Genomic DNA, 57,671 nt, shown 5'->3' with positions numbered 1-57,671 from the left:
TCGATTGTCATGTCTGTTATTTCTATTTTTCTTCCCATACTAGCAGCAATTATAGCCATATTTATCATTTTTACAATTTTTAGATTATATAAAAAGTTTAAAAGGAGTAGGCAATAATTATGATATAAATATTATATTTTTGAAATTCTAAACCTTTATCTTAATTATGAATATAAAAATTACCTTTTGTCTAGTTTTTTGTTTTCCTTATTTAATATTTTCCCAAACCAATGCTGTTACAGAATATGGCGACCAAGTAGTATTATATGACGATGGTACCTGGCAACAAGTGGGTGAGCAAGTTGAAGAGAAAGTAGAAATTCCTGTAAATGCTACAATTTTCGAAAAAGATGAAGATTCCGATTTCCTAATTAAAAGTTCAACATTTAACGTAGGGATTTGGTTAAATACAAAAGATTGGAAATTTAAGAAGGCTTCAAGTAACGAAGATGCCGAATTTGAATTGGAACTTAAAAAAGAGGATTTATATGGTTCTGTAATAACTGAAAAAGTTGAAATCCCTTTGGTAACACTAAGAGATATTGCATTATCAAATGCACGAGAAGTAGCCCCAGATACTAAATTAAATAATCAAGAATACCGTACAGTTAATGGCTTAAAAGTTTTAATGTTAGAAATGAGCGGCACAATGTCTGGAATTAAATTTGGATATAAAGGGTATTATTATTCAAACGAAAATGGTACTGTTCAAATCATACTTTATACATCAGTAAATTTAATGAAAAGCTATGATAACCATATTGAAAAATTGTTAAATGGGTTTGTTCAGTTAAATTAAAAACAGCTATTTAAAGCATATGAAAATAATTTCAATGATTCCCGCGCGTTATGCTGCATCTCGTTTTCCTGCAAAACTTATGCAAGATTTGGGTGGTAAAACAGTTATTTTAAGAACATATGAGGCCACGGTGGCAACCAAGTTATTTGATGATGTTTTCGTAGTTACCGACAGTGAAAGTATTTATAATGAAATTGTTAATAATGGCGGAAATGCAATAATGAGCAAAAAAGAACACAACAGCGGTAGCGATAGAATTGCCGAAGCTGTTGAGGATATGGATATTGACATTGTTATTAATGTTCAAGGCGATGAACCTTTTACAGATGCTGAATCCTTAAAGAAACTCATAGAAGTATTTAAAAATGATTCTGATAAATCGATCGATTTAGCATCTTTAATGGTTCATATTACAGATGAAGATGAAATAAAAAACCCAAATACTGTCAAAGTAATTTTAGATAATCAGAATTTTGCACTCTACTTTTCTCGAAGTCCAATCCCTTATTTAAGAGATAAAAGTGTTGCTGTAAAATACTATAAACACAAAGGGGTTTATGCCTTTAGGAAGCAAGCCATTTTAGATTTCCATCGTTTGCCTATGCTTACTTTAGAAGCTGCTGAAAAGCTAGAACAATTAAGGTATTTAGAATATGGTAAACGTATAAAAATGGTTGAAACTGATGTGCAAGGTGTTGAAATTGACACACCCGAAGATTTAGAGCGCGCTAAGAAATTATGGAAATAAATTACAAAAACATAAAGGTAATTGGTTTTGATGCTGATGATACACTATGGGTTAATGAAACCTACTTTAGAGATGCGGAATTAGCATTTGCAAAATTACTATCTAAATACGAAACTGCTAATAAGATTGACCAAGAGCTTTTTAGAATGGAAATGGATAACTTAGAGCTCTACGGTTATGGCATTAAAGCATTTACCTTATCAATGGTAGAATCTGCTTTAGAACTGTCAAATTATAATATTTCAACAAAAACTATAGAATCTATATTAAACATAGGTAAAGACATGTTGAATAAACCTGTTGAATTGCTTGATGGTGTTGAAGAAGTATTAAAAACACTCTCAAAAAAATACCGATTAATACTGGCTACTAAAGGCGATTTACTAGATCAAGAACGAAAATTAGAAAAATCTGGACTGACAGACTATTTTCATCATATTGAGGTGTTAAGTGATAAGAAAGAAGCCAATTATTCAAAATTATTAAATCATCTAGATATCAACCCTTCTGAATTTTTAATGATAGGCAACTCACTAAAATCTGATGTTTTGCCTTTAGTCAACATCAAAGCAAATGCCATACATGTTCCATTTCATACCACTTGGGCGCACGAACAAGTAAGTGAAGAAGAAACAAATGGTAAAATGTATAAAACGATTACATCGTTAAAAGAAGTTTTAAACTTGGTAAAATAAAGTGAAAGAAATTAATATAAATTCATGGAATAGAAAACAGCATTATGAGCATTTTATGGCTTTAGAAGACCCGTCGTTTGCTGTGACCATTCCTTTTGATGTTACCAAGGCTTATACTTTTGCAAAAGCCAATAATATTAGTTTTTTTGCTAAGTATTTACACGATTGTATGAAGGCTATTAACAGTGTTGAAAATTTAAGATTTCGAATTGAAAATGATGGCATAGTTGAATACGATGTCATTCATGCATCATCAACTATAATGAGAAGTGACAATACCTTTGGGTTTTCGTTTATACATTTTGATGAGGATTTAAGCACCTTTATTCAAAATATAAATAATGAAAAAGAAAGAATTCAGAATTCTAAAGATTTATACCCTCCTTTAAACGGATTAGATTGTATACATTGTTCTGCAATGCCATGGCTTAATTTTTCTAGCCAAAAGGAGCCAAAGTCGGGGAGTGTGGATTCGGTGCCAAAATTTGCTTTTTCAAAAGCAGTGAAATCAAATAATAGTTTACAAATGAATGTGGCCATTCAGGTAAATCACGCATTAGTAGACGGTTATCATATAAGTTTGTTCTCGGAAAAATTCCAAGAATTTTTAAACGCATAAAATTTTATTTAAACTATTTTTACATTTTGTAAAAGAAAACATATTAAATGAGTTATAAGAACTTTCCAATGGTGCCAAGAGTCATTTTTGGCAGAGGTAGTTTCAATCAAATTAATGAAGTTTTAGCCCCAAAGCGCTTAAGCATCAATGCTCCATTTATTTATTTTATTGATGATGTGTTTAAAAATAATACATGGCTATTATCTAGAATTTCATTGTCTTATGAGGATAGAATTGTTTTTGTTTCAGCAAAAGAAGAGCCTAAAACTTCACAAGTGGATCAACTTGTTGAAAATATCATCTTAGAATCTAAAGCATTGCCTTCTGGTATTATTGGTATTGGTGGGGGTACTTTGCTAGATTTAGCTAAGGCAGTTTCTATTATGTTAACCAATGAAGGTGAAGCCAAAGATTATCAAGGATGGGATTTAGTAAAAAACCCAGCCATTTATCATGTAGGTATTCCAACAATCTCCGGTACTGGTGCCGAAGTTTCTAGAACCACGGTACTTACTGGACCCGAAAAAAAATTAGGTATTAATTCTGATTTTACGCCATTTGATCAAGTGATATTAGATTCTGAACTCACTAAGGATGTACCACAAAATCAATGGTTTTATACGGGTATGGACTGTTATATCCACTGTATTGAGTCACTAACAGGAACTTATTTAAATACCTTTAGCGAAACCTATGGTACTATGGCATTAGATTTATGCAAAGAAATTTTCATGGAGGATAATCTATCTGATGAAGAGATGCAAGAAAAACTAATGATGGCCTCGTGGCACGGAGGTATGAGTATAGCCTATTCGCAGGTGGGAATTGCGCATGCTATGAGTTACGGTTTATCTTATCTATTAGGAACCAAACACGGAATTGGCAACTGTATTGTTTTCGATCATTTAGAAGATTATTATCCAGAAGGCGTGAAGCTTTTTAAGAAAATGAAAGCAAAACACAAAATAGAATTGCCACAAGGCATTTGTGCAGATTTGAGTGATAAAGATTTCGATACTATGATAAATGTAGCTTTTAGCCTTGAACCACTTTGGGAAAATGCTCTAGGGAAATCATGGAAAAAAACAATTACTAGAGCCAAATTAAAAGCTTTATACCAAAAAATGTAATATGAAAAGGCTAGCCAAATTTATTTATTTTAAAATTATTGGTTGGCGTATTATTGGTAATACTAATTTTTCAAAAGACACTATAAAAAAAGCGGTAATAATTGCTGCTCCTCATACCAGTTGGCACGATTTCTATATTGGCATATTGTTACGCGCAGTTGTTGGTGTTAAAACAAACTTTATCGGAAAGAAAGAATTATTTGTTTTTCCGTTAGGGTGGTTTTTTAGAAAATTAGGCGGCGCTCCAATCAATAGACAATCTAATGAAAACAAGGTTGATGCTATTGCCAAATTATTTGATCAGCACGACGAGTTTCGAATGACTTTAGCCCCGGAAGGGACCAGAAAAAAAGTAACTTCATGGAGAACGGGTTTCTATTTTATTGCAAAACAAGCCAATGTGCCGATTATTATGTTTACGCTTGACTTTGAGAACAAACAAAATAAAGTATCAGAACCTTTTTATCCTACAGATGATATGGAAGCCGATTTTGAGTACATGTATGATTTTTATAAAGGCGTGAAAGGTAAAGTTGCGGCATATTCATAAATAGGTTCCAGATTTTGGCATAAAAATTGTATTTCTTAAAATACAAGCGCATGAAACATAAAGTAAACAATTATTTGTTCCTAAAAAGAAACATGAGCTTACAAATAATAAAAAGCTACTCCGATTATTGAAGTAGCTTTTTTTATAGTTTACATCCTATTAATCATTATTTAATTTCCTTTAAAGCATTATCAATTAAAGTTCTTAAATGCTGTTTATGTGCTCTAGAAGAAATATTTCCGGAAGGTACAGCCATTGTCCTAACGGCTTTTAAATTATAAAGCGCCATAGATTTTGCATTGTTCGTGTATCGACTACTTTGTTTTCCAGTAATCATATCAATAAGCATATTAGTATATTCTAACTGCAAATTTTGTCTAAAGGAGTTTACAGAACTGTAAATATCTGCTTTAAAAATAGCATGATTCAAATCGGTCATGAAAGTAGATAAACTATACGTATTTCCGTATAACTCTGAATCTGTAATACGCTGTAAGGTATTATAATGCAAAATGTGGTTTAAAACATTCTTTTGATAGATAAGTACTTGAGCATGAATTTTAGGGTCTTCAGTACCCGAAAAGAAATTAAAACCACGACGCTGCATTGCTAAATAATTATATAAATCATTTGGCGCATCGAAAGCATTTGGTGCAAACACATACCTTTTTAGTGCATTCATTGCACGTTTTTGGTCTTCGTAACTTACAGGAGTATACGGTTGTTTTCCGCCTTCTTGACCTGCCACAGCTCTGTTTACATAAACACCACCTATATATCTAGAAATGATATTGGCAGCCGATGCTTGTTGTCCGCTTAAAACATAATACGCTCTTCTTAATTCTTGATACGTGTCATCATTCTTAATAAACTTATCTTTAACGGAATTTATTAAATTGTTGGATAATTCTATCCTATCTATTGAATATTGAATGGCATCGTTTGATTGATCACCTGTCATAACTCTAGGGTCAATTGCTTTTCCAGGAGAGCGCATATCATCAGCATCATTACCAAAAATAAGTTCTGGTTTTGTGGATTGATTTAATAAATCATAACGTTCTTTACCTGTTTTGAAAGGTGTATATCCAAATTGGATCGCCCAAATATCGTATGGACCAACGGTTATATCATCATATTGGCCTTGTTTGCTTCTGTCTTTGGTGATATTTAAAGTGGCATAATCCATAACCGATGCCGTTAAACATTTACCTTTAATAAATTCTGGGTTTGCTAATTCTTCTGGAGAAAATAATTGACTTGCTTTCATGTTATGATTTAAACCAAGGGTATGTCCAACTTCATGCATAATCAATGCGGTCATGGATTCCTTTTTTATGCGCTCCATCTCTAAATCTGATGCTCCTGAAACACTCGCTACGGCATGTGCAAACATAATATCTTGATGCATTGTTTTCCCGAACGTGCACGTTTCATGTGAATTTAGATTTGTATCGTTCTCATCAAATGGTGCTTCTAAAGTCGCTAAAGAATATAATTTATCATAAAACACACGATTGGTAAAATGTGCATATTCAAGCATGATATCGGAACCTAAAATTTGTCCTGTTTTAGGATTGACTAACCTTGGGCCATAACCTCCAAATGGTGGAGTGGGTGAAGAGGTCCATCGTAAAACATTATAGCGAATATCACCAGCATCCCAATTGGCATCATCGGGTTGTATTTTAACCTGCATGGCATTTTTAAATCCAGCTTGCTCAAAAGCGACATTCCATTGTAAAACAGCTTCTTTTATAGTTTCTCTCCATTCCAATGGCGTAGAATTTTCAATCCACCACGTTATGGGTTCTACGGGTTCTGAAATAGCTTCGTTAGGATTTTTCTTTTCCAAATGCCATCTATTAACTAAATCTCTGTATGGTGCCGAAGAAGTAGACGTTTGATCATTAACTTCTGTAATAAAAAATCCAACACGTGGGTCGTCTAACCTAATTTCATAATTATTTTCTGGAATTTTAATTAAACTGTGAAACACTTTTATACTGACATTTCTTCCATCTGATACGGCATTAGAACCAATATTTAAAACCGATGGCGAAGAATACACATATTCAACTTGAATATTTGTGTTTTCAGGGTAGTTATTAATCGATCTGATTTTGCTTTTCGTTTTATCTAAACTACCCAGTTTAAATGCTGTTGGTGAACTTCCAGGTTGACGCACAGGTTTTATTTGATTGAATGTTTCTTTAAGAAACAAATCGTTCGCTTTTATGAGATATAACCCTTCTTTATCGTCATGCAATTCAATTTTTAAACTCATTAAAACACCATTACTAATGTTAGCGTCTTTAGATCTTGCAAGCGGATTATCAGGGTCGAAATAAAACGAAGTATTTTGAATTATAAAATCTATTTTATCAAAAAACTTTTCAATTTTAAACACTTTTGAACCTTGATAAGAGCCCCTATTGATTCGGCCAGCATCCAATACACCATCGGCTATTTGAGCAAAATGAATATATTCTTGATTGAGTTGATCTTCTTTAATTACCATTTGCATAACACCTGTTAGTGTGTCTTGATAAATAGTAAAAAGACCATCTATTTTTTTGCTTGATTTGGTTAAGCTTGCAATGGTTTTTTTAGGAGCTTTTTTTACTTGTGCAACTACTTCTGATTTTTTCTTTCTCTTTCCTTTTTTAGTGTTTTGAGCTTCAAAATTTTGAGGAATTAAGATAAGAAACAAAACAATAAAGGCGCAGGAGCGCCTGAATACATTTTTTGATACAATCATTTTCAATACAATTATTTTAGGATAAAAATCCCAGTTTTTAAATTAGTCGGTTAAATGTAGAAATAAAAAGAAGGATAAGTGTCTAAATAAAAGTTAAAATATGTTGTGGTCGGTTTAATTTTTTATCTTTAACGAATATGATAAAAGACACAAAAATTGCGGTTTTAATTGATGGTGATAACATTCCATCGAAGTATATTTCTGAAATGATGGAGGAGATTACCAAGTATGGTACGCCAACCATAAAGCGTATTTATGGCGATTGGACCAAGCCACACTTATCTAAATGGAAAAATATACTACTTGAAAACGCAATAACACCAATACAACAATACGGTTATACTACTGGTAAAAATGCTACAGATTCGGCAATGATAATTGACGCTATGGATATTTTATATTCTGAAAAAGTGAATAGTTTCTGTTTGGTTTCTTCTGATAGTGATTTTACAAAATTAGCAACCCGATTACGCGAAGCAGCTATGGTTGTTTATGGCATGGGTGAGAAGAAAACTCCAAATCCGTTTATTGTGGCTTGCGATAAGTTTATTTATTTGGAAATTCTGGCGAACGATGATGATGAAAATACCAAAGACGAACAAGGCAAGAAAACGAAGAAAACCAATTTATACAACATAACACCAAAAGTGATTAAACTACTTAAAAACTCGGTTGCTGATGCTGCCGATGAAGATGGTTGGGCATTTCTGGGTGATGTAGGATCATTAATTATTAAGAAACAACCTAATTTTGATTCAAGAAACTTCGGATTTCAAAAATTAACACCACTTTTTAAATCGTTACCACAGTTTGAAATGGAGCAACGCGACCAAACTAACGGACGTTTTAAGTTAATTTACGTAAAAAACAAAGAGTAATTTGTGAATTTTCCAAGTCGTTTGAACCCGCGCAAGGGATTGAAGCGGCAGCTTTTGGCGAGGCGTGCATCGAGCCAAAACTATGAGCGAAAAAGCCCGACCTTTTTGGGTTGCGCCCTAAATTAAATTTCACCTAATATTTTTGACATGACCCAACTGGTATGCAATGCCGTTTGACCTGTGGAAGGATGTGGGATTTGATTTTGGAAATAATTGCGCATATTTTGAACGTGATATTGTTGAATATGCTTTGGGTTTTCAATAAAAAGTACTTCGTTGTTAGTGTCGCTTTTTAGGATGATGGGGTTGTCGTGAAAAACCGAAAATTGGATGCTGCCTTTGTTTCCATATATGATGGTTTCGTCTTTATGACCGTGGCAGCCAAAATTCCAGGTTCCATTGCCAGTAATTCCATTTTGATGCAACCAAGAAGCGGTTACGGCATCGTGTGCTGTATAAAGACCTTGTTGATTTAAACTGAAGCCTGTAGCATGTGATATATCGCCTAAAAAGAAGGTGAACAAATCTAAGCCGTGACTTGCTAGATCGTCAAAATATCCTGCAGGTGCAATGTTGGCATCGGTTCGCCAGTTATGGCTTTTAGAAATATCTAAATCGCTAGCTGGTTTGTTTAAATGTGTACTTATGTGTCTTATATCGCCAATATAGCCTTGTTCTAGCCATTCTTTTACTTTTTGAAAACGAGGCAGTGAGCGTCTGTAATATGCCACAAATAAAGGGATGTTTTTGGCTTTAAAGGCATTTACAATATCTAAACTCTCTGAATAACTTGGTGAAAGTGGTTTTTCTATACAACAGGGTTTTCCGGCTTGGGCTACTTTTAATGCGTAATATTTATGCGTATCTGGAGGTGTTGCAATATAAACGGCATCTACATTTGCATCGTTTATTAAATCGTCTGCACAGGTATATGTGGTTTGAATATTATGGCGTTTCGCATAATCTTTTAGTTTATCTACATCGCGACGCATAACAGCAACAACATTAAAACCGTCTGTTAGTTGATATGCTGGTCCGCTTTTTATCTCGGTAACACTGCCACAACCAATAAAACCCCAATTCATTATTCTCAATGTTTCTTTAAACGAAAAAAGAGAACCAAAGGCTCTCTTTTAATATGTTATACTCTTTTTAATCTTCAGTTTCTTCCATGGTGTGATATACGTTTTGTACATCATCATCATCTTCTAATTTTTCTAGAAGCTTCTCAACATCAGCAGCTTGTTCTGGCGTTAGATTTTTTGTAACCTGCGGAATACGCTCGAATCCTGATGATAAAATTTCAATCTCGCGACGTTCTAATTCTGCTTGAATGGCTCCAAAACTTTCAAAAGGAGCGTAGATTAGAATACCGTCATCATCAACAAAAACTTCTTCTGCACCAAAATCAATAAATTCTAATTCTAATTCTTCTGGGTCTAAACCTTCGCCATTTATTCTGAAATTACAGGTATGATCGAACATAAATACCACAGAGCCCGAAGTGCCTAAACTACCATCGCATTTATTAAAATAACTGCGTACATTCGCTACTGTTCTGGTATTATTATCGGTTGCTGTTTCTACTAAAATGGCAATTCCGTGAGGTGCATAGCCTTCAAAAATAACTTCTTTATAATCGCCTTGGTTTTTATCGCTAGCTCTTTTTATGGCTCTCTCAACGTTGTCTTTGGGCATGTTTACAGACTTGGCATTTTGTATTACGGCTCTAAGGCGCGCATTACTGTCTGGGTCTGGACCACCTTCTTTTACTGCCATTACAATATCTTTACCAATACGTGTAAAGGCTTTACTCATGGCAGACCAACGTTTCATTTTTCTTGCTTTTCTAAACTCAAAAGCTCTTCCCATAATTGAATAGTTATTTTTTATTTCCGCGAAAACGGAACATTTTAGTTAACATTTTCTATTGCTAGCAAATTTATAAAATTCTGTCAATCTGAATACCTCTTGTTTACTTAATTTAACAAGAATTATTCCTCATCTGGTTCTACAATAAATTCAATAGCTTCGGCCAATTTAAAGTCTTTGTTTGTAACACCTCCGTCATCATGTGTGGATAATGAAATAGAAAGTACATTGTACACATTACTCCAATTTGGATGGTGATTTAAAGCTTCGCACTCAAAAGCAATTCTGCTCATGGCACTAAAACAATCTTTAAAATTTTCGAATTCAAATTCGGCATGAATGGCATTGTCGTAGTATTCCCAATCTGGGAAACGAAGCAGTTTCGCTTCAATTTCTTGTTCTGTTAATTTACCCATGATTATTTTTTTATGAAATTAAGGATTTAAAGGCTTAATGTCAACTATATTTTTAACTCTGTTAATATATCCTGACTTAGTAATTGAAGGTGTTTAGGAAGTTTATTAAATTTTGAAAGTACAGCCAAATAACGATCGTCGTTTGTTGTATAAACACGTTTATAGATTGGCTGGTTTTTTAATTCTAGAGTGGATATTATTTCTTTTATAAAATCATCATGATGCACCAAATCGTCGCTTCCAAGATGAAAAATACCGTATTTGTTTCGGTTGATAATGTAATGAATTTGTTGGGTAACTTTAGAATCGGTGGTAACATTCATTATTAAATTTGGAAACACTTCAATGGGTTCTTTATCATTAATAAACTGAATTAATTCTTGAACTCGAGGCGATTGTGCTCCAAACACCATTGGTAATCTTAAAACAGCTACTTGCTGCTTAGGTAAGCGCAACAGCATGTTTTCAATTTTTATCTTAAAATGTCCGTAAACACTATTACTATAGGTTTTATCTTGCTCGTAACTAGGGTATTTTATATAACCATCAAAAACATTGGCCGATGATATAAAAAGGATCTTAATTTTTTTTGCAAAAACGTATTCTGTTAAATGTTGATGTGCTAATACTTGTTTTGAAAAATCACCGCGCAAAGCAGAAATGATGATGGTTGGTTTTACAATATCTAGAATTTCAAAAATATCATCTTCTTCAATGTTGTACTGAAAAAAGTGATTGTTTTTTTCAAACGATTTATTAGAAACCATATAGGTTCCGTATGTTTTAAAGTAGGGGCAAAGTTCTTTATAAATAGCGTTTCCTAAGAAACCACTTGCGCCTAAAATTAAAATTCTATGTTTGCCTTCCATTTTTCTCATAGTTCACACTTCTTAAAAAGGATCATATTAAAAAATTGAAAGTTTCGTTTGTGTTGTGAATTCCTCCAAGGCCAACATCCCTAATTTCGAATTTCCTTTGGCGTTCAATCCAGGCGACCAGCAGGTAATTACAAATTGATCAGGTAAAAGTGCCACAATACCACCACCAACACCAGATTTACCGGGTAATCCCACTTCAAAGGCAAACTCACCAGCTTCATCATAAAAACCGCAAGTAAGCATAATGGCGTTAATTCGTTTTGCTTGCGATTTTCTTAAATGCACTTTATTTAAAATACATTTGCCTTGATTCGATAAAAAGAAAAAAGTTTTGGTTAATTGACTACAGGTCATTTCGATGGCACATTGATGGAAATAGAAATCTAAAACCTCTTCAACAGGATTCTGTAAATTTTTAAATGATTTTAAAAGATATGCAGCTGCATAATTTTTAAACCCTGTTGCTTTTTCGGAGTTGGCAACATCTAAATTATATTGGATACTTTCATCGCCTGCAAGATCCCTTATATAAGATAGAAAATCTTCTTTTGGGTTCTTTAAATTAGAAATTAATATATCTGAAATAACAATTGCACCCGAATTGATTAGTGGGTTTCTAGGAATGCCATTCTCTAATTCTAATTGCGATAAATGGTTGAAAGGATCGCCACTAGGCTCAACATCTACACGTTTCCAAATGTCTTCACCAATTAACGCCATAGCTTTAGACAAAGCCAATACTTTAGAAATACTTTGTATGGAAAATAGTTTATTATCATCGCCAACACCAAATTCTTCACCTTGAGCAGTTCTTAAGTGAATGCCGAAATTATTGATATCTACTTCTGCCAATTCAGGAATGTATGTCGCTACTGTACCTTTATTTTTAGCCGCAATTCCTTTGTTATATATAGCATTTAAAATAGCTTGAAAGTCTAACATATTAACCTTTGTAAAACGGTAATTTTACGACTGTTGCTGGTATCGCATTTTTACGAATTTGAATATTTATTTTACTGTTAACATCTGCGAAAACAGGTGGCACGTAGCCTAAGCCAATACCTTTACCAAGCGACGGACTCATAGTTCCTGAAGTCACCACACCAATTTTATTGCCATTTCCATCTACAATATCATATCCGTGGCGTGGAATCCCTCTTTCGTCCAACTCAAAAGCAATGAGTTTACGTTCTGGTCCGCGTTCTTTTTCAGCTTTTAAAGCTTCAGAATTTGTAAAGTCTTTGGTGAATTTTGTTATCCATCCTAAGCCAGCTTCAATAGGCGAGGTGGTGTCATCAATATCATTTCCGTATAGGCAATAACCCATTTCTAAACGCAAAGTATCACGTGCAGCAAGACCAATGGGTTTAATCCCGTAATCTGCACCAGCTTCTAAAACCTTATCCCAAATTTGTTTTACCTCCGTGTTTTTACAATATATTTCAAAGCCGCCACTGCCAGTGTAACCTGTTGCCGAAATAATAACATGCTCTATACCTGCAAAATCACCAACCACAAAATTGTAGAATTTTATAGCCGATAAATCTTCGCTGGTTAAACTTTGCATCGCTTCAATCGCTTTTGGTCCTTGAATAGCCAATAATGAGTAGTCTTCACTTAAATCGCGCATTGTGGCGCCAACATCATTTTTTGATTGAATCCAATTCCAATCTTTTTCAATATTAATCGCATTTACAACCAATAAATAGGTGTCTTCTTTGACACGATATACAATTAAATCGTCTACAATACCACCGTCATCATTAGGCAAGCAACTGTATTGTGCTTTACCTATTATGAGTTTAGAAGCATCGTTACTTGTCACTTTTTGTATAAGTTCTAATGCATGTTCACCTTCAATTAAAAACTCACCCATATGTGAAACATCAAACACGCCAACTGCGTTTCGTACGGTTTCATGTTCAACATTTACTCCCTCGTATTGTACAGGCATATTATACCCAGCAAAAGGGACCATTTTTGCACCTAAAGCGCTATGAGTTTCTGATAAGGCTGTGTTTTTCATTTAGAAATCTTTAATTAAAATATAACGATTATTAAGCTAATAATTAAGATGGAATAGGTAATCATCAATGATTTTCGAATATTGAAATAACCGGAAATACTATCTATAATATCAGCTAAAAATTTCAATATTCCAACTAATATGTCTTCCATAATAACGAAAACAAATGTATAGAAAATTAGTATTAACTTTTAGTTAAAGATTTTAAGATATGAAAAAATGTGAATCTTGAGAAATATGAAAGTATAGCTTAATACAAATTTTAAGTTTTGTTACTAAACTTAAATTTTAACTAACTTTTTCACAAAAGCATTATAATTATCTGAATTTGAAATAAAATAGACGCCACTTTTTAAATCTGAAACATCTATGGTTTTTTGAGATAAATTATAATTTATTACACGCACCGTTACGCCATGTATATTCTTTATAAACAGTTTTCCGTTTGGTAATAAATTATTCAGCTTAATTTGCCCATTAGAAGGGTTAGGAAATAGGTCAAAACCATTGAATTTATTATGCTTATTAATTGATAAGGTAGCGCACATCGATTCACTATTAGAAAGATCTAAAGCCGTACTACTACTCACATCATTTCTATATAAAACCATTTTATCCATAAAAAAGAAGCTAGATCTTGCATCAACAATAACAGAATAGAGGCCGGCTGTATTAAAAGTGGCCCATATAAATCGAAAAGAATTTCCATCATTTGTATTAGTAACAAAACCCCAACGCTGATCTACAGGTAGGTTTACAGGGTGTCTATTCATAAATGCCTTAAAAAAACCTCCAACGCTAGATCCTACAGGACAGTCTCTATTCGGGTTACTATTACAATCAGGTCTTGGCTCTAACGCTTCGGTAGAAGTAAAACTACTTTGTTTTGTAGCATAAAAATCATCCGCAACAATACGTAACCAAGCATCGTTATGCTCGCCTCCAGAGGTGCCAGTACCAATGCGACCTCGCCAAACTAACCTGTATGTGCCAGGATTATTAATTTTTATATTATAAGTTATGGGAGCACCTGTTAATGCGTTAAATGACTCTGCACCATCCCAATAGATATAATTAATGGTTGCCCCTGGTAAATTAGGATCAGCTTCACTGCCTGTTTGCCAATTAGTGCCAGCGGGTAAATTACCAGATTCCATTTCGATAGTTACGTATCCATTTTGTTCTTCAAAAGGGAGCGTTCCATCGCATTCTGCTGTTTGAGCAAATAATGGAAATGAAAACATTGAAATTACAATTAGGTAAATTGTTGAGAAGGCCGTTTTTTTCATCGCTAAGATTTTTTCTGAGTGCAATTTCATAAAAGTAATAATGAAAACCATCATGAGGTGTCCTGTATAAAGTTACCCTAAATAGAATTGGAGTAAAAAGCATTTAAAGTTATGCTAATCAGAGATTGATGAAAAGCTTCTGTTTTTATAATAAAGTCAAATAGAATGCTTACTAAACTTTAGTAACGAATACACCGACACCAAAGTCCAAACAGCTTCCAAGATAATAAATGGCCAATAATTGATAAGAACAGATGCTAAACAAGCCATAGCGGCACCTATAATATTAAGCAGTATAAAAAGTAAACTATTTGGGGATATCTTCCCCAAAACGCTCAATGCGTAAGCCAATAATATTTGAGAAACACCTAAAAACCCAATCCAATCTGCTACACTCATAATACATATTTAGTTTAAATTGGATGCCTAATGACTTCAGATAAACAATTTTATTTTAAAAGAAAATCCTTCAGTTCGTTATATGTCGATATTACAACTGCTTCTTTTTCTTTACCCATAACCGATTGTATTTGTTCAGGTAACGGTTGTTTTTCTTTAATTACATCTTCAACAACATCTAAAAACTTAGTTGGATGCGCCGTTTCTAAAAACACACAATGCGCGTTTGGATGGTTATTCAAATAAGATTTACATCCCAAATAACCAACAGCCCCATGTGGGTCTGCAACGTAGTTATACTTGTTATAAATTTCTAACATAGCTTCTTTAGTTTCATCGTCAGAAAAACTGTAAGAAGACAGATTGCTTTTTAAGTCTGCAAATTGATTCTTATAAATTTCTTGAATACGAATAAAATTACTTGGCGCACCAACATCCATAGCGTTCGAAATGGTTTGAACCGAAGGTTTTGGTTCGTAAAGCTTTGAAATTAAATACCTTGTCACAACATTATTAGCGTTGTTTGAAGCCACAAAATGTTTAACTGGTAAACCCAATTGTTGTGCCATCATACCAGCGCAAATATTTCCAAAATTTCCACTCGGAACAGAGAACACAATGTCTTTATACTTATTATGTAATTGCTTATAAGCAAACATAAAATAAAATAACTGTGGCAACCACCGCGCTACATTGATTGAGTTGGCAGAGGTTAATTGCATTTTGCTTGTTAAACTTTCATCTAAAAAAGCGGTTTTTACCATGGCTTGACAATCGTCAAACGTACCATTAACTTCTAATGCTTTAATATTCTGACCTAAAGTTGTAAGTTGCATTTCTTGAATATCGCTCACTTTCCCGCTAGGGTAAAGTATAACCACATTAACGCCTTTTACGCCTAAAAAACCATTCGCCACGGCACCGCCAGTATCGCCAGAAGTAGCTACTAACACAGTGACTTCATTCGTATTATTTTGATTGAAATACCCTAAGCAACGTGCCATAAAACGAGCTCCTACATCTTTAAATGCCATGGTAGGACCGTGAAATAATTCCAAGGTAGAAATATTTTCATTTAAGTTAACAACAGGAAAATCAAAAGAAAGTGTTTCTTCAACAATTGTTTTTAAAATTGCTTCAGGGATTTCAGGAGACACAAATTGTTTTATGGCTTCAAAAGCGATTTCAGAATAAGTCAGATTATCAAAATTATCCCAAAAAGATTGAGGTAAAGGTGTGATACTTTCTGGAAAATACAAACCTTTATCAGGCGCTAAACCTTTAACCACTGCATTTTCGAATGTTGTATTTGGAGCTTTATGATTGAGTGAATAGTAATTCATTATTTATTCAATTATTTTAACACCTTCAGTGTTTATTTTAGTCACATGTATTTCAAAATCGATTCCTGTTTTTGAATATACATCTTGTATGGCTTGTTTTATTTTATTGGCTGTTTCTGAACCTTTACATAACGTAAAAATTGAAGGTCCTGATCCTGAAATACCAACACCTAATGCATTGGCTTTTAAAGCCGCTTGTTTCACTTCATTAAAATAAGGAATCAATTGACTTCTGTAAGGTTCAACAATCACATCATTTAAGGAATTTCCAATTAACTCGTAATCATTTGTATGTAAAGCGTGTACCAAACTTCCTAAATTAGCCCATTGTGTAATGGCATCACTTAAAGGCACTTCTTTTGGTAGTAAAGCCCGAGACTCTGAAGTCTTAATTTCTATTTGAGGATGAACAATAGTAGCGTACAAATCATTAGGCGTTGGTATTTCTAATATCTTCAATGGCGATAAACTTTTCACCAACGTAAATCCGCCAAAAAGTGCAGGAGCGAGGTTATCGGCATGTTCGCATTTACTGGCTAAAGCTTCACCTTCTATGGCAAAGGCAGTAAGCTCTGTTTTGTTAAATGGTTTTCCTAATAATTCATTCATTCCAAAAACACTTCCAACTGCACTTGCTGCACTACTACCAATGCCACTTCCTGGTTTTATGTTTTTATAGATTTCAATTTCAAAACCAAAATCGACATCTATAGCCTCATACATTGCCAATGCCGAAACACCGGCAACATTTAATTCTGCTTCGTAAGGCAAATCGAATCCTTCTATATTGGCAATATGAATGCCTTTTTTAGCAGTTTTTCTAATTACCATGTCATCTCCAACGCTATCCAAACAAAACCCTAACACATCGAACCCACAGGCGACATTCGCAACGGTTGCTGGAGAAAATATTTTTATTTCGTTCATCTTTTTTTTAATAGTTCTTGACTGCGCTCGAACGGACAAAAATCATTATTAGTTTTCAGTGTCTGTAAACTACCACTGTTCAAATTAATCGTTTCCTAGTCTAATAATATCAGCAAATAGACCAGAAGCAGTCACATCTGCACCAGCCCCTGCACCTTTAATTATCATAGGTTGTTGAGGATAACGCTCGGTATAAAACATAACGATATTGTCGCTTCCCTCTAAATTATAAAACGGATGTCCTTCGGGTATTTCTTGCAACCCTACACTGGCTTTTCCATTTTCAAATTTAGCAACATATTTTAATTGACAGATGTTCGCTTTCGCGGAAGCGTATAAACTTTGATAATGTGCTTCGTCTGCAATTAACGTTTGATAGAAATCATCAACCGAATCACTTTTTAAACCAGCTTCTGAAAGAAACGATGTATTATCTATATCTTCTAAATTCAATGCTATACCACTTTCTCTGGCCAGAATTAAAATTTTGCGCGCTACATCAACACCGCTTAAATCTATTCTTGGGTCTGGCTCAGTATAACCCTCAGCACCAGCTTGTTTTACAACATCATAGAACTTGGTTTTATCATTGAAATTATTAAAAACAAAATTTAAACTCCCAGATAAAACTGCTTGAATGGAGTTTACCTTATCGCCGGAAGCAATTAAATTTCCTAAAGTATCAATTATTGGTAATCCCGCACCAACGTTAGTTTCAAACAAGAAAGGCGCGTTGTACTTCAATGATAATCGTTTTAAGTCTTTATAGTTATTGTAATCACTAGAACAAGCTATTTTATTACACGCTACAATGGCAATACTTTGTCTTAAATACTGTGCATATAAATCGGCAACATCTTTATTTGCAGTAACATCAACAAAAATGCTGTTGCGTAAATTGAGTGCTTTTGTTTTTTCAAAGAAACCTTGTAAGCTTGCTTTTTCTCCAGATGCCAATTGTTCTTTCCAGTTATTTAAACCGATACCGTCTTCATCAAAAATCATGTGCCTAGAATTTGATAATCCAACAACACGTAATTTAATTTTAAGATTGTCCTTTAAGTATTTCTTTTGTTGTTTTATTTGTTCAACTAAGCGTTCGCCAACATTTCCAACACCTGTAATAAAAACATTTATTTGTTTAGTTTTTGTCTCAAAAAACTGCTCGTGAAGCGTGTTTAATGCTTTTTTAACATCCTTTTCATCAATAACGGCAGTAATATTCTTTTCTGAAGCACCCTGCGCAATGGCTCTTATATTGATGTTATTTTTACCTAAACTACTAAACATTTTACCACTAATACCTTGGTGGTTCTTCATATTATCTCCTACTAAGGCAATAATTGACAATCCTGTTTCAATAATGATAGGCTCAATTTTACCTAAAGCAATTTCATTTTCAAAAACGACATCAATTGCCGCTTTTGCATTTTCTGCTTCTTTATCTTCAATTCCCAGACAAATAGAATGTTCAGACGAGGCTTGCGTAATCATAATCACATTAATTTTCTCTTGTGATAACGTTTCAAACAAGCGTTTTGAAAATCCTGGAATCCCAACCATTCCACTACCTTCTAATGTCAATAATGCAATATTTCCGATGTTACTAATCCCTCTTACTGGAGAAGTCGATTTAATTTCTTCATTAGAAATTACGGTTCCAAAAGCATCAGGTTCTAAGGTGTTTTTAATGTGAATTGGAATATCTAAACTCAAAACAGGTTGCACCGTAGGTGGATATAAAACTTTCGCACCAAAATGCGATAATTCCATTGCCTCCTGATACGAGATTCTTTCAATAGGGTAGGCCTGTTTTACCAATTTAGGATTCGTGGTATACATACCACTAACGTCGGTCCATATCTCTAAGGTCTCAACATGTAAGGCTGCGGCAACAATAGCAGCTGTAAAATCTGAACCACCACGACCAAGCGTTGTAATTTCACCAATTCTAGATTTAGAAATAAATCCAGGAAGTATGGTTATTTTTTGTTTAGCCGATTTAAAATAATCGCGAATATTTTGATTCGTAATACTATAATCCACTTCAGCTTTCGTGAAATTTGAATTTGTAACAATAAGCTCCTGCGAATTTTTAACATCTGCGGAAAGCCCTCTGTTTTTCATTGTTTCAGCAATAATAAACGACGATAGCAATTCACCAAAACTCACTAATTTATCGGATGTTTTTGGCGATAATTCATTGATTAGAAAAATGCCATCTAATAAACTTCTTAGAGCGTTTAATTTATCTTCTACAAAGCTTAAAATGTCATCACTTTTGTTTGGATTTAATTCCTTAACGATTTCAAAATGACGTGTTTTTATGGTATTGAAGGTTTCTATAAATGCTTCCTCCTTATTTTGCGCTTGCTTTCCAGCTAAAAGTAATTTGTCTGTAATGCCACCAACAGCCGAAACCACACAAACCAAAGTATCCGTTTTGCTGTGGTTAACTAAAATATTGATGACGTTATTTATATTTTGTGAAGAACCCACTGAAGTTCCTCCGAATTTTAAAACCTTCATGTTTTAATGTCTTGATAATTAAAAATAATGCTTGAAATGTTGTAATTTTTTGAAATTACAAAATGAGTCTGCGGAATATATATAACTAGCAACCCCAAAGGGTTGTAATATTTGTAGTTGTACCAAAAGCACTCGTTGTTCCTTTTGCGAAAAAAGAAACTAAAGTAATCGTATTTTGGCTGAAATGATTCATTATTGTTATATAATACCCTTCAAAAGTATTACATTTAACCTAATAAAAAAACTAAAATATTTTTTTTACAATATTCTTATCTTCAATCGGTATTCGTTTAAAAAAAACGACTAATTGTGATAAGAAATGAAAAAATGATAATTACCTATACATGAAGCTATTTTCTAAAGAACAAATTTACGAAGGCGATAAGCTAACTGCAGAAAGACAAAACATTACCTCTACCGACTTAATGGAGCGTGCGGGTACTCAAATTTTTAATTGGATGCATATGCGCATGCAAGGCGCTCAAGTGCCTATTCATGTGTTTTGTGGTATCGGAAATAATGGGGGAGATGGTCTAGTTTTATCGAGGCATTTGATAACTCATGGCTATAATGTAAACACCTATATTATTAATTGTAGCGACAAACGATCGAAAGATTTTTTAATTAATTACGACCGCATAAAGAATGTGACTAAAAAGTGGCCGGTGCTGTTAAATTGTGCTCAAGATTTTCCCGAGATTGCTCCGGAAGACATCATTGTTGATGCCGTTTTTGGCATAGGATTAAATAGACCAATTGATCTATGGGTCAAACAACTTTTTATACATTTTAGAAAAAGTAAAGCTTTTACTCTAGCTATAGATATTCCGTCAGGGTTATATCCAGACCAACCAGTTAAAGATGAAGATGCCGTAGTTTGGGCTGGATTTACTTTAAGTTTTGCTTCCCCAAAATTGGTGTTCTTTTTACCCGAAACCGCAAAATTTACGGTACAATGGGAAGTTTTAGATATTGGATTAGATCCTGAATTTTTATACACCACTGAAACTCATGTTGAATTGATTGGTAAAAATGAAGTGCTACCCAATTACGTGCCTCGAGAAAAATATTCGCATAAAGGACAATTTGGCCATGCATTGATTATTGGCGGAAGTTATGGTAAAATAGGAGCGGTTACACTAGCCAGTAGAGCGACATTAACAGCAGGAGCAGGATTGGTTACAGCCTATATGCCAAAATGTGGCTATCATGCCATACAAGCCTCTTTTCCTGAAGCGATGGTAATAACCGATGTGGATGAAGAAATAATATCATCTATTTCATTTGATATTGATCCCACCGTTATTGGCTTTGGAATTGGAGCAGGGACAGATACTAAAACTGCCAAAACATTCGAAGCATTCCTGAAAACGAATAAAGCACCGTTAGTAATAGATGCTGATGGATTGAATATGCTATCTAAAAAGAAAACGTTGCTGAAATTATTACCAAAAATGACGGTATTAACGCCGCATCCAAAGGAGCTAGAACGTTTGATTGGGAAATGGAAAGATGATTTTGATAAGCTTGATAAAGTTAAAGCGTTTACAAAAAAGCATCAAGTTATAGTTGTTATAAAAGGTGCTAACACCATAACTGTTTTTGAAGACAAATCATATATAAATACTACTGGAAATCCTGGGCTTTCAACGGCAGGAAGTGGTGATGTATTGACAGGAATTATTGTTGGGTTAATTTCGCAAGGTTACAGCCCTTTAGTAGCAACCATAATTGGCGTGTATTTACACGGAAGGTCTGCTGATATTGCTGTTGAAGATTTTGGCTACCAAAGTTTAATTGCGAGTCATGTTATTGAGTATTTAGGTGAAGCGTTTATAGATTTATTTAAGCAACCTGAACAACCTCCGCAACAAGAAGCATCGCAAGAAGAAGGTGAAGCTCAAGAACAAAATCAAACATAAAAAAAGCCGCAAAAAGCGGCTTTTTTTTATCACTATATTAATTTTATAATTCTTGAGCGTTAAACAATTCAATTAACTTTTTACTAGACGGACGCGGTGCATTGGCAGTTACAATATTTCCTTCGTCATCAATTAAAATAAATCTCGGAATACCCTCAATTTGATAGGCTTTTACAAAAGCAGAATTCCAATCGTTATCTGCAAATAACTGCACACCACCTAACTCTCTATCATTAACCATGGTTTTCCATTTTTCATGGTCTCTTAGTTTATCAATAGAGATACTCACGAATTCGATATTTTTGTTATGATATTGTGCTTCAACCTCCTTTAAGAAAGGGATTTCACGAACACAAGGTCCACACCAAGTTGCCCAAACATCTACATAAACGTATTTACCTTTTAAATCTTCTAAAGAGGTTTTACCTCCTGCATGATTTTCATAATCAACAAATTTTGGTGAAGGTTTCCCTTCGGTTAACCTCATTAATTCGTTGAATTTATCTTTAATAATTTGGTTGTTCTTCTCGTCAGTAGAATTTTTTATAAACGTATTATAAAACGCATCAATATCTTCTGAATACGTTATATTAAAGCTAGCAAAATCGAAAAGCAAAGCATTTTTAATGGTTTCGTTATCAATCGCACCAACGGTCTTTAAAAAAGCCATATCGTATCGAATAGAATCTTTTTCCTTTAATTTTTGTGCCTTATCACCATAATAATCATTTACAATATCCTTGTAATTGCTTGAGAAATTGAAATCTTCGGCATTATTATAATCCACTTCTTTTAGCTCATTTAAGAAATCTTCAGAAACTTTAAAATTCTCTTTTTTTGTGAAGTATTTATGGGCTCTCTCGTAATTATTTAAACTTCCTAAATAACCATAAAATAGATTTTTTTTCTCTTTTGAAGCAAATTCACTTGATACACCTTCAGTATTATTTAATAATTCTTCTTGCGTATTTTTAAAGGCAAGCATGCGCTCTTTATACTGGGCTTCATCCAAAGAATACACTTCTTTATTATTTTTAAACATCTCTTTTTCTTGCTTTCTTTTAGCAACTAAATAGTTGTTTATTTCAGAGCCAACACCTGTAATTTTAATCGTGTTATCAAAATCGTTCGCATCATATGTAATATGTAGATTATATCCAGATTCGATATTTAAAAAAATAGGATTTGAACCGTCGTATAACACATACGAATTAATATCAGTACTCAGTGTATCTGTAAAGGCTCCAACTGGAGATACCGCTATAGTTTCTTTAAACGAACGGTCTTCACTATTAATAGTTAGCTCACCTACTGGTCTGTTAGTTATTTCACCAGAAATTATCGCAATACCTGACTTATCTTCTTTTTTACATCCGATAATGGCTATTGCAAAAGCAATAAAAAGTAGTTTTTTCATGTGTTATATTATTTGAGGTTCAAAAATAGGAAAATACATAGCCTATTCACTTTATTTTGTTAAACATTAACATTTTAAAACAAGTATAAATGTACTTGACCCTAAATATGATTTTTTAAAAGTTCTATATTTAAATTTTATAAATCAATGATTCGTAATCAACAATTTCTGGAATAATATTTAGTGCAAACAATTCCTTTTGCACATTCATAACGGTTTTTTTGTCAATTAATTCTTGAGACCATTCTGTAATACTTAACCATTCCTGTACATCGTCTAACTTTTGCTCATAACGGTTGGCAATGGTTTTATCGATACTTGGTATGTTTTTGAAATCTTCAGTAGTGTTATTAATGATGTTTAGTATTGTTTTTAAGTCTTCAGGATGATTTTCTATAAACTCTTCTCTTACTGCAATTACAAAACAAGGCCATGGAGAAGGGCAGTTACCAATACGCCTAAAAACCCCATCATCAACGATAGGTTTGGTAGTAAATTTTTCCCATAAAAAATAATCGGCAACGCCATTAGTTAAACCTTCAACGGCACCATCTAAGTTTTTGATAACCTCAAAATTTAGGTCTTTCTCTAAATCCCAATTGTTGTTCTCAGCATTGATGTAAGCCATTAAATGAGAGCCCGAACCATATCGACTAATAGCTGCTTTGGTTCCTTTTAAATCTTCAATAGTCTGATATTTAGAATCGTTAGCCACATGAATACCCCAATTAAGTGGCGTTTGCACAAAAGTTTGCACAATTTTGCTTGGGTTTCCGTCAATAATATCTTTTATAATACCTTCGGTTAAAATCACAGCAATATCAATATCACCATTTCTTAAACCTTTACACATCGCACCAGTACCGCCATAGTAATCTTGCCAACGTAAATTGATACCTTGTTCCTTATACTCGCCATCTTTTAAGGTTAAATACCAGGCCAAATTAAAATGTTCTGGCACGCCGCCAATATTTACTTGCTTCATGAAATCAATTGGGTTTACTCTGTAAGTTTATTAAGTGTATATGTTATTAAATTTTCGACTGCCGCTCCTGGGTCTTTACTAAAAGTTCCTAAAACTCTATTGGCAATAATGGCGTTTAACGAGATTGCATCATGACCTAATAATTTTGACAAGCCATAAATTGCCGATGTTTCCATTTCTAAATTAGTGATTTTGGTACCATTAAAATTGAAATTATCCATTTTAGAATTCAAATCTGCATCTTGAACGGCTAGACGCAATACACGCCCTTGCGGACCATAAAAACCTCCAGCTGTTGCTGTTAAACCTTTATATATAGTGTTGCTATCTAAAGTTTTTTGAAGAGACTCGCTGCCTTTTACAACAATTGGACTTGCTTTTTCTGAATGCCAATTGGTCTGTTCTGCAAAGGCTTTTTCAATATCGGGAGACCTAATGCCATCAATCTTATAAGCGTGGAGCATCCCGTTTAGGTCTAGTCCATGGGTACTTAAAACAATCGAATCTACTGGAATATCATCTTGCAATGCACCTGAAGTTCCAACTCGTACAATTTTAAGACTTGTAAGCTTGTCTTTTATTTGTCTTGTTTTAAAATCGATATTCACTAGTGCGTCCAGTTCATTTAAAACAATATCAATATTATCAGGACCTATGCCGGTTGAAATTACCGTTATACGCTTCTTTTTATAATATCCGGTATGGGTTTTGAATTCTCGCTTTTGTGTTTCAAATTCAATGGAGTCAAAATACTTTGATATTCTACTTACTCTATTTTGATCGCCAACAAAAATGACGGTATGGGCAACATGCTCTGGTTTTAAATTTAAATGATAAACACTTCCATCTGGGTTTAAAATGAGCTCAGACTCTTTAATTGGCATTTAATATAGATTTTACAAGTTTATTTTCAGCGATATTAAACTGAAAACTATTTTTTTCAACGCCACCAAAAATCATGCGATCATTAATATTAGCAGCGAAATTTTTCTGCCCTAGTAAGGCTTCGTGACCTTTTCGATTCAATTCTATTTTATGTTCAGAAACGGTATAAAAGATGCTTAAATATTCAATAATTCTTTCAAATTGTATATCACCATAACCATAGTACCCTTGATAATTTAAGGCATAACCTAATAGATGATTTTTAGATGTGATATTTTGTTCATTAATAATTTTAAGAATATTGGTTTCGAGAATATTCAACCCAGTTATAGAATCTGGAAAACGCTTTAAATGCGCTTTTAAACAATTACTTAGATATTTGAAGGACGAACTTTTTACAATAAATGGTTTTAATAAATTATGATCGATACCACAGTAAATACCCCAAACGGTAGTCGCCATTTCGATATCTTCCTTGTTGAGAAGAACTTTATTATTATAATGGTCCATAAGCTGCTCTGGAGTTAGTTCTGGAAGTCCTTTTAGACTCTTACTCCCTTCAATACGACCGCTACAAACTAAGTAAATAGGTAAGTCTATTTTTCTTTGCTGAAGTAAACTAATTACAGCAACCATATTTAAATGGCAAAACAAATCATACTCAAACCAAAGAATAATTTCTGAGTAGTTTTCAGGGTTATTTAGTTTATCTATTTCAGCGTTTATTTGATCAAGGTCTAAATCAATATCATAAAACTCACTAAAAAATTTGATGCGTTCATTTATAAATAATTCTGAAACCACTTTTCTTGTCGTCGGTCCTTCACATAACATTTCTTGCCATGTTAATTTTTCACCTTCAACATTTAATTCGTTAAGGAAGTTAGTTAAACTACTACCATTGGTGATATGCAAAGGTTTATTTTTCATAATTTATCCTCCAACACGCTTAACATTAAAACCCTTGTCTTTTAACATTTGCATGATTTTATCGCGATAATCGCCTTGAATAATAATTTTATCATCTTTAAAACTCCCACCTACACTCAGCTTTGTTTTAATTTCTTTGGCTAATTTTTTAAAATCTTCGGTAGCTCCAGTATAACCTTCAAGAATGGTAATGGGTTTTCCTTTTCGCTTTTCGTATTTGCATATTATGGGATCGTCTTGCATCCAAATATCACTAGCTTTGTTTTCAGAAGTCTGTTCTTCCTGAATATGCTCCGGAAATAAGTTTTTTAGCTGGTCTTGTAAATCCATTATTTTAAGTAATTATCCTCAGTTTAAGCGAACAAAAAGTATACCTAACTAAAGATTATTTATGCTATTTTTTTATCAGCCCTAATTCAATTAATCGTTCCGTTAAAAACTCGCCAGCAGTAATATCATCAAAGGCTTTAGGATTATTTTCATCAATACAACCAGGTAAAACATCAAGTTTCATTTCACTAATAGGGTGCATAAAAAACGGAATAGAGTAACGTGAAGTACCCCAAAGCTCTTTTGGTGGGTTAATTACGCGGTGTATAGTCGATTTCAGTTTATTGTTGGTATGTCTCGAAAGCATATCGCCAACGTTAATCATCAACTCATCAGGCTCAGCAATGGCATCAATCCATTCACCTTTATGGTTTTGCACTTGTAACCCTCTTCCTTGAGCACCCATTAATAGGGTGATTAAGTTAATATCACCATGTGCTGCAGCTCTAACCGCTTCTTTAGGTTCTTCGGTAATTGGTGGATAATGTATTGGTCTTAAAATAGAATTACCATTATAGATATACTCATCAAAATAATTTTCTTCAAGTCCTAAGTGTAATGCCAAAGCTCTTAACACAAATTTTGCTGTTTTTTCAAGCATTTTATAGGTTTCCTTACCAACTTTATTGAATTCTGGCAGTTCCTTAACATAAACGTTATCTGGGTATTCCTCTTTTAACTTATCGTTATTTTCAACATACTGTCCAAAATGCCAAAACTCTTTTAAATCGCCTTCTTTCTTGCCTTTTGCACTTTCTTTTCCAAAAGACACATACCCGCGCTGTCCTCCAATTCCAGGAATTTCGTATTTCTGTTTGGTTTCTGTTGGTAAACTAAAAAAGTTTTTAACCTCTTTATAAAGATTTTCTACTAAAGCTTCGTCTAAAAAATGACCTTTTAGCGCAACAAAGCCAATTTCTTCATAGGCTTTACCAATGGCGTCCACAAAGTTTTGTTTTCTAACGGGGTCGTTAGACAAAAAATCTTTTAAATTAACACTTGGGATGATATTCATAAAATGTGATTTTAAAATGTGATATACACAAATGTACAAAAACATTCAAAGTTATATATACTGAGTAATGTGCAATTTTTTGAATTATTAATGTTGAATTATGGTATATTTGATAGTGAATTAAGCATTTTTTTATGAAAGTGATAAAATCTACATCGCAAATCAATTACAAAGAAGGAAAACTTGATGCCCATTTGCTTTTAGCATTATATAAAAATATGCTGAAACCCAGATTGATAGAAGAAAAAATGTTGATTCTGTTAAGGCAAGGTAAAATAAGTAAGTGGTTTTCAGGTATAGGGCAGGAAGCCATAGCTGTAGGTATAACTATGGCGATGCAAGAAGATGAATATATTTTACCAATGCATCGAAATTTAGGTGTTTTTACAACCAGAGGCATTCCATTATACCGATTATTTGCCCAATGGCAAGGAAAAGCTTCAGGGTTCACAAAGGGGAGAGATCGCTCTTTTCATTTTGGGACTCAGCAATACAAAATTGTGGGTATGATTTCGCATTTGGGTCCGCAGTTAGGTGTTGCCGATGGGATAGCATTAGCCTCAAAATTAAAAAACAAAAATCAGGTTACAACTGTTTTTACGGGTGAAGGCGCCACCAGCGAAGGCGATTTCCATGAAGCTTTAAATGTGGCTTCGGTATGGCAATTGCCCGTTTTATTTTGTGTTGAAAATAACGGTTATGGATTATCAACACCCACAAACGAACAGTATAATTGTAAAGATATTGCGGATAGAGGTTTAGGCTACGGCATGGAATCACATATTATAGACGGCAACAATATTGTTGAAGTCTATACTAAAATGTGTGAAATAACCGCTTCTGTAAGACAAAATCCAAGACCTGTTTTAATAGAATTTAAAACGTTTAGAATGCGCGGACACGAAGAGGCGAGTGGTACCAAATATGTGCCACAGGAGCTTATGGATACTTGGGCAGCAAAAGACCCCATCTTAAATTTTCAAGCGTTTTTAAAAGAACAAAAGATTTTAAGCGAAACTGAGGAAGTAAAAATAAAGGAAACTATTGTACATGAAATAAATGAACATTTGGATGTTGCGTTTAATGAAGAAGCTATTATTCCTGATGAAACCAATGAATTAAATGATGTTTATAAACCTTTTGATTACCAAGTAGATAATGAAAATTCAGAGTTAAAAGAAATACGCTTTATTGATGCCATTTCCGATAGTTTAAAACAGAACATGGAACGTCATGAAGACCTAGTCATTATGGGTCAAGATATTGCAGAATATGGAGGTGCATTTAAAATTACCGAAGGCTTTATAAATCTTTTTGGAAAGGATAGAGTGAGAAATACACCCATTTGCGAATCGGCAATTGTTGAGACTGCGATGGGATTATCCATAGCTGGGATTAAAAGCATTGTTGAAATGCAATTTGCAGATTTTGTAAGTTCTGGTTTCAATCCGATAGTCAACTATTTGGCAAAAGCTTTTTATCGCTGGCAACAAGAAGCTGATGTTGTTATAAGAATGCCTTGCGGTGGCGGTGTTGCTGCAGGTCCGTTTCATTCACAAACTAACGAAGCTTGGTTTACTAAAACACCAGGTTTAAAAGTAGTATATCCTGCCTTTCCATATGATGCCAAAGGCTTGCTAAATACTGCAATTAATGACCCTAACCCTATATTATTTTTCGAGCACAAAGGCTTGTATAGAAGCATTCGTCAAGAAGTTCCTGTCGACTACTACACATTGCCTTTTGGTAAAGCTTCTGTTATAAAAACGGGGCAAGATGTAACCATTATTTCTTATGGTGGAGCGATTCATTGGGCTTTAGAAACTTTAAGTAACAATCCAGAAATTTCAGCAGACCTTATCGATTTAAGAACGCTTCAGCCTTTAGATACGCAAACCATTTATGATTCTGTGAAGAAAACAGGACGTGCCATAATGCTTCAAGAAGACTCTCTTTTTGGAGGCATTGCAAGTGATATTTCAGCAGGTATTATGGAAAATTGCTTTGAGTATTTGGATGCCCCTGTAAAACGTGTGGCTAGCATTGAAACCCCTATTCCTTTTGCAAAACAGCTTGAAGATCAATATTTACCGAAAAACAGATTTGAAGCCGAATTGAAGGCTCTTTTAGCTTTTTAAATTTAATTACCTATCTTTAATAAAACGATACTGATAAGCCATGAGAATTCTTGTATTTCTTTGTGTTTTAATGTGTTTCAGTTGTAAAAAATCTGAAACTTCTGCTGATGATGAATACATTTGGGATGCCATTCATGTTACCGCAACCGCATACAACTCTTTAGCTTATCAAACCAATTCAAATCCAAATATCACCGCATTTGGAGATAGTTTAAAACCTGGATTAAAATACATTGCTGTTTCTAGAGACTTACTTAAAATGGGTTTAAAACACAATACCCCAATCAAGATTGATGGTCTTGATGGAATATATTTAGTTAAAGATAAAATGCATTCAAAATGGCAAAAACGCATTGATATATATATGGGCGTAGACGTGAAAGCTGCCAAACAATGGGGCAAAAAACGGGTTTGTATTGAATATGGCATTCCTAAAGCAACTGTACTTACTTCGTTTCAGCTTCCGACAAAATAAAAGGATAAGCCTCTTTTACTTGTTGTAGTTCCGTCTTAGTTAGTTTATCTGCAGGCTTTCTAAATACCTTCATGCTGTAATCTTTCCGTAATTCGTAGTAGGCTTTTGTTAATTCATTCTGTACAGCAACATAAGTTTTATAAGTTGTTCGTTGTCCGTTTTGCAACGAAACCACAGCTGTTTTAGGATTATCTGAAAGGGTACTGTTTTTTAAGCCTTGGCAATAGTTACAGCTACCATCGCCATTATTATCTAAAAAAATCTTGGTGAGGTCTTTCAGGTTTTCAATAGAAACTATCTGATTTTCAATCATAATATCATCGCTATTATTAACTAGAATTCGTAAAATATTACGCTCGTTAATGTCTGATGAACAATCCATTCCCGGAGGACATTCTCTAGGCAAAAGTCTGTTAATACCTTCATCTGAAGAGATTGTAGCAGTAACTAAAAAGAAAATAAGCAATAAAAATGCGATGTCTGCCATAGACCCCGCATTTACTTCAGGTACTAATTTTGAGTGTCTCATGATTATAGAATTAAATGTTAATGTGAAAATGAATCACAATAATAATACCGTAATTATGAGCTCCTTAGTTAATGTGCATACCGCTTGGTACCTTTCCAGATGCCCGAATAATACGACTGAAAGTCTTCAATCTTTTTACCACACATTAAGTCTTGCTGAGTCAAGGCATCTAATCTTCTAGATATTTTTACTAAAGTTTTCATTGGATTGATTTTTATAATTAATACTGAAACAGGTTCAGCACATACTGATGAAAGTCTTTGGTTTAAAAAGACGTTACTTATCTGTAACGTCTTTTTGTGTTCCATTCGTGGCTTTTTGATCCTTGTAATGTTCCTGTAATTTGATTGTTGTTTAAAGTTCTCATGATTTTTGATTTTTAATTGATGAATAATTATTTTATTGATTATACCAAGTAGACGAGCATAATATTATTTTGTTACAGTACTATGTATAACAAAGTAATATATTAACAAGATTTAACGTTTTTACGAGGAAGTAGGGCACAAGTAATTTAATATTTTTGCATCTAAAGTCATTTAGGAATAGTTTTTGCTTTTACCGATTTAGAAAAATGAGTGTATCAATTGATTCGTAAAAGATTAATAATATCTTTGAAGCGGCATGAACAACAGATTAAATATTTTACCATTGATGAAACCTTATGTGTTATGTTTAGTTATGCTATTTTTTTCAATAGCTGTGCAGGCTCAAATAGATTCTAGAAAAAAATCTATTGCCATACCTGCTATAGAAGCTGAAAAAGATTCTACAGATGCGAGTCCATTAACACCATCAAAACCTATAGAAAACAATACGACTTTAGGGATGAACAATCCAAAAGTATCTCCAACACTCGACATGCCTAAAAAGGAATTTTCAATGTTTCCGAAAGAAGAATTTGGTAATCCTGGGGAATTATACTCTAAAAATCTTAAAAAGATTGAAAATGAAGTAAAACCCGAAGGTCACGGACTTTATGCAGGCTTAAACGAAGATGCGAATTGGGGAGATTACAGAACAGATTCTGATTTTATTGAAATCTATTACCGAGATTGGGGTGCCGAAGATGCTGATGTTATAGGTATTTTAATTGATGGCGATTTTTACAAACCTAGAGTGTTACTTACTTCAGGTTTTCAAGGTTTTAAGCTTAAATTAAACAAAGGCGTTAATAAAATTCAGTTTTTAGCCATTAATGAAGGCTTTTCGATTCCTAATACGGCTGAGTATAAAATTATCGATGATAAGAGAAACCTTATCACAGGTAAAATATGGCCGCTTTCTGCAGGCGTTAAAGTGACTATTCGAATTATAAAGGAATAATAGTTACTATGTAACGATCTCTTCAATCTTTTGCAATTCGTCTTGAGAAAAATCTAAACAATCTAAAGATTTTACATTTTCTTTCAATTGTTTTGAAGAACTTGCGCCCACTAATACCGAAGCAACTTCAGGTTGTCTTAAAATCCAAGCAATTGCCATTTGTGATAATTTTTGTCCGCGTTTTTGAGCGATTTCATTCAGACTTTGAATTTTACTAATGTTAGATTGAACAATATCGGCATTCAAAAATACAGACTCATTACCCGCACGGGAGTTTTTAGGTATCCCGTTTAAGTACTTATCGGTAAGCATCCCTTGTGCTAAAGGCGAATACGCAATGCAACCAACACCATGCGTGTTTAACGTATCTAGAAGTCCGTCTTCAACCCAACGGTCAAACATGGAGTATCTGGCTTGATTTAAAATAAACGGCACATTCATGTCCTTTAAAAGCTTTGCAGCTCGTTGGGTTTCATCAGGTCCATAATTAGAAATACCAGCGTACAACGCTTTTCCTTGTCGCACAATATCAGCAAGCGCACCCATAGATTCCTCTAGTGGTGTATCAGGATCGTAACGGTGATGATAGAACACATCAACATAATCTAATCCCATGCGTTTTAAACTTTGGTCTAAACTCGAAATTAAATATTTTCTAGACCCGAAATCGCCATAAGGCCCAGGCCACATACCATAACCAGCTTTTGTGGCTATAAACAATTCATCGCGATATGCTTTAAAATCTTGCTTTAAAATAGTTCCAAAATTGGTTTCGGCAGATCCTGGAGGCGGACCGTAGTTATTGGCTAAATCAATATGCGTGATACCTAAATCGAAAGCGGTTCTTAAAATGTCTCTTCCATTTTCAATATCATCCACAAAACCAAAGTTATGCCATAAACCAAGCGAAATAGCAGGTAAAAGTACACCACTTTTTCCAGTACGTTTGTACGTCATAGTATCGTATCTGCTTTCATTAGCTACATAGCTATTTTCTTGAGATTTGTCTTGATTTTGCATGCCTATCGATTTAATTTAAACAAATGTATTAATTCCTTTTTTAAAGCCTAAAGATTTTTATGAGTTCTACAAGATAAATCTAAAACGAATTGTACGTCAATAGTTTAGCCCAATTATATTAAAAAAACTTTTAAAAAATTGAATACAAAAAATCAATAACTGTTAACATTAGTTTGATAATTTCCCGTTAAACATGCTCAATAAACGCTTAAAAGGTGTTATTTTTGCACGTTGCAAAAAATTAAGTATGTCGATAACGAAAGCAGAATTAGAATTAGAAGAAAGAGCAGAAGGCAAAAGTTTATACAGCTACCAAAAAGGTGCCATTGATAAAATTTTTACTGCTTTTGAAGAATCACCAGAAGATTATCACTTACTGTATCAATTACCAACAGGTGGTGGTAAAACGGTAATTTTCTCAGAAATCGTTAGACAATATTTAAAGCATCATCAAAAGAAAGTATTGGTGATGACACATCGTATAGAATTGTGTAAGCAAACCTCAAACATGCTCACAGAATTTGGTGTACATAACAAGGTTGTAGATAGTAAAGCCGATTTAAGCGACCAAGCAGATTACAGTTGTTTTGTGGCTATGGTTGAAACGTTAAACAACCGATTGAATGATGATAAGCTTGATATTTCTGATATTGGTTTAGTTATTATTGATGAGGCACACTACAACTCGTTTACCAAACTCTTTAAGTTTTTTAGTCAGTCGTTTATTTTAGGAGTTACTGCAACACCTTTAAGTTCGAGTATTGAATTGCCCATGACCGATAATTACGATGAGTTAATTGTTGGTGAAAGCATAGAATCATTGATTGAAAATGGCTTTTTAGCACGCGCCGAAATGTACACTTATAACGTGGGATTAACTTCTTTAGTTGTTGGAGCCAATGGTGATTACACCGTTAAATCATCGGAAGACTTGTATACCGATAACGACATGCTATCCAAGTTATTACAAGCATACGAAGAACGTTCGAAAGGTAAAAAAACATTAATATTTAATAACGGAATCAACACCTCTTTACATGTTTACGATACCTTTAGAAGAGCAGGTTATCCTGTAGCGCATTTAGATAATACCAATACTAAAAAAGAGCGCGCCATGATACTAAAATGGTTTAAGAAAACCCCAGATGCCATTTTAACATCGGTTAGTATTTTAACCACTGGTTTTGATGAACCAACTGTTGAAAGTATCATTTTAAACCGAGCAACCAAATCGTTAACCCTGTATTACCAAATGATTGGTCGTGGGTCGCGTATTTTAAAAGATAAAAAATCGTTTACGGTTGTCGATTTAGGAAACAATTTCCATAGGTTTGGCCCTTGGGGCGATAATCTGGATTGGCAACGCATCTTTAAATCGCCTAACTATTACTTAGATGCTATTTTAAGTGATGAAGAGTTAGAAAGCAATTTTAGATATGAAATGCCCGATGAGTTGCGTGCACAGTTCGCAAAATCTGAAGACGTACATTTTGATATTCAGAAAGTGTATGTCGATTCTATTAGAGCCGGTGAATCATCAAAAGTAGTGTTGGAACGTTCTATTGAGCAACACGGTAAAATATGTATTGAAAACAGCGAAGATGTTTACGATGCTATTGCCTTAGCGAAACAATTGGGCGACGATATCGACTTTAGAATCCAGCGTTATACCAAGTGTATTAGTAAAAGTACATTTAACTTTGTGGAATGGCTAAAAGGCGATTACCGCAAGAAACTCAACTCGTATTTGCGTTCAAACTTCGATGAAGTTTTTGAACAAATTCATGGTTATCCTCCGGAAGATTAAGGTTTTCTGAATTTTATTTTCATTCACCCTCCAATTTCAGGGCAACACTGTCGTAATAGTTTTGAGTAAGTTTCTCGGTCCATATGGTTGGTTGATTACCATAAATTGCGATATAGGAAACAGAACTTTTGGCTGAAGCTGTATGCCAATGTTCGGTATCTTTCTTACAGTTCACCACATCGCCTTTTTTTATGATAATGGGTTCTTTACCCTTTTCTTGATAGTAACCTACGCCTTCAACCACTATAATAATTTGTGTTGTAGCGTGTTTATGCCAATCTAAAGTGGAGTTGGCTCTAAAAGTAGCTTGTGTAATGTTTTGATTAAAATTGTTGTCTGCTTCAACTAAAAAATTTAACCAAGCATCGCCTATATGATACGTGTTTGGGGCTTTAATGCCTTCACTTAAATAGGAGCTTATTTGATAATTGGCATTTTGAGCAGAAACAAAAAAGGGGAGCAAGATAGCTAAAATTACGACTAGTTTTTTCATGGTGTAGCATTTGAAATAATTGTGACGAACTCATGCAAGATAAACAAAATGATATGTTTTTGAAATGTTTTAAAACGATTTGAATTTTATGTAAATGAGGTCGTTGCCATTGAACCGCGTTAGGGATTGAACGGCTTGTTTGAGCTCGCCGACACAGGAGGAAGCGAGTAGTGAAAGCCCGACCCTTGTGGTAACCTGCCTGCCGGCAGACAGGCGACCTAAAAAACACTTAACGATACGGTATAACTGATTATTAAGTGAATAAACTATTAATGGGCTGAATATTATAGCATCAGGAATTTTAAGCGTATCTTTACAACTTATAAATTTTAAAACCGAGTAGGAGTATTAAACTATGGCAAAATCGCAAGTTACATTTAACAAAATTGAAAAAGAGAAAAAACGTTTAAAGAAGAGAGAGGAAAAGCAAAAAAAGAAAGAAGCTAGAAGAGCTGAAGCTAAGGAAAACCCACAGGGTATCCAGTTTGCTTATGTTGATTTTAATGGAAATTTAACCGATACGCCACCAGATCCTGCATTGCGAGAAAAAGTTGAAGCTGAAAGTATAGAACTTGGAATTCCTAAAAAAGAGGATAGAGAAGAGGAGGAACCAGCTGCAAAAGAGGGTAAAGTATCTTTCTTTGACCACTCTAAAGGTTTTGGTTTTATTATAGACAGCATTAACCAAGAGAAATATTTTGTGCATGTAAGCGGTACGCTTGAGCCTATTGAGGAAAACGATAAGGTAACTTACGAATTAGAGCGTGGACAAAAGGGCATGAATGCCGTTAGGGTTAAGAAAATCTAATTACTTTTTAAATACTTAATAACTTTTAACAAGAAAGGCCAGTATGAGTGCATCGCGAAAAACGATTCTTATCATTTTAGCCTTTTTTGCTATTTATGTTATTTGGGGTTCTACTTACTTACTTAATAAAATTGCGGTTTCGCAATTACCACCATTCTTTTTAGCGTCTATACGGTTTCTTACCGCCAGCATCATCATTTTTATTATTGCCAAGGTTTTGGGCATTAGTCTCTCTATTTCTAAAAAACAATTGATGAATGCCACCATTGCTGGATTGCTGTTTTTAACTTTAGGTAACGGGCTTGCTGTTTTAGCATTAAAATATATTGATAGTGGTTTTGCGGCTTTAGAAATATCAGCACAACCTCTTGTGGTGCTTATTATGATGCGAGTTTTACAAGGGAAACGCATACAACTGATGTCGTACATTGGTGTGGTTCTGGGTTTTATTGGTATTTTTTTACTGGTAAGCCAAAAAGAATTGATTACTAAAGACGGGCAAATATTAGGCATGGTTTTAATTTTTGCCTGTATGCTTTGTTGGGCTTATGCTAGTATTTTTGTTGGCAACGCCGAATTACCTAAAAACCATTTTGTAAACACAGGCTACCAGATGCTTACTGGAGGCATTTTATTGGGATTAACCAGTTTGGTGCTGAATGAGCCTTGGTCTATGCCTCAAGATTGGCAAGCCGATGTGCAGTGGTCTATGTTTGGGCTTATTTTATTTGGAAGTATTATAGCCTTTACAGCTTTTAATTATTTGCTAAAAGAAGTATCTCCAGATAAAGTAGCCACCTCAACCTATGTAAACCCTATTATAGCTTTAATTTTAGGTTGGTGGATACTTAACGAAGTCATTACAATGCAATCGATAATTGCAGCTGTTATTTTACTAACTGGCGTTTATTTTATTAATACGAAACGCAAATTCAAACCACGATATATTGGACGTTAAACAAGCTATAAAATTTATGATAATTAGCACCTTGGCCTTTGCTTGTATGAATGCCATTGTGAAACATTTAACCGATATTGGCGCCTTCCAAATTGTATTTTTTAGATCGGTAAGTTCATTGTTTTTTACCTTTGGTTTTTTAATAAGAAACAAGATTCCTATTCTTGGTAATAACCGTAAACTCTTGTTTTTAAGAGGTATTGTTGGTGTTATTTCTATGAGTCTGTTTTTTATGTCTACCAAATATTTACCTATAGGTACCGCCGTTTCTTTACGTTATATGGCGCCAATTTTTGCGGCCGTATTTGCGATTTACTTTTTAAGGGAACGGATAAAACCGATGCAATGGATATTCTTTTTTATGGCATTTGCAGGGGTTTTAATTTTAAAAGGTTTTGATACCGAATTGGATAGCTACGGATTACTTTTAATCATTGTGTCGGCTATTTTTAGTGGCTTAGTTTACATTGTAATTAGTAAAATAGGGAAAGGCGATCATCCAGTTGTGGTAGTGAATTATTTCATGGTGATATCCACTATTGTAGGTCTCGCATTTTCAATAAACAATTGGGTAAACCCGGTGGGTATTGAATGGTTGATGCTCATTGGTTTAGGTCTTTTTGGGTATTTCGGACAGGTTTACATGACGAAGGCTTTTCAAATTGCAGCAACCAACCAAGTAGCACCATTAAAATATCTAGAAGTGATTTTTACGCTTTTATTAGGCGTGATGCTGTTTAGCGAAGTGTACACTCTATACAGTCTTTTAGCTATTGCCTTAATAATTTCAGGTTTAGTGCTTAATGCCGTGTATAAAGGAAAACCAAGTAAATCATAGTTTAATTATGCTATCTTATTTTGTAATTTTGCACCGATTAAAATTTAAACAGCTGCTTAATGAAATTTAAAACCCGCGTAAATAAAGTAAGGCGAAGCATTATGCGAAGCATTACCAAAAACATTGGAAGTTCTTATTCTGAGCCAAAAAAGGGTGATATAGCTGTTTCAGAAATTAAATCGGTACTTATCATTAGGCCTAATCATCGTTTAGGCAATCAGTTGTTATTAACACCATTGGTTCAAGAAGTGATTAACACTTTTGAAGGCTGTACTATCGATTTATTTGTAAAAGGAGGAGTTGCGCATCCGGTGTTTGAAAACTACACGCAAATCAATAACATCATAAAATTACCTCGAAAGCCTTTTGATAATGTGTTTAAATATGCCAAAAGCTGGTTATCTATTAAAAAGCAATCTTACGATTTGGTTATTAATGCCGATAGGAATTCGTCTTCGGGGAAATTACTAACCCAACTAGCTAAGGCAAAAATTAAAGTTTTTGGCGATATTGATGAAAGCATTAAAGAAACCTATTTAGACCACGAGCATATTTCTAAATATCCCGTTTACAACTTAAGATTTTATTTAACCAAACTAGGTTTGGATAAACCAGAGGCTGAAATGCCAGTATTAGATATAAAATTGAGCGATGAAGAAATTACTAAAGGAAATACCATATTAAACGATATTATTAAGAATAACGGTAAGAAAACCATCTGTATTTACACCAATGCAACGGGAAACAAATGTTATTCTGAAGCATGGTGGGAGAATGTATATTCTCGATTATTAAAAGAATATCCGAATTATAACATCATAGAAATGTTACCAATAGAAAACATTTCGAAGATAAATTTTAAAGCGCCACATTTTTACAGTCAGGATATTCGCGAAATGGGTGCCATTATTAGAAATACCAGTATTTTTATTTCTGCCGATAACGGCGTAATGCATTTAGCCAGCGCCTCTTTAGTCCCCGTGGTTGGATTTTTCTCCAGAACCAATACCAAAATCTATGGTTCTTATGGTAATGGTAGTGTAGCGCTTAATACTAATGAAACCAACATTGATGACTGGTTTAAGGCTATTGGTAACATTCTTAATTAAGACCTCTTATAGTTAATTTAATTCATGTCAAAACATAACCAGTATTCGTTTATTAATCCAAATAAATTTCCTTTTTTCTATGGTTATGTTGTGCTGGTTGTTGGAAGTATAGGCGTTTTAGCAAGTATACCAGGTCAAACCGTTGGAGTGTCGGTTTTTACAGATCCTGTTAAAGATGCACTAGGTTTAACAAGAAATCAATTTAGCAATGCGTATATGATTGGCACGTTATTAAGTGCTTTTTTCGTAACCAGAGCAGGGGTATTATTTGATAGATACGGCGCCAGATTTGTTGCCTTTTTCGCTGCCATTTTTTTAGGGATATCGTTACTTTTATTTTCAATTGCAGTTACTATTAGCAATAATATAAAACAATTTTTACAAATGGATTCTTGGGTAGTGCCCTTTGCACTTATCTCCATATTATTTTTTTTCATTAGGTTCTGTGGTCAAGGTGTGCTAACCATGTCATCACGTAATATGATAATGATTTGGTTTGATAAAAATAGAGGTAAAGTAAACTCCATAAGCAGTATAGGTGTATCGCTAGGGTTTTCTAGTTCACCAATTTTTATAAATAAACTTATAGACAATCATGGGTGGGAAATTAGCTGGCAAATTATAGCCATTTGTTTGTTTATTTTTAGTTTTTGTATCCTGCAGTTTTATAGAAATAAGCCAGAAGATTTTAATTTGAAGCCTGATGGTTTTGATGATAAAATCAAAATCTTTGAGGTTAAAAAAGAAGAAACAAGTTTTACTCTACAAGAAGCAAAACAAACCCGAGCTTTTTGGATGATAGGATTTATTTTAGCATTTAATAGTTTTTTTATAACAGGTTTTACATTTCATGTGGTTTCTATTTTTGCTAGTCAGGATTACACCAAATCGCAAGCTATCGCAGTGTTTTTACCCATATCTATTATAGCGATTGCAGTATCTACATTATGTAATATTTTAAGCGATTATATTCAACACAAAATATACATTTACATTATGATTATTAGTGGGGTTTTGGCCTCATTTGGGTTGTTGTTTTTGTCGCATACTATTGGGATTTACCTTTTAATAATAGGATTAGGTTTACTTAGTGGTTTGTTTGCTGTTGTAAATGCGGTAACATGGCCTCGATATTATGGAAGAAAATATTTAGGTTCCATCACAGGTAAAGTAATGAGTTTTATTGTTATAGCTAGTGCTATTGCACCTAGTTTGTTTAGCTATTGTTTTACTACTTTTGGGTCTTATAGTTATATAACTTATATTACTTTAGGGTTTCTTATATTTTTAATTGTAGCTGCTTTAAAAGTTAAAAATCCACAACATTCTTAGTCTTTTAAGAATTTGTATAGATTCACATATCTAAACCCATTGATTTTAGCTTTTTTCCTAAACCTAACAATTATTTAAAACACTATTATTTCTTTGTTACATTCATAAATGTTTGCAGCAGCTGTTTAATTAATTACAAATAAGTCACGAAAAATTAGATACTCCTAAATCTTATTATAGTAAATTTCATTTAAAAGGCTAACACGTTGTATTTTAACAGGTTTTTAAGTAATAATTATCTTAAATTTTTATAATTTTAGAAGGAATCCTTATTCCTTGAGCTATGAAAAATTATTGGTTGGTTATTTGTGCTTTTCTTGTTTTAACATTTTCATGTAAGTCATCGAAATCTAAATTCACAGATGCAGAAATAAACGCCTTAGAAACTTTAATTGAAAGTAAACACTTCACTATAGAGTCCGATTGGGCAAATCCGCAAGTTACCTATGCCATGCAACAGGTTTTAAACTCGGGATTGATGCAACGTGGTAGCTCCCCAAATGCCATTAGTTTAATAGGAAACCCCAATCATTTAACTATTAAAAATGACAGTGTTACATCGTATTTACCTTATTTTGGAGAGCGCCAAATGGGTGCCGCTTATGGAGATTCTGGTGCTATTGAGTTGCAAGGTTTAATTGAAAACTACGAAGTCTCAAAAGGAAAGCGTAATCGTTACGTAATTAAATTCGATGCTAAAAGTAAAACAGAACAGTTTAATGTAATCATTCTAATATTCCCAAATTTAAAAAGTGATTTGCGTATACAGAGTTCATCCAGATTTCCTATTGCTTATTCCGGACGTGTAGAAGCCATAAACCCATAAAAGCTTTTTCAGTGTTAAAAATGCATGCGTTTCATCTATTCATCGTAAAATTTTATAGTTCAATCGAGTTTTTTGTTTAAAACCACTTGTAGTCATTTAGTTTTGAGGAGATTAAAAATTTCCCCAAATGAAAAAATTAATAACACTACTTACTTTTGCCGCTTTTAGCCTACTACAAGCGCAAGAAACCGCTAACCTTCCAGAGAATTTCAAAAAGCGAAGTCCGATTTACGATTATTCAGAAAAAAAGCTGAACAATGTAGATACCATTCCAGATTTTGAAGCTAAATCTCAGAAGTTAAAAATTACAGGTACGATTTACGAAAGTGATGGCGTAACACCTGCAAAAAATGTGCTTTTATTCATTCATCATACCGATGAAAATGGAAATTTCGAATTAAAAAGACAAAATAAAAAACGCTACGTACACCACAGAGGCTGGGTAAAAACGGATGCTGATGGCAAATACACCTTTTACACCTTTATTCCAGGGAATTATATGTACAGTAACGAGCTAAAACAAATATTACCTATTGTTAAAGAGCCTAATAAACCTGAATATAAAATTGAAACCTTTCTATTTGATGACGATCCTTTATTAACTGGAAAATGTAGAACCAAAGTTGAGGAAACAAATCCTAACCGAATTCTTAAACTGAACAAAAAAGAAGGCTTATTTGAAGCCAAAAGAGATATTGTATTGGGTCAAGAAGGAGAACCTTCATTCTGAATACGTAAAAAATTATATAAATGAGACATGTTTATTTTTAAGCATGTCTTTTTTAAATAAGTAAAGGCAATGCTTGTATATCAAGAACAATATGATCAGATATCGAATTGCGATTAAAAAGTTAAACTATCTATTCTATAATTTCACCTTTTTCTTCAGCAACAATTTTCCCCCAATTAGCAATTGCCATCAATACAGGCGCCAAACTTTCACCAAAAGGCGTTAAGGCATATTCTACTTTTAAAGGTGGTTTTTTGGTGTAAACCTTCCTTGTAATTAATCCATCACTTTCCAATTGCTTAAGTTGTAAACTTAAAGTACGTTCGGTAATGGTTGAAATTAATTTATACAATTCATTATATCTTTTTTTGCCGTCAACGAGGTATATAAGAATAACACTTTTCCATTTTCCACCAATGAGTTCCATGGCAATACTCGTAGTGCACGAAAACATTTTGTCGTTATACTTTATTAATCGCTTTTTATGTTCAATTTCCATAATTCATTTTATAATACCATGCAAAGTTACAACACTATCATTTATTATACAACTATACTTTTTATAGTATATTAAACATTTTTTATTATACTGATAATCAATATAATACAATAAAATTTTATCAAAATTACATACTATCATATTTGACCGTTATTGCGAGATTCATAAACTACATTTACTTTTGCACTATACTTTTGATAGTAGAATTAATAATAATAAAAAATTAAAATATGAATACCGAAACCATCTCAAGAGAGGACATTATTGAAGCATTTAATTTTAGACATGCAACTAAAGAGTTTGATGCGACTAAAAAATTAACGCAAGACGATATTAATTTCATCCTAAAAACAGCAAATCTTTCACCAAGTTCTTTTGGTTTTGAACCTTGGCATTTTGTAATTGTTCAAGATCAAGAACTACGCGAATTATTAAAACCAGTAGCTTGGGGCGCACCTTTGAAACTCGATACAGCAAGTCATTTTGTGTTAGGTTTAAGTATGAAAGCGCCAATGGTAAAACACGATGCCGATTACATTATGCACATGATGAAAGACGTAAAACAATTTCCTGAAGATGTTATTGAAATGTACTCTAAATTTTATAGAGAGTTTCAAGAGCGCGATTTCGATTTAGATACAGACAAAAAATTATTCGACTGGTCTTCTAAACAAACTTACATTGCCTTAGGTAATATGATGACTTCAGCAGCCTTGGCAGGTATTGATTCTTGCCCGATTGAAGGATTTCATCAAGAACAAGCGGAAGCTTTGCTTAGAGAAAAATTTGGAATAGATACTGATAAATACGGATTGTCATTTATGGTTGCTTTTGGTTACAGAAAAGCAGATCCAGAATTCCCGAAATCTAGAAGAGCTTTTGAAGAGATTGTCACTTGGAAATAAATCGATTTTATAAAATATTATACAAAGGATTATTCGCTAGAGTAATCCTCTTTTTTTTAATTCAAAAAGCCTACAACTATTAAAAACTATTTTATTTCCGAAACGTTTGCGTTTCAATTTATTTAGTACTTTTATCGCGCATTTTTTAATAAAACAATGAGAAAATATAATATCGCTGTAATTCAGCTCAATCTTAATGATATTGCGGCAAACAACCTAAAAAAGTGTTTGCATTGGGTACGTGAAGCTGCCCAAAAAGGCGCAGAAGTTATTTGCTTACCAGAGCTTTATAGCAGTCATTATTTCTGCCAAACCGAAGATGTTGAAAATTTTTCAATAGCAGAACCTTTATACAGTACTTCATTTAAAGCGTTTAGTGCCTTAGCTAAAGAACTTGGAGTTGTTATTATCGTACCATTCTTTGAAAAACGTATGGCTGGTATTTATCATAATAGCGCCTACATCATCGATACCGACGGAACTGAAGCAGGTTTGTATAGAAAAATGCATATTCCAGACGATCCGCATTTTTACGAAAAATTCTATTTCACGCCTGGTGATTTAGGATTTAAAAACAACGTCACTAAAAAAGGAAACATAGGTACTTTAATCTGTTGGGACCAGTGGTATCCTGAAGCTGCAAGACTTACTGCTTTAAAAGGATCTGAAGTGTTATTTTACCCTACGGCAATTGGCTGGCATCCAGCTGAAAAAGCTGAATACGGTAAAAATCAATATGGCGCATGGATGAATGTTATGAAAGGTCATGCTGTAGCTAATGGTATTTATGTGGCTGCAGCAAACCGCATTGGTTTAGAAAAATATGTTCCTAATACGGCTGGTATTGAATTCTGGGGAGCTTCATTTATTGCAGGTCCTCAAGGTGAAATTTTAGCACAAGCTTCTCATGATAAAGAAGAAATCATAATGGCTGAAGTAGATTTAGATTTACAAGAAAATGTACGTCAGAATTGGCCATTTTTCAGAGACCGACGTATTGATGCTTTTCATGATTTAACCAAACGCGCAATCGATTAATGATGAGACGATTTCCGGCAGAATGGGAAAAACAAGAAGGTATTTTATTATGTTTCCCGCATAACGGTAAAGATTGGCCAGGGAAATTTCAGGCTATTCAATGGGCATTTGTCGAATTCATAAAAAAAATTGCAACCTACGAAACTGTATTTTTAATCGTTGCCAATTCAAAACAGCAAGCCAAAGTGAGTAATATGCTTGAAACGGCTACTGTAAATATTCAAAACGTTCGTTTTATTATTCACAAAACCAACCGTAGTTGGATGCGCGACTCTGGACCTATAATCGTTAAAAACGGAAGCAGGAGGGAAGCCCTAAATTTCAATTTCAACGCTTGGGCTAAATATAAAAATTACCAACTCGATAAAAATACTCCAGAAGTTGTAGCAAAAACTTTAAACGTGCCATTAACCCAAGTGCAATATAAAGGCAAACCTGTGGTTTTAGAAGGTGGTGCACTTGAAGTTAACGGTAAAGGTACGCTTATAACTACTGAAGAATGTCTGTTACATCCAACAATTCAAGTGCGCAATGCTCATTTTACAAAAGATGATTACGAGGCTGTTTTTAAAGAATATTTAGGAGTTACAAATACCATTTGGTTAGGTGATGGTATTATTGGCGATGACACTCACGGGCATATTGATGATTTATGTCGTTTTGTAAATGCTGATACCGTGGTTACCATTATTGAAACCGATAAAAAACATAAAAACTACAAACCCCTTCAGGACAATTTAAAGCGTTTGCAACAAGCAAAGCTCGAAAACGGAAAAGCGATAAACATTGTAACTGTTCCAATACCAAAAGACATCGTATTCGACAATTTAACGTTACCAGCAAGTTATGTCAATTTTCTTATTACAAACAAAGTTATTTTAGTGCCAACATTTAATGATGTTTCTGATAGAATAGCTTTAAATACTTTAGCTGAATGTTTCCCAGACAAAGAAGTTATAGGCATAAGCGCCATCGATCTTATTTGGGGCTTTGGGACCTTGCATTGTTTGAGTCAGCAGATTCCACATTAGTTTTCATATTTAATTCATAGATAAATACGACAAGTTTAGAGTCATTCATATAAATAATCATCAAAACTTCTTTTCTAACATGAAAAAATAAGCTAGTCATTTTTCTGTTATAATAAATTCAAAATAAATTTCCTGACATATCTCATATTTAGAGATTAATTATGCCACTATTTTTGCGCTTTCAAACTGACTAAAATATTGACATCAAAACAGACATGAAGAAAGACGCGGGAAATTCTTATCGGGAAAAACGAAAAAAGTCTAGTGAATTCGAAAAAAGAGAAGACTATTTAGAACATGAATTATTAATAATGAAATTCCGTAGATGGAAAATTCATTTACCTTTCCGAGATTTCCATGTAGAGTTTGAAGATTTAGTACCTGCACTAGCAGCAACAATTGGTAAAGTAGTCATGGTAACCGCTATGGTTGCTGCATTTGCTGCTCAGTTTGGACTATCATCAGAATTCATTGCAGAAAATGTAAGATATGAATTGTTGATTGCTGGAGGCATTTTCGTAATAATATTTTCTGCTATTTTAAATCCACGTGCAAATTTAGCCGGAACACATGGCCCTATGATACCTTTAATTCCTATAATTGCCGCTGCTGGGGGGCATCCCTTAGCATTAGGCATATTAATTGGTGTATTTGGTCTATTATTAAGTATAACCAAAGGTGGTTCTAAATTAATGGCTTTAACAGGTGTGGGAGTTCGTGGAGGTTTGCTAATATATTTAGGCGCGGTCGGACTTATATCTCAAATTACTAAATTTGAATCTTGGGCCTCTAGTGTTAATGCCAGTACCGTTTCTTTCGTGGTCATAGGAATTACGATACTTATATATGCGTATTTAGCACGTATTAAAAAAAGGTGGTTAGCTATTCCTTTATGTTCAGCAATTGCAGGAATTGTAGCTTACGCCATGGGTGTAAATTTTGAATTTACTACAGCTCCAGGTTTACCGCATTTAAATCCGTTTTGGTGGTGGGGTGAGAACACAGGTTGGCAATTAGGATGGCCTGATTTAGGGCATTTTATAGCGGTTATTCCTTTTGCTATTTTGGCAGTTGCTATGTGGTCTCCAGATTATTTAGGGCATCGTGTATTTCAAGAACTCAATTACCCTAAAAAAGCTAAAGATGTTTTAATGGATGTCGACGATACTATGACAGTAGCTTCTGTACGACAAATTGTGGGTTCAACTTTAGGTGGTGGTAATATTGCCTCATCGTGGGGAACCTATATGATTCCTGCAGCTATTGCTAAACGCCCCATTCCTGGTGGTGCAGTTCTTACCGCAATATTATGTGTTCTAGCTTCCGTTTTTGGATACCCTATGGATCTAGCTATGTGGGAACCCGTGCTTAGAATTGCTTTAATTGTTGGTGTGTTTTTACCATTACTAGAGGCAGGTATGCAAATGGTAAAAGAACATAATGATTCATTAAGTGCTGGCACATGTATTTTTGCTTGTGCATTTGTTAACCCAGTATTTGGATGGGCCTTAACAATGCTTCTAGATAATTTAGGATTAATTGGTGATCATAAAAGGGCAAAGTCATTAACCTTAAAAGAACGATTAATTATTCCAGGAGTAATGTTTTTAGTTTGTGTCGTTTCTCTGGCTTTGGCTGGTCAACTACCTGGGATTCCTGGAATTTTTTAGATTCAAAACTGTAGTTTATAAAGATATTGGATGGTCATTAATCTGCTTAACAAAGGTAAGATGAGTCGACAACAATTATTATCGAAATGTGTCGCAGAATCGGCATTATCGTTATAATATTTATTAAAAAAATGCTCTTGAGTCTTTTACTTTGTTAATGACACCGTATTAGGTTGTACGTAAATCCCAAATAGAAAATAAGATAGATGCACTTTCATATAGCACTATTAACTTCAAGATACCACCTTCATAAAACTTAGGATTTATAGTTATCTTTAGTATTTCAATCGGAATACATCAAAAATCCAAGTTTATGTTACAAGATGTTTTAATAAAACGCGAAATATATGCATCAGAAGAACACCAAATGATGCGCGACATGATTCAAGATTTCATTAAAAATGAAATTATCGATAACATAGAAGCATGGGAAAAAAAAGGGATGGTAAGTCGCGACATTTGGGAACGCGCCGGAGCCTTAGGGTTATTGTGCATTGATATGGCAGAACAATACGGCGGCAGTGGTTTAGATTTTAGTTTTAGTGCTTTGTTTATTGAAGAATTGGCTAAAGAGGGCATTAACGGACCAGGATTTTCATTGCACTCAGATATTGTAGCTCCTTATCTTTTAAAGTATGGCACAGAGGAACAAAAACAAAAGTATTTGCCTAAAATGGCCACTGGAGAAATAATTACATCTCTGGGTATGACCGAGCCCAACTGTGGTAGTGACCTTAAAGCCATAAAAACATCTGCAACCGACAAAGGCGACCATTATGTGGTAAACGGACAAAAAACCTTTATCACCAATGGATATATGAGTGATATGTCTATTGTTGCAGTAAAAACCAATGTGGGCACCAAATATGAAGGAGTGTCATTACTAATAATGGAGAGTGATTATGAAGGTTTCGAAAAAGGAGTTCCTTTTCATAAAGTCGGCATGAAAGCCCAAGACACCTGCGAATTATTTTTCGATAATGTAAAAGTGCCGAAAGAAAATTTATTGGGCGAAGAGGGTCTGGGTTTCAAAATAATGATGACAGAATTGGCAAGAGAACGCTTAACTGTTGCACTCAACGCTATTGGTGGGGCAGAAGGAGCTATTGAAAAAACCATTGCCTATACCTCCTCCAGAACCGCTTTTAAACAACCCATTGCCAATTTTCAAAACACGCAATTTAAACTGGCAGAATGTGCTTCACAATTACAAATACATCAAGCTTTTTTAGACCGTTGTACAAAATTATTAGCAACACATCAACTCACTACCGAAAGCGCCTCAATTGCCAAATATTCTGCAACAGAAATGCACGGTAAAGTCGTGGACGAATGTCTGCAACTCTTTGGAGGGTATGGCTATATGTGGGATTATCCTATTGCACGCATGTATGCAGATAACAGAGTTGCCAGAATTTATGCGGGTACTAATGAAATCATGAAAATACTAATTGCCCGCGGATTATTTAAGGAATTATTTCAACAAATGAAATCCATGAAAAAAGAATAGTTATTTTTATTTATAAACTATTTAAAATTTGAAAACGACATTATTTTTTTGCCTTTTATTTACAACATTTCTTTATGGTCAATGCCCTGATGGAGATGTTACGTTTAATTCGCAGGGAGATGTGGAACAGTTTCTTTCTAATTATCCCGATTGCAACAGCATTAGTGGTGATTTTATAATTACAGGTTCGGTGAACAATTTAGCCTCCTTAAATAATATTCGATCAATTGAAGGCAGTTTAATAATAAACAACACACAACTCGTTACAATATCAAATTTCAACAATTTAAATGCCGTTTTAAATAACATTGAAATTTCAGATAATGCGAGACTAACTGAAATCATTGGTTTTAATAGGCTATTGGATTTAGGTTTTATGTTTAGTATAGAAAACAACCCCAGGTTGGTTACCCTCGATGGCTTTAATAGAGCAACCGATGTTTTTGGAAATTTCATATTAAACGGTAATACGGCATTAGTAACTATTTCTGGCTTTACCAAATTAGCGGCTATTCACAACGCCATGGCTATAAACGACAGTCCTGTTCTAAAGCGTATCCCCAGCTTTAATAATATCATTTTAATGAACTGGTTTATTCAATTTTACAATACAGGATTATCTGAAATTACAGGCTTTGATAACTTAACCACCATAGGAGGAGGTGTGAATGAAACATTGGGATTAAACATTTCCAACAATCAAAATTTAATAACTATTTCAGGGTTTAATTGTTTAGAACGTATTGCATTCGATTTGTTAATTCAAGATAACCCATTGTTGGAAAGCGTTATAGGTTTGTCTAATTTAGAACGTGTAGACCAAATAGTAACCATTAGAAATAATGACGCCTTATTTTCACTAAACGGCTTGCAAAATTTAACTTCAATAGCTACAACAGGTTACGAAACAACGGTGGTGCTTGATGTACTAGACAATCCGCAATTATCGGATTGTAATGCTTTATGTCAAGTGTTGTCTTCAAATGGCATCAAAGGACTTACAAACATATCAAATAATTTAGCTGGTTGTGATTCTGAAGCAGAAATAGAAACTTCCAATTGCACAGCGTTTCAGGGTATATCGTGCACCAGTTTAACACAACCATTATCTGGTGAAATGAATGTTGAATTAGATACCAATATATCTTGGAATGCCATACCTGCTGCCACAGGTTATTTAATTTCCATAGGCACATCACCCGAAGGTGCTCAAATAGCCTATAATGTAGATGTTGGCAATGTCACAACTTATAATTTGCCAAATGCACTACCAGAGGACAGCACCATATTCGTAAAAATAAAACCTTATTCAAATAATGTTCAAGCGACCTGCTGTATAGAAGAAAGCTTTACCACGGTAAACATTCCCCTTGGATGCACTCAGCTTCTGCAACCTCGTAATAATACAACCAATGTTCCTGTAAATACTATTTTTAGCTGGGAATCTGTATTTGGTGCCGCTGGATATAAAATAAGTATTGGCACAACTCCGGGAGCAACAGATATTGCAAACCAAATAGATGTTACCGATAATACCACTTATACATTAACCGAGAATTTACCTGAAAATACAATGATTTTTGTAACTGTAGTTCCGTATAACGACACCGAGAATAGCATGGGTTGTATTGAAGAAAGCTTTACCACAGCTGCTAAAGTCGAATCATTAACGGTTCCAAAATTCTTCACTCCAAATAATGACGGGCAAAATGATACTTGGTTCATTAACGACCCGCAAAATGAAATTGAAATCGTTTCTATCTATAACCGTAATGGTAAACTCCTTAAAACACTAAACCAAATACAACAAGGTTGGAACGGACTTTTTAATAACGAGTTGATGCCTGTAAACGATTATTGGTACATCATTAAATTGAAGAATGGCAAGCAAATGAGCGGTCATTTTACCTTAAAACGTTAGTGCGAAAACCATCACAAAGTTCTTTTTTTATAAGTCTTTATATAAATAATGTTTATTTCAACTCACAACTCTTTTATTTTAAAAAACAATTTTTACGCAAACTTTTTAGATATTTGTTCAAGACTTGAAATACGAAAAAATTATTGTCTTTAATGAATTCAAACAAAAAAGCATCAAGGTTATTTAGTATACTTTCCATTATATTGTTAGTTTCAGCTTTGTAATATTTCAATATTATTGAATTATTTTTTTCGTTTTTTCCGATTTACTTTTTTCACAGGAAGTACTTCTTCTGGGAAAGGGAAAAGTATGGTTGAATTTTTTTCTGCCGCTATATTAGATAAGGTTTGATATAAACGCAATTTTATGGCAGATGGCGACTGATCGATAAGTTTTCCTGCCTCAAGTAATTTACTTGCTGCTTGCTCTTCTGCCAAGGCCAGTATAATTCTTGCTCTACGAGAACGTTCAGCCTCCGCTTGATTAGCCATCATTCGGCGCATATTCTCCGGTAATTGAATATCTTTTATCTTAACATCATTAATTATTATACCCCATTCTTTAGTTTCTTCTTCAACAATTTCTTTAATGTTTTTACCCATTTCTTCCCGTTTAGAAAGAATAGTATCTAACTCTACTTTTCCACAAACATCCCTAAGCGCTGCTTGTGCAAGTTGCGTTATTGCAAATTTGTATTCTTCGACTTCTAAAACTGCTTTTTCTGGATTATCAATTCTAAAAAAAACAACACCATCTATACTACATGGTACGTTATCTTCAGTCATAACTTCTTGTGAATCAATATTGAAAGTAATTACTCTTATATCAACTACTTGAATCGTTTCTATAAATGGAATAATCCAACGAAAACCAGGTTTCAGGGTTTTTATATATTTTCCAAATCTAAATTTAAGAGCTCTTTTGTATTCAAATACAATTCGAATACCACCAAATAGAAACAGCCCAAAAATTATACCTATTAAGACTAACTTGTTCATAATATATCTATTAAAATTTATAATGATTACTCAATTGAAAAGGCTTTAAACCCATTCAGAATGACTATTAATTGCTTTCATGCCTATGTTATTGTAAGTTGTTTACTAAACCACTTAATTTAAATGTAGCGATGAATATGGATCATTATAAAGATACGTTTTTTTTAGGAATTTTCCGAGTTTTAAACCTCGAATTTATAATGTATCTATTTGAAAAACAAGATGTTAAAAAGAGTTATTTTGAATGTTTACTTCTGGCAAAACTTAAAAATATATATAACAATTATCGATATAAAACAAGGGTGTCATTATATCTACAGTTATAACAAATATTGCCTGTGAGCACTATTTCGGCAATTGTAGAGAATGTATAAATTTAGTTCTTAAAAAACTTATAAATTGCTTGAAACCTCAAGTTAACCTTTTACTTTTTTCATTTTAATCGACTTTCTAATAGGAGGCTTTTTATTATCAACGGCATCTATTGATGCTTTAGGATTCATTAATATAATACGTCCATCTTCACTAACATCGCTATAAGAAATAATATAGTTTTTTACATCTTCAACACTTAAATCTGGGTTTATAGCCCATATTTTTCCAGCCAAATTTGCTGTATTAGGAGATGACATTGATGTTCCAGACATTTTTAACCTTTCACCTCCAGGTACATAACTTTCTACATCAAAACCATTAGCATGCACATCTACATTTTTCCCGAAGCTAGAAAAACTTGTTTCTTCACCAGTTTGATCTACAGCACCTACGGTAAGTATATTTGGTAAATCAAAAGAGGAAGGAATGGCCTCATAAAATTCACTGTCTTCATCAGAGTTCCCTGAAGACGTAATAAACAAAATATCTTCAGCATCTTTAATAGCATTATAGAAAGCTGTTTTTCCAATATTAAATATTTCTAGAGCCATTTTTTTTCGTTCTTCACTATCCTCACCAACACCATGCTTTTCTAAAGCGGTTTCAATACCTTGAGGTGAACCGCCAAAACTCATGTTTACTATACGAACCCCATTGGTTTTAAAATAATTAATGGTTTCAATGGTCTCCTCTGCACCTTTTTTAGCCTTCTCGATGGTTGGTAGTTCAGGCATTAATTTATATCCAAAAGTTATTCGAGCTACTAATAAATCTACTGCAGGGTTATCAAGAACAGCAATTCCAGCAACATGTGTTCCGTGAGCAAAATTCCCGAAAAAATTAAGGTTTTCAATAAAAGGTTTCACTTCATCAGGCTTTAACTCTGACATTATTTGTTTTAATCTATCCGCTTCTTCACTTTCAATATTAGATTGTAAATCTTTTAACCCTTTGTATAGTTGTAATGTTTTTGGTACAGCAACTTTCTGTTCATCAGTAAGCTGTATCAAGTTACCCGTTATTTTATTGGAATGTAAATCGTGAGCAATACCATTAACATCATCAACATACCCATTACCATCATTATCAATATTATCTATTTTTTCCAAATTATTTATATACATATTATCAGGAAATAGAGTGTCGTCTATACCACTGTCCCAAATTGCAATTGTTACTGGGCTTAAATTTTTACGATTTGATATATCGACATTGCGTTCTTTCCATATATCCTTTTTTTCAATATGGTTAGCATCTAAATAGGTTTTATAAACGCTGGCAACAATATCTTTATATGGTAAAATATAACTTGACAGGTATTTGTAATTAATCAAAAGGTCAGCAAAATCGCCACTTAACTCACCATTTTGAGATGCAATATCAATATTTTCAACAATCAATCCTTCTATTAGGTTTTCAGAAAATATCTGCATGGACGATTTACTAGATTTTATATCATCTCCTACAATCTCATAATCTAGATGATTAACTAATTGTTGTAATTCAGTTTCATAAGTGCTATTAAATTCGTTTGCATCAGTTGTATGATGCTTTTCCATAGTATTTAAAAAAGCAAAAGATAAAATCCCAGAAGTTTGTTTTTGTGATGGTTTAATCTGTAAAGATTTAATCATTTCAATTTTAGCTCTTCCTTCGTTAAACTTATTCTCAAAAAAGTCAATAGATTTTAATGTAGATAAAATACTTTTCTTTAAAGTAAGATCTTCTATAACGTAACTATCTTTAAGAGATAAGTAGTTTTTTTCTACTTCTAGATATAGCTTCCTAAATTGATCGTGATCTTTATAGACAACAGATGCAAGATTATCTATTTTATATGTGAATCTGGGAACATCATTTACACTTCTAATGGTATCACGTTGTGCACTCATTGAAAACAGTGTAAAACAAAAGACTATAATAAGACAAGATCTAATTTTCATGGAATAGTATGGATTTAATTGAGATATTCGAATATCTATAAATATAGTCATTATATTTCAGAATCCAGATTAACAATGGCTCTCAAAGCACCGTTATTCTTAAAACAATACCATGGAGTATTCTTTTATTACTATATGTTTCTGCGATATTTTTCATAATGGGAGTGTCATAAAATAAATTTAGGATACAAAAACCAATTCATCCCTAACATATAACAGTTCGGTAATTCGAAATTCATTATTAAGACCATCTAAAATATATTTGTTTCATAAATTATTATTTAGAGTATAGAAAAATGAAAACTACTAAGCATAAAACCAGTAAAGGGAAGCAAATATTCAGAATCATATTATTTGCTGGAACTTTTATTTCCTTATGGTTTGTACCTTGGATTCTGGTAAAAGCATGGATACTGCCATTACCAGATACAGTTCAAGAGCAAGTGGACCAAACGTTAAGCTATGGTTTTGATGGTGTTATTGTCTATGTAGATGAAGCCGGCAAACCGTCAGCTTTCTATACCGCAGGTTATCATAATACCGAAGAAAAAATACCAGCCAAACCAAACGCTTTATTCAAAATTGCCAGTATCAGCAAGCTTTACGTGGCTGTTGCTATTACTAAATTAGAACATAACAAGCAATTGTCTTTAGATAAAACAGTTACTGATTACTTTCCTGAACTCACAGGAAGAATAGAAAATGCCGAAGACATCACCTTACGCATGCTAGTACAACACCGAAGCGGGATTCCAAATTTTACAGACAATCCTGAGTTTTGGAAAAATCAACCCAACACCAACACAGATGTGCTTGAATATGCACTCGATTTACCGGCAAAATTCCAGCCCAACAAGGATTATGGATATTCAAATACGAATTATTTATTGCTTTCCAGAATCATTGAACAAGTTACAGGACGTCCTCGACACGACTATTTCAAAAAAGAAATTTTTAAGCCTCTTGGATTGAAAAACACTTATGGCTCAATTGATGAGGTCAATCTAGACGAAGTTATGAGCGGGTATTATGTAGGTATTGAAAAGGACTTCAAAAATGAGAATAGTGGCATGATGATAGCTACTGCTGAAGATGTTGGCATTTTTTTAAGAGCTTTAAATGATGGGTCATTACTTAATGAAAAAGAGATGGAAATCTACAGCTCGATCTATGAATTTAACCATGGAGGATTGGCTCCAGGTTACCAATGTCTAGCAGAATACCATAAAGATATTGATGCTGTTGTTGTACAATTTATGAATACCACCGATTTTGAAGGCTATCAATGGAATTTGTTAGAGATCACGCACAGTCGTGCTGTAAAGATATTGCGTAAAAATAATAACCGTTAAAGTGTATTCTCAAATGTTTCATCTACGATTTAATGAAACCGCTTGCGGTCCACGAGCGCTTATTTATCATATAGGAAAGGTGCGCTTAAACACCTTTTATGTAGCCTGTTTCGAGCGTAATCGAGATGACAGGAGGGAAGTATAATGTGTGTGGAATGGAAATAATTGACCATAAAACAAAAAAAGCAACATCGAATATTAGCTATCAAAATTAATTATGATGTAATCAATATTGATGCTGCTTAATTATAAAAGTTTATTGTTTTTCTACTTTCTTTAAATCCATATTACATACAGGACATGCCCCTTCTTTGTCATACGTTTTTCCATCTTCGCAATCCATTGGACATTGATAAGCATCATGCATAGCAGTTTCATTGGTATCATGTTTATGATTTTCATGCATCTCTGTGTTATTCTCTTTTTTTTTGGTATCTCTACATGATGTAAAAAATACACTTATTCCTAAACTAATTGCCAGTACTAAAATTACCTTTTTCATTGTTTTAAAATTTAATTATTAATTATTCTATTACTTGTTTTACTTCTCCACAGGTAAGCATGGCATCACCAAAATATGGATTGATTACTTTTTCTTCTTTACTCAACCAATATGCACCATTGTTGTTATCTGCCATAGGACAAAACTCTACAAAGACCTTTTCGTTAACGCCAAAAAGCTGAAGAATTTTAATTAAGTGCGACGATAGATGCTTAAAATGATCTCTTTGACCTTTAATATCTGATGTATTTGAAATTGAAGTTGCTGATGCTTTTATTTCTTTTTCTAATGACATCCAATGATTATGAGCCTCTTTGTCCTTTAATAGTTTCATATCTACTTCAGATAAATTATCTAATAACTTTTTTGATTCTGCCATTACGTTATCTGAATCGTCTTTTACTAGAGCATCTTTTAAATTGATATAATCATTGTAAACAACTTTTAATTGTTCTTGAAATTTCTCTGACACTGGTAATCGTTCATTTCTATTGGTATGATCACTTTCTTTTTTTGATGCATTATTATCCATTCCTAAATGTCCTTCGTGACCAGTTATAACTTTTCCACCATCTTTATTCATCATTGATTTTTTACCTTGTAATTGTGCTGCTGCGTCAACGGTAAATGTTCCGTTAGTTACTATTTCATTGCCAACAAATAATCCTTCCAAAACTTCATATTCGTTACCAATTTGATTGCCTAAAACAACCTCACGCATTTCGAAAACGGATTGGTCTGGATTAGTTTTTAAATACACCACAGAACGTTCACCTGTCCAAAGTATTGCAGATGCTGGAATTGTTATTACCTCATCATTACTACTTGAAACTCGTTCAATAATTGCGGTTACAAACATTCCAGGTTTAAATACCTCGTTTTTATTATTAAGCACCACACGTAAGGTTACTGTTCTTGTTTTAGTGTTTAAAACGGGGTCAATAAAATCTACTTTCCCTTTAAACTCCTTATTAACATAAGCGTTTGTTGTTACTAAAACTTCTTGTCCTTTTTTAAATAAATCAATTTGATTTTCATAGACATCAAAATTTGCCCAAACGGTATTTAAGTTGGCTATCTTTAATAGTGGCTGACCTTGTTTTATGTAATCGCCTTGTTCTACCAACTTATCGGTTACGGTTCCAGATACAGTTGCATACACAGGGAAATTTTCCAGTACTTTACCTGAAGTTTCAATCTGATTGATTTGGTTATCAGAAAGTTTCCATAGCATCAATTTATTCCGTACCGCTTTGTACAATGCAGGCTGTGATTCCTTTAATGACTTTGCTGTAATTAACTCCTGCTGTGCCGTGTAGAGTTCTGGCGAATAAATGGTTGCCAATAGCTGGTCTTTCCGCACTTCCTCGCCTGTAAAACTGACATTCAATCGTTCAATTCTTCCCGAGAAATAACTTACTTGTACTGCATTAGCTTCTTCATTTTTAGCAATTTTTCCAGATAATTTTATTGTATTGCCATCAACACTACCTTTACCAACAACAGTCGTTTGAATATTTGCTAATGCCATTGCATTTTCGGTTAACTTGAATTGGTCTGCCAATAAACCATCACTTGTACTTTCCGCAGGTATTAAATCCATTCCACAGATAGGGCAATCACCTGGTTCTGGCTGCATAATTTGTGGATGCATTGAACACGTCCACATTTGATTGGTTTCTGAAACTTCATCGTGATTGTGATCTGTTTCTGAATTTGATGAGCCACCAAAAAGCAACCATCCTAAAAGTAGCCCAATGGCTAATATTCCGATATAAACTATATATTTTTTCATTTTATTATATATTAATATTTCTTAATCGTAATGCGTTTACTATAACAGAAACCGAGCTAAAACTCATTGCCAATGCTGCTATCATGGGTGAAAGTAAAATTCCAAAAAATGGAAATAAAACACCTGCCGCAATAGGTACTCCTAATGTGTTATAAATAAGTGCAAAAAATAGATTCTGCTTAATATTCTTCATTACGGAATCGCTTAAATTTCTGGCTTTTACAATACCGTGTAAATCGCCTTTTACTAACGTAATCATTGCACTTTCTATCGCAACATCTGTTCCAGTACCCATTGCAATACCTACATCACTTTTTGCCAATGCTGGTGCATCATTAATACCATCACCTGCCATTGCAACCACTTTTCCTTTTTCTTGCAGTTTCTCTACTTCTTTGAG

Annotated in this window: 55 protein-coding genes (1 of these 55 running past the window's edge); 27 read left to right on the top strand and 28 right to left on the bottom strand. The window is 33.8% G+C overall.

All coding sequences use genetic code 11. The features are described 5' to 3' along the window. The 7 genes in view from BUA46_RS14240 to BUA46_RS14210 are tightly spaced (at most 49 nt apart) and all read left to right on the top strand, a layout consistent with a single transcriptional unit that may run on beyond the window. A protein-coding gene (locus BUA46_RS14240) for a DUF4126 domain-containing protein (RefSeq protein ID WP_019388537.1) crosses the window boundary here: on the top strand, positions 1–117 show its end. The gene continues 450 nt to the left of window position 1, outside the view; 117 of the gene's 567 nt are visible here — the last part of the coding sequence; the start codon falls outside the window, past its left edge; it ends in the stop codon at positions 115–117. Positions 118–166: 49 nt separating this feature from the next. Continuing rightward, positions 167–799, top strand: coding sequence for a hypothetical protein (locus BUA46_RS14235; RefSeq protein WP_019388538.1), 633 nt, complete (start codon positions 167–169; stop codon positions 797–799). 19 nt (positions 800–818) lie between these two features. Continuing rightward, on the top strand, positions 819–1,547 hold the full coding sequence (kdsB, locus tag BUA46_RS14230; RefSeq protein ID WP_035106571.1) for a 3-deoxy-manno-octulosonate cytidylyltransferase: 729 nt from the start codon (positions 819–821) through the stop codon (positions 1,545–1,547). Further along, positions 1,538–2,242, top strand: coding sequence for an HAD family hydrolase (locus BUA46_RS14225; RefSeq protein WP_019388540.1), 705 nt, complete (start codon positions 1,538–1,540; stop codon positions 2,240–2,242). The genes kdsB and BUA46_RS14225 overlap by 10 nt, the downstream gene beginning before the upstream one ends. Position 2,243: 1 nt before the next feature. Beyond that, positions 2,244–2,861: a CatA-like O-acetyltransferase gene (locus tag BUA46_RS14220; RefSeq protein ID WP_019388541.1), complete on the top strand. Its 618-nt coding sequence runs from the start codon at positions 2,244–2,246 to the stop codon at positions 2,859–2,861. 47 nt (positions 2,862–2,908) lie between these two features. Further along, positions 2,909–3,991: an iron-containing alcohol dehydrogenase family protein gene (locus BUA46_RS14215; protein WP_019388542.1), complete on the top strand. Its 1,083-nt coding sequence runs from the start codon at positions 2,909–2,911 to the stop codon at positions 3,989–3,991. A 1-nt stretch (position 3,992) separates the two neighbouring features. Further along, entirely contained in the window at positions 3,993–4,541 is a 549-nt protein-coding gene (locus BUA46_RS14210; protein WP_019388543.1) for a 1-acyl-sn-glycerol-3-phosphate acyltransferase, read from the top strand. Positions 4,542–4,707: 166 nt separating this feature from the next. Here BUA46_RS14210 and BUA46_RS14205 read toward each other — a convergent pair whose 3' ends face one another. After that, on the bottom strand, positions 4,708–7,302 hold the full coding sequence (locus BUA46_RS14205; protein ID WP_019388544.1) for a zinc-dependent metalloprotease: 2,595 nt from the start codon (positions 7,300–7,302) through the stop codon (positions 4,708–4,710). 137 nt (positions 7,303–7,439) lie between these two features. Between BUA46_RS14205 and BUA46_RS14200 the strand changes: the two genes are divergently transcribed. Beyond that, on the top strand, positions 7,440–8,180 hold the full coding sequence (locus BUA46_RS14200) for an NYN domain-containing protein (protein ID WP_019388545.1): 741 nt from the start codon (positions 7,440–7,442) through the stop codon (positions 8,178–8,180). A gap of 122 nt (positions 8,181–8,302) precedes the next feature. Here BUA46_RS14200 and BUA46_RS14195 read toward each other — a convergent pair whose 3' ends face one another. The 11 genes from BUA46_RS14195 to thrA all read right to left on the bottom strand — a co-directional run bounded on the left by BUA46_RS14195 (position 8,303) and on the right by thrA (position 19,859). Then, positions 8,303–9,265, bottom strand: coding sequence for a Gfo/Idh/MocA family protein (locus tag BUA46_RS14195; protein WP_019388546.1), 963 nt, complete (start codon positions 9,263–9,265; stop codon positions 8,303–8,305). Between the two features lie 67 nt (positions 9,266–9,332). Further along, complete coding sequence (locus BUA46_RS14190) at positions 9,333–10,052, bottom strand: YebC/PmpR family DNA-binding transcriptional regulator (RefSeq protein WP_019388547.1); 720 nt, start codon at positions 10,050–10,052, stop codon at positions 9,333–9,335. Positions 10,053–10,174: 122 nt separating this feature from the next. Further along, complete coding sequence (locus BUA46_RS14185; RefSeq protein WP_019388548.1) at positions 10,175–10,468, bottom strand: 4a-hydroxytetrahydrobiopterin dehydratase; 294 nt, start codon at positions 10,466–10,468, stop codon at positions 10,175–10,177. A gap of 44 nt (positions 10,469–10,512) precedes the next feature. Further along, complete coding sequence (locus tag BUA46_RS14180) at positions 10,513–11,346, bottom strand: sugar nucleotide-binding protein (protein ID WP_019388549.1); 834 nt, start codon at positions 11,344–11,346, stop codon at positions 10,513–10,515. 27 nt (positions 11,347–11,373) lie between these two features. Further along, entirely contained in the window at positions 11,374–12,288 is a 915-nt protein-coding gene (locus tag BUA46_RS14175) for a glutaminase (RefSeq protein WP_019388550.1), read from the bottom strand. 1 nt (position 12,289) lies between these two features. Continuing rightward, positions 12,290–13,372, bottom strand: coding sequence for a glycine cleavage system aminomethyltransferase GcvT (gcvT, locus tag BUA46_RS14170; RefSeq protein WP_019388551.1), 1,083 nt, complete (start codon positions 13,370–13,372; stop codon positions 12,290–12,292). A gap of 281 nt (positions 13,373–13,653) precedes the next feature. Beyond that, the gene (locus tag BUA46_RS14165) at positions 13,654–14,661 is read right to left on the bottom strand and encodes a T9SS type A sorting domain-containing protein (protein WP_162129543.1); all 1,008 of its coding nucleotides are present in this window, start codon (positions 14,659–14,661) and stop codon (positions 13,654–13,656) included. A gap of 156 nt (positions 14,662–14,817) precedes the next feature. Beyond that, positions 14,818–15,060 carry a CBU_0592 family membrane protein gene (locus BUA46_RS14160; protein ID WP_019388553.1) on the bottom strand — a complete coding sequence of 81 codons (243 nt, stop codon included), beginning with the start codon at positions 15,058–15,060 and terminating at the stop codon, positions 14,818–14,820. 50 nt (positions 15,061–15,110) lie between these two features. Then, positions 15,111–16,403, bottom strand: a complete 1,293-nt coding sequence (gene thrC / locus BUA46_RS14155) for a threonine synthase (protein ID WP_019388554.1) — start codon at positions 16,401–16,403, stop codon at positions 15,111–15,113. Positions 16,404–16,406: 3 nt separating this feature from the next. Continuing rightward, the gene (locus tag BUA46_RS14150) at positions 16,407–17,330 is read right to left on the bottom strand and encodes a homoserine kinase (protein WP_019388555.1); all 924 of its coding nucleotides are present in this window, start codon (positions 17,328–17,330) and stop codon (positions 16,407–16,409) included. A gap of 84 nt (positions 17,331–17,414) precedes the next feature. Then, entirely contained in the window at positions 17,415–19,859 is a 2,445-nt protein-coding gene (gene thrA / locus BUA46_RS14145) for a bifunctional aspartate kinase/homoserine dehydrogenase I (protein ID WP_019388556.1), read from the bottom strand. 344 nt (positions 19,860–20,203) lie between these two features. Between thrA and BUA46_RS14140 the strand changes: the two genes are divergently transcribed. Continuing rightward, complete coding sequence (locus tag BUA46_RS14140; RefSeq protein ID WP_019388557.1) at positions 20,204–21,781, top strand: NAD(P)H-hydrate dehydratase; 1,578 nt, start codon at positions 20,204–20,206, stop codon at positions 21,779–21,781. A 43-nt stretch (positions 21,782–21,824) separates the two neighbouring features. Here BUA46_RS14140 and BUA46_RS14135 read toward each other — a convergent pair whose 3' ends face one another. The 6 genes from BUA46_RS14135 to BUA46_RS14110 all read right to left on the bottom strand — a co-directional run bounded on the left by BUA46_RS14135 (position 21,825) and on the right by BUA46_RS14110 (position 27,343). Further along, entirely contained in the window at positions 21,825–23,198 is a 1,374-nt protein-coding gene (locus tag BUA46_RS14135; RefSeq protein WP_019388558.1) for a TlpA family protein disulfide reductase, read from the bottom strand. Between the two features lie 130 nt (positions 23,199–23,328). Beyond that, the gene (locus BUA46_RS14130) at positions 23,329–24,183 is read right to left on the bottom strand and encodes a substrate-binding domain-containing protein (protein ID WP_019388559.1); all 855 of its coding nucleotides are present in this window, start codon (positions 24,181–24,183) and stop codon (positions 23,329–23,331) included. A gap of 14 nt (positions 24,184–24,197) precedes the next feature. Continuing rightward, positions 24,198–25,067: a nucleoside phosphorylase gene (locus tag BUA46_RS14125; protein WP_019388560.1), complete on the bottom strand. Its 870-nt coding sequence runs from the start codon at positions 25,065–25,067 to the stop codon at positions 24,198–24,200. Further along, a complete protein-coding gene (locus BUA46_RS14120; protein ID WP_019388561.1) occupies positions 25,057–25,998 on the bottom strand; it encodes a hypothetical protein in 942 nt (313 codons plus the stop codon). Before BUA46_RS14120 ends, BUA46_RS14125 begins: the two co-directional genes overlap by 11 nt. A gap of 3 nt (positions 25,999–26,001) precedes the next feature. Then, positions 26,002–26,328, bottom strand: coding sequence for a translation initiation factor (locus BUA46_RS14115; RefSeq protein WP_019388562.1), 327 nt, complete (start codon positions 26,326–26,328; stop codon positions 26,002–26,004). A gap of 64 nt (positions 26,329–26,392) precedes the next feature. After that, on the bottom strand, positions 26,393–27,343 hold the full coding sequence (locus tag BUA46_RS14110) for an isopenicillin N synthase family dioxygenase (RefSeq protein WP_019388563.1): 951 nt from the start codon (positions 27,341–27,343) through the stop codon (positions 26,393–26,395). 134 nt (positions 27,344–27,477) lie between these two features. Here BUA46_RS14110 and BUA46_RS14105 point away from each other — a divergent pair, with 134 nt between their 5' ends. Together BUA46_RS14105 and BUA46_RS14100 are read left to right on the top strand one after the other, a co-directional pair. Further along, complete coding sequence (locus BUA46_RS14105) at positions 27,478–29,481, top strand: alpha-ketoacid dehydrogenase subunit alpha/beta (protein ID WP_019388564.1); 2,004 nt, start codon at positions 27,478–27,480, stop codon at positions 29,479–29,481. Positions 29,482–29,521: 40 nt separating this feature from the next. Further along, on the top strand, positions 29,522–29,956 hold the full coding sequence (locus BUA46_RS14100; RefSeq protein WP_026010136.1) for a 3D domain-containing protein: 435 nt from the start codon (positions 29,522–29,524) through the stop codon (positions 29,954–29,956). On the opposite strand, the gene BUA46_RS14095 is transcribed toward BUA46_RS14100, so the two are convergent. Continuing rightward, complete coding sequence (locus BUA46_RS14095; RefSeq protein ID WP_019388566.1) at positions 29,928–30,485, bottom strand: ExbD/TolR family protein; 558 nt, start codon at positions 30,483–30,485, stop codon at positions 29,928–29,930. The genes BUA46_RS14100 and BUA46_RS14095 overlap by 29 nt on opposite strands. Positions 30,486–30,553: 68 nt before the next feature. After that, positions 30,554–30,793: a hypothetical protein gene (locus tag BUA46_RS14090; RefSeq protein ID WP_019388567.1), complete on the bottom strand. Its 240-nt coding sequence runs from the start codon at positions 30,791–30,793 to the stop codon at positions 30,554–30,556. Positions 30,794–31,109: 316 nt separating this feature from the next. On the opposite strand from BUA46_RS14090, the gene BUA46_RS14085 reads away from it, so the two are divergent. Further along, positions 31,110–31,811: a hypothetical protein gene (locus BUA46_RS14085; RefSeq protein ID WP_019388568.1), complete on the top strand. Its 702-nt coding sequence runs from the start codon at positions 31,110–31,112 to the stop codon at positions 31,809–31,811. A gap of 6 nt (positions 31,812–31,817) precedes the next feature. On the opposite strand, the gene mgrA is transcribed toward BUA46_RS14085, so the two are convergent. Further along, positions 31,818–32,831, bottom strand: coding sequence for an L-glyceraldehyde 3-phosphate reductase (gene mgrA, locus BUA46_RS14080; protein WP_019388569.1), 1,014 nt, complete (start codon positions 32,829–32,831; stop codon positions 31,818–31,820). Between the two features lie 247 nt (positions 32,832–33,078). Here mgrA and BUA46_RS14075 point away from each other — a divergent pair, with 247 nt between their 5' ends. Continuing rightward, positions 33,079–34,638: a DEAD/DEAH box helicase gene (locus BUA46_RS14075; RefSeq protein WP_026010138.1), complete on the top strand. Its 1,560-nt coding sequence runs from the start codon at positions 33,079–33,081 to the stop codon at positions 34,636–34,638. Positions 34,639–34,657: 19 nt separating this feature from the next. On the opposite strand, the gene BUA46_RS14070 is transcribed toward BUA46_RS14075, so the two are convergent. Continuing rightward, a complete protein-coding gene (locus tag BUA46_RS14070) occupies positions 34,658–35,131 on the bottom strand; it encodes a cupin domain-containing protein (protein ID WP_019388571.1) in 474 nt (157 codons plus the stop codon). A 355-nt stretch (positions 35,132–35,486) separates the two neighbouring features. Between BUA46_RS14070 and BUA46_RS14065 the strand changes: the two genes are divergently transcribed. The 7 genes from BUA46_RS14065 to BUA46_RS14035 all read left to right on the top strand — a co-directional run bounded on the left by BUA46_RS14065 (position 35,487) and on the right by BUA46_RS14035 (position 41,732). After that, positions 35,487–35,939 carry a cold-shock protein gene (locus BUA46_RS14065; RefSeq protein ID WP_019388572.1) on the top strand — a complete coding sequence of 151 codons (453 nt, stop codon included), beginning with the start codon at positions 35,487–35,489 and terminating at the stop codon, positions 35,937–35,939. A 43-nt stretch (positions 35,940–35,982) separates the two neighbouring features. Beyond that, on the top strand, positions 35,983–36,897 hold the full coding sequence (locus BUA46_RS14060) for an EamA family transporter (protein ID WP_019388573.1): 915 nt from the start codon (positions 35,983–35,985) through the stop codon (positions 36,895–36,897). A gap of 16 nt (positions 36,898–36,913) precedes the next feature. Beyond that, complete coding sequence (locus BUA46_RS14055) at positions 36,914–37,735, top strand: DMT family transporter (RefSeq protein WP_035106585.1); 822 nt, start codon at positions 36,914–36,916, stop codon at positions 37,733–37,735. Between the two features lie 59 nt (positions 37,736–37,794). After that, entirely contained in the window at positions 37,795–38,844 is a 1,050-nt protein-coding gene (locus tag BUA46_RS14050) for a glycosyltransferase family 9 protein (protein ID WP_019388575.1), read from the top strand. A 24-nt stretch (positions 38,845–38,868) separates the two neighbouring features. After that, positions 38,869–40,176, top strand: coding sequence for an MFS transporter (locus BUA46_RS14045; RefSeq protein ID WP_019388576.1), 1,308 nt, complete (start codon positions 38,869–38,871; stop codon positions 40,174–40,176). Positions 40,177–40,459: 283 nt separating this feature from the next. Further along, positions 40,460–41,002, top strand: coding sequence for a DUF4251 domain-containing protein (locus BUA46_RS14040; RefSeq protein WP_019388577.1), 543 nt, complete (start codon positions 40,460–40,462; stop codon positions 41,000–41,002). 127 nt (positions 41,003–41,129) lie between these two features. Further along, positions 41,130–41,732, top strand: a complete 603-nt coding sequence (locus BUA46_RS14035) for a dioxygenase family protein (protein WP_019388578.1) — start codon at positions 41,130–41,132, stop codon at positions 41,730–41,732. Positions 41,733–41,862: 130 nt separating this feature from the next. Here BUA46_RS14035 and BUA46_RS14030 read toward each other — a convergent pair whose 3' ends face one another. Continuing rightward, positions 41,863–42,231 (bottom strand): winged helix-turn-helix transcriptional regulator, encoded by a 369-nt coding sequence (locus BUA46_RS14030; RefSeq protein WP_019388579.1) that lies wholly within the window; start codon positions 42,229–42,231, stop codon positions 41,863–41,865. Positions 42,232–42,461: 230 nt separating this feature from the next. Here BUA46_RS14030 and BUA46_RS14025 point away from each other — a divergent pair, with 230 nt between their 5' ends. The 6 genes from BUA46_RS14025 to BUA46_RS14000 all read left to right on the top strand — a co-directional run bounded on the left by BUA46_RS14025 (position 42,462) and on the right by BUA46_RS14000 (position 50,306). Beyond that, positions 42,462–43,136, top strand: coding sequence for an NAD(P)H-dependent oxidoreductase (locus BUA46_RS14025; protein WP_019388580.1), 675 nt, complete (start codon positions 42,462–42,464; stop codon positions 43,134–43,136). 156 nt (positions 43,137–43,292) lie between these two features. Then, complete coding sequence (locus BUA46_RS14020) at positions 43,293–44,174, top strand: carbon-nitrogen hydrolase (RefSeq protein ID WP_019388581.1); 882 nt, start codon at positions 43,293–43,295, stop codon at positions 44,172–44,174. After that, the gene (locus BUA46_RS14015) at positions 44,174–45,205 is read left to right on the top strand and encodes an agmatine deiminase family protein (protein WP_019388582.1); all 1,032 of its coding nucleotides are present in this window, start codon (positions 44,174–44,176) and stop codon (positions 45,203–45,205) included. The genes BUA46_RS14020 and BUA46_RS14015 overlap by 1 nt, the downstream gene beginning before the upstream one ends. Positions 45,206–45,420: 215 nt before the next feature. After that, on the top strand, positions 45,421–46,875 hold the full coding sequence (locus BUA46_RS14010; RefSeq protein ID WP_019388583.1) for a DUF3360 family protein: 1,455 nt from the start codon (positions 45,421–45,423) through the stop codon (positions 46,873–46,875). Between the two features lie 313 nt (positions 46,876–47,188). After that, complete coding sequence (locus BUA46_RS14005) at positions 47,189–48,385, top strand: acyl-CoA dehydrogenase family protein (protein WP_019388584.1); 1,197 nt, start codon at positions 47,189–47,191, stop codon at positions 48,383–48,385. Positions 48,386–48,413: 28 nt separating this feature from the next. Then, complete coding sequence (locus BUA46_RS14000; RefSeq protein WP_019388585.1) at positions 48,414–50,306, top strand: T9SS type B sorting domain-containing protein; 1,893 nt, start codon at positions 48,414–48,416, stop codon at positions 50,304–50,306. Between the two features lie 242 nt (positions 50,307–50,548). Here the strand turns inward: BUA46_RS14000 and BUA46_RS13995 are convergent, their stop codons facing one another. Together BUA46_RS13995 and BUA46_RS13985 are read right to left on the bottom strand one after the other, a co-directional pair. Beyond that, positions 50,549–51,304 (bottom strand): slipin family protein, encoded by a 756-nt coding sequence (locus BUA46_RS13995; RefSeq protein ID WP_019388586.1) that lies wholly within the window; start codon positions 51,302–51,304, stop codon positions 50,549–50,551. 416 nt (positions 51,305–51,720) lie between these two features. Then, the gene (locus BUA46_RS13985) at positions 51,721–53,571 is read right to left on the bottom strand and encodes a S8 family serine peptidase (protein ID WP_019388587.1); all 1,851 of its coding nucleotides are present in this window, start codon (positions 53,569–53,571) and stop codon (positions 51,721–51,723) included. Between the two features lie 347 nt (positions 53,572–53,918). On the opposite strand from BUA46_RS13985, the gene BUA46_RS13980 reads away from it, so the two are divergent. Beyond that, entirely contained in the window at positions 53,919–54,974 is a 1,056-nt protein-coding gene (locus BUA46_RS13980) for a serine hydrolase domain-containing protein (RefSeq protein WP_019388588.1), read from the top strand. A 256-nt stretch (positions 54,975–55,230) separates the two neighbouring features. On the opposite strand, the gene BUA46_RS13975 is transcribed toward BUA46_RS13980, so the two are convergent. The 3 genes from BUA46_RS13975 to BUA46_RS13965 form a co-directional block, all read right to left on the bottom strand. After that, positions 55,231–55,476 (bottom strand): heavy metal-binding domain-containing protein, encoded by a 246-nt coding sequence (locus tag BUA46_RS13975; RefSeq protein WP_019388589.1) that lies wholly within the window; start codon positions 55,474–55,476, stop codon positions 55,231–55,233. A 22-nt stretch (positions 55,477–55,498) separates the two neighbouring features. Further along, positions 55,499–57,271 (bottom strand): efflux RND transporter periplasmic adaptor subunit, encoded by a 1,773-nt coding sequence (locus BUA46_RS13970; RefSeq protein WP_019388590.1) that lies wholly within the window; start codon positions 57,269–57,271, stop codon positions 55,499–55,501. Positions 57,272–57,275: 4 nt separating this feature from the next. Beyond that, the coding region (locus BUA46_RS13965; RefSeq protein ID WP_143148149.1) for an HAD-IC family P-type ATPase at positions 57,276–57,671 on the bottom strand (396 nt) is incomplete at its 5' end.

It is taken from the genome of Algibacter luteus (assembly GCF_900141715.1).
GTDB lineage: Bacteria > Bacteroidota > Bacteroidia > Flavobacteriales > Flavobacteriaceae > Arenitalea > Arenitalea lutea.
This window is presented reverse-complemented; position numbering and strand designations above follow the sequence as displayed.

What these genes read in the sequence shown, in the direction of transcription:
- BUA46_RS14235 (WP_019388538.1), top strand. Translation starts at nt 167, where the DNA reads ATGAATATAAAAATTACCTTTTGTCTAGTTTTTTGTTTTCCTTATTTA.
- kdsB (WP_035106571.1), top strand. Translation starts at nt 819, where the DNA reads ATGAAAATAATTTCAATGATTCCCGCGCGTTATGCTGCATCTCGTTTT.
- BUA46_RS14225 (WP_019388540.1), top strand. Translation starts at nt 1,538, where the DNA reads ATGGAAATAAATTACAAAAACATAAAGGTAATTGGTTTTGATGCTGAT.
- BUA46_RS14215 (WP_019388542.1), top strand. Translation starts at nt 2,909, where the DNA reads ATGAGTTATAAGAACTTTCCAATGGTGCCAAGAGTCATTTTTGGCAGA.
- BUA46_RS14210 (WP_019388543.1), top strand. Translation starts at nt 3,993, where the DNA reads ATGAAAAGGCTAGCCAAATTTATTTATTTTAAAATTATTGGTTGGCGT.
- BUA46_RS14205 (WP_019388544.1), bottom strand. Translation starts at nt 7,302, where the DNA reads ATGATTGTATCAAAAAATGTATTCAGGCGCTCCTGCGCCTTTATTGTT.
- BUA46_RS14200 (WP_019388545.1), top strand. Translation starts at nt 7,440, where the DNA reads ATGATAAAAGACACAAAAATTGCGGTTTTAATTGATGGTGATAACATT.
- BUA46_RS14195 (WP_019388546.1), bottom strand. Translation starts at nt 9,265, where the DNA reads ATGAATTGGGGTTTTATTGGTTGTGGCAGTGTTACCGAGATAAAAAGC.
- BUA46_RS14190 (WP_019388547.1), bottom strand. Translation starts at nt 10,052, where the DNA reads ATGGGAAGAGCTTTTGAGTTTAGAAAAGCAAGAAAAATGAAACGTTGG.
- BUA46_RS14185 (WP_019388548.1), bottom strand. Translation starts at nt 10,468, where the DNA reads ATGGGTAAATTAACAGAACAAGAAATTGAAGCGAAACTGCTTCGTTTC.
- BUA46_RS14180 (WP_019388549.1), bottom strand. Translation starts at nt 11,346, where the DNA reads ATGAGAAAAATGGAAGGCAAACATAGAATTTTAATTTTAGGCGCAAGT.
- BUA46_RS14175 (WP_019388550.1), bottom strand. Translation starts at nt 12,288, where the DNA reads ATGTTAGACTTTCAAGCTATTTTAAATGCTATATATAACAAAGGAATT.
- gcvT (WP_019388551.1), bottom strand. Translation starts at nt 13,372, where the DNA reads ATGAAAAACACAGCCTTATCAGAAACTCATAGCGCTTTAGGTGCAAAA.
- BUA46_RS14165 (WP_162129543.1), bottom strand. Translation starts at nt 14,661, where the DNA reads ATGAAAAAAACGGCCTTCTCAACAATTTACCTAATTGTAATTTCAATG.
- BUA46_RS14160 (WP_019388553.1), bottom strand. Translation starts at nt 15,060, where the DNA reads ATGAGTGTAGCAGATTGGATTGGGTTTTTAGGTGTTTCTCAAATATTA.
- thrC (WP_019388554.1), bottom strand. Translation starts at nt 16,403, where the DNA reads ATGAATTACTATTCACTCAATCATAAAGCTCCAAATACAACATTCGAA.
- BUA46_RS14150 (WP_019388555.1), bottom strand. Translation starts at nt 17,330, where the DNA reads ATGAACGAAATAAAAATATTTTCTCCAGCAACCGTTGCGAATGTCGCC.
- thrA (WP_019388556.1), bottom strand. Translation starts at nt 19,859, where the DNA reads ATGAAGGTTTTAAAATTCGGAGGAACTTCAGTGGGTTCTTCACAAAAT.
- BUA46_RS14140 (WP_019388557.1), top strand. Translation starts at nt 20,204, where the DNA reads ATGAAGCTATTTTCTAAAGAACAAATTTACGAAGGCGATAAGCTAACT.
- BUA46_RS14135 (WP_019388558.1), bottom strand. Translation starts at nt 23,198, where the DNA reads ATGAAAAAACTACTTTTTATTGCTTTTGCAATAGCCATTATCGGATGT.
- BUA46_RS14130 (WP_019388559.1), bottom strand. Translation starts at nt 24,183, where the DNA reads ATGAAGCAAGTAAATATTGGCGGCGTGCCAGAACATTTTAATTTGGCC.
- BUA46_RS14125 (WP_019388560.1), bottom strand. Translation starts at nt 25,067, where the DNA reads ATGCCAATTAAAGAGTCTGAGCTCATTTTAAACCCAGATGGAAGTGTT.
- BUA46_RS14120 (WP_019388561.1), bottom strand. Translation starts at nt 25,998, where the DNA reads ATGAAAAATAAACCTTTGCATATCACCAATGGTAGTAGTTTAACTAAC.
- BUA46_RS14115 (WP_019388562.1), bottom strand. Translation starts at nt 26,328, where the DNA reads ATGGATTTACAAGACCAGCTAAAAAACTTATTTCCGGAGCATATTCAG.
- BUA46_RS14110 (WP_019388563.1), bottom strand. Translation starts at nt 27,343, where the DNA reads ATGAATATCATCCCAAGTGTTAATTTAAAAGATTTTTTGTCTAACGAC.
- BUA46_RS14105 (WP_019388564.1), top strand. Translation starts at nt 27,478, where the DNA reads ATGAAAGTGATAAAATCTACATCGCAAATCAATTACAAAGAAGGAAAA.
- BUA46_RS14100 (WP_026010136.1), top strand. Translation starts at nt 29,522, where the DNA reads ATGAGAATTCTTGTATTTCTTTGTGTTTTAATGTGTTTCAGTTGTAAA.
- BUA46_RS14095 (WP_019388566.1), bottom strand. Translation starts at nt 30,485, where the DNA reads ATGAGACACTCAAAATTAGTACCTGAAGTAAATGCGGGGTCTATGGCA.
- BUA46_RS14090 (WP_019388567.1), bottom strand. Translation starts at nt 30,793, where the DNA reads ATGGAACACAAAAAGACGTTACAGATAAGTAACGTCTTTTTAAACCAA.
- BUA46_RS14085 (WP_019388568.1), top strand. Translation starts at nt 31,110, where the DNA reads ATGAACAACAGATTAAATATTTTACCATTGATGAAACCTTATGTGTTA.
- mgrA (WP_019388569.1), bottom strand. Translation starts at nt 32,831, where the DNA reads ATGCAAAATCAAGACAAATCTCAAGAAAATAGCTATGTAGCTAATGAA.
- BUA46_RS14075 (WP_026010138.1), top strand. Translation starts at nt 33,079, where the DNA reads ATGTCGATAACGAAAGCAGAATTAGAATTAGAAGAAAGAGCAGAAGGC.
- BUA46_RS14070 (WP_019388571.1), bottom strand. Translation starts at nt 35,131, where the DNA reads ATGAAAAAACTAGTCGTAATTTTAGCTATCTTGCTCCCCTTTTTTGTT.
- BUA46_RS14065 (WP_019388572.1), top strand. Translation starts at nt 35,487, where the DNA reads ATGGCAAAATCGCAAGTTACATTTAACAAAATTGAAAAAGAGAAAAAA.
- BUA46_RS14060 (WP_019388573.1), top strand. Translation starts at nt 35,983, where the DNA reads ATGAGTGCATCGCGAAAAACGATTCTTATCATTTTAGCCTTTTTTGCT.
- BUA46_RS14055 (WP_035106585.1), top strand. Translation starts at nt 36,914, where the DNA reads ATGATAATTAGCACCTTGGCCTTTGCTTGTATGAATGCCATTGTGAAA.
- BUA46_RS14050 (WP_019388575.1), top strand. Translation starts at nt 37,795, where the DNA reads ATGAAATTTAAAACCCGCGTAAATAAAGTAAGGCGAAGCATTATGCGA.
- BUA46_RS14045 (WP_019388576.1), top strand. Translation starts at nt 38,869, where the DNA reads ATGTCAAAACATAACCAGTATTCGTTTATTAATCCAAATAAATTTCCT.
- BUA46_RS14040 (WP_019388577.1), top strand. Translation starts at nt 40,460, where the DNA reads ATGAAAAATTATTGGTTGGTTATTTGTGCTTTTCTTGTTTTAACATTT.
- BUA46_RS14035 (WP_019388578.1), top strand. Translation starts at nt 41,130, where the DNA reads ATGAAAAAATTAATAACACTACTTACTTTTGCCGCTTTTAGCCTACTA.
- BUA46_RS14030 (WP_019388579.1), bottom strand. Translation starts at nt 42,231, where the DNA reads ATGGAAATTGAACATAAAAAGCGATTAATAAAGTATAACGACAAAATG.
- BUA46_RS14025 (WP_019388580.1), top strand. Translation starts at nt 42,462, where the DNA reads ATGAATACCGAAACCATCTCAAGAGAGGACATTATTGAAGCATTTAAT.
- BUA46_RS14020 (WP_019388581.1), top strand. Translation starts at nt 43,293, where the DNA reads ATGAGAAAATATAATATCGCTGTAATTCAGCTCAATCTTAATGATATT.
- BUA46_RS14015 (WP_019388582.1), top strand. Translation starts at nt 44,174, where the DNA reads ATGATGAGACGATTTCCGGCAGAATGGGAAAAACAAGAAGGTATTTTA.
- BUA46_RS14010 (WP_019388583.1), top strand. Translation starts at nt 45,421, where the DNA reads ATGAAGAAAGACGCGGGAAATTCTTATCGGGAAAAACGAAAAAAGTCT.
- BUA46_RS14005 (WP_019388584.1), top strand. Translation starts at nt 47,189, where the DNA reads ATGTTACAAGATGTTTTAATAAAACGCGAAATATATGCATCAGAAGAA.
- BUA46_RS13995 (WP_019388586.1), bottom strand. Translation starts at nt 51,304, where the DNA reads ATGAACAAGTTAGTCTTAATAGGTATAATTTTTGGGCTGTTTCTATTT.
- BUA46_RS13985 (WP_019388587.1), bottom strand. Translation starts at nt 53,571, where the DNA reads ATGAGTGCACAACGTGATACCATTAGAAGTGTAAATGATGTTCCCAGA.
- BUA46_RS13980 (WP_019388588.1), top strand. Translation starts at nt 53,919, where the DNA reads ATGAAAACTACTAAGCATAAAACCAGTAAAGGGAAGCAAATATTCAGA.
- BUA46_RS13975 (WP_019388589.1), bottom strand. Translation starts at nt 55,476, where the DNA reads ATGAAAAAGGTAATTTTAGTACTGGCAATTAGTTTAGGAATAAGTGTA.
- BUA46_RS13970 (WP_019388590.1), bottom strand. Translation starts at nt 57,271, where the DNA reads ATGAAAAAATATATAGTTTATATCGGAATATTAGCCATTGGGCTACTT.